The organism is Hoyosella rhizosphaerae (assembly GCF_014643175.1).
Classification (GTDB): Bacteria; Actinomycetota; Actinomycetes; order Mycobacteriales; family Mycobacteriaceae; genus Lolliginicoccus; species Lolliginicoccus rhizosphaerae.
Window position 1 is genome coordinate 1 of sequence record NZ_BMJH01000002.1, and the last position, 57671, is coordinate 57671.

The 57671-nt window shown below is 58.4% G+C and carries 49 protein-coding genes (1 of these 49 running past the window's edge); 39 read left to right on the top strand and 10 right to left on the bottom strand.

The features are described 5' to 3' along the window. Window positions 1–121 precede the first annotated feature (121 nt). Together mycP and eccD are read right to left on the bottom strand one after the other, a co-directional pair. Window positions 122–1528 carry a type VII secretion-associated serine protease mycosin gene (gene mycP / locus IEW73_RS08195; RefSeq protein WP_277395817.1) on the bottom strand — a complete coding sequence of 469 codons (1407 nt, stop codon included), beginning with the start codon at window positions 1526–1528 and terminating at the stop codon, window positions 122–124. Continuing rightward, on the bottom strand, window positions 1528–2979 hold the full coding sequence (gene eccD, locus IEW73_RS08200) for a type VII secretion integral membrane protein EccD (protein ID WP_188673187.1): 1452 nt from the start codon (window positions 2977–2979) through the stop codon (window positions 1528–1530). Before eccD ends, mycP begins: the two co-directional genes overlap by 1 nt. Window positions 2980–3281: 302 nt before the next feature. On the opposite strand from eccD, the gene eccCa reads away from it, so the two are divergent. From eccCa to IEW73_RS08245, 9 genes are all read left to right on the top strand, one after another. After that, complete coding sequence (gene eccCa, locus IEW73_RS08205) at window positions 3282–7298, top strand: type VII secretion protein EccCa (RefSeq protein ID WP_188673190.1); 4017 nt, start codon at window positions 3282–3284, stop codon at window positions 7296–7298. Next, the gene (locus IEW73_RS08210) at window positions 7280–8815 is read left to right on the top strand and encodes a hypothetical protein (RefSeq protein ID WP_188673193.1); all 1536 of its coding nucleotides are present in this window, start codon (window positions 7280–7282) and stop codon (window positions 8813–8815) included. Before eccCa ends, IEW73_RS08210 begins: the two co-directional genes overlap by 19 nt. Before the next feature lie 191 nt (window positions 8816–9006). Beyond that, window positions 9007–9321 carry a WXG100 family type VII secretion target gene (locus tag IEW73_RS08215; RefSeq protein ID WP_188673195.1) on the top strand — a complete coding sequence of 105 codons (315 nt, stop codon included), beginning with the start codon at window positions 9007–9009 and terminating at the stop codon, window positions 9319–9321. A gap of 69 nt (window positions 9322–9390) precedes the next feature. Continuing rightward, entirely contained in the window at window positions 9391–9678 is a 288-nt protein-coding gene (locus IEW73_RS08220) for a WXG100 family type VII secretion target (RefSeq protein ID WP_188673197.1), read from the top strand. A 250-nt stretch (window positions 9679–9928) separates the two neighbouring features. Next, window positions 9929–10372 (top strand): 50S ribosomal protein L13, encoded by a 444-nt coding sequence (rplM, locus tag IEW73_RS08225; protein ID WP_188673199.1) that lies wholly within the window; start codon window positions 9929–9931, stop codon window positions 10370–10372. Beyond that, window positions 10369–10914: a 30S ribosomal protein S9 gene (rpsI, locus tag IEW73_RS08230; protein WP_188673201.1), complete on the top strand. Its 546-nt coding sequence runs from the start codon at window positions 10369–10371 to the stop codon at window positions 10912–10914. Before rplM ends, rpsI begins: the two co-directional genes overlap by 4 nt. A 161-nt stretch (window positions 10915–11075) precedes the next feature. Next, window positions 11076–12419 carry a phosphoglucosamine mutase gene (glmM, locus tag IEW73_RS08235; RefSeq protein WP_188673204.1) on the top strand — a complete coding sequence of 448 codons (1344 nt, stop codon included), beginning with the start codon at window positions 11076–11078 and terminating at the stop codon, window positions 12417–12419. A 165-nt stretch (window positions 12420–12584) separates the two neighbouring features. After that, entirely contained in the window at window positions 12585–12872 is a 288-nt protein-coding gene (locus tag IEW73_RS08240) for a hypothetical protein (RefSeq protein ID WP_188673207.1), read from the top strand. Next, window positions 12857–13789 (top strand): hypothetical protein, encoded by a 933-nt coding sequence (locus IEW73_RS08245; protein WP_188673210.1) that lies wholly within the window; start codon window positions 12857–12859, stop codon window positions 13787–13789. Before IEW73_RS08240 ends, IEW73_RS08245 begins: the two co-directional genes overlap by 16 nt. On the opposite strand, the gene IEW73_RS08250 is transcribed toward IEW73_RS08245, so the two are convergent. After that, a complete protein-coding gene (locus tag IEW73_RS08250) occupies window positions 13715–14656 on the bottom strand; it encodes a dienelactone hydrolase family protein (RefSeq protein ID WP_188673214.1) in 942 nt (313 codons plus the stop codon). The two genes, IEW73_RS08245 and IEW73_RS08250, sit on opposite strands and share 75 nt — an antisense overlap. 166 nt (window positions 14657–14822) lie before the next feature. Here IEW73_RS08250 and glmS point away from each other — a divergent pair, with 166 nt between their 5' ends. The 10 genes from glmS (at window position 14823) to groL (ending at window position 25590) form a co-directional block, all read left to right on the top strand. Further along, window positions 14823–16685 carry a glutamine--fructose-6-phosphate transaminase (isomerizing) gene (gene glmS, locus IEW73_RS08255; protein WP_188673217.1) on the top strand — a complete coding sequence of 621 codons (1863 nt, stop codon included), beginning with the start codon at window positions 14823–14825 and terminating at the stop codon, window positions 16683–16685. A 25-nt stretch (window positions 16686–16710) separates the two neighbouring features. Beyond that, window positions 16711–18177 carry an NAD(P)H-hydrate dehydratase gene (locus IEW73_RS08260; RefSeq protein WP_188673220.1) on the top strand — a complete coding sequence of 489 codons (1467 nt, stop codon included), beginning with the start codon at window positions 16711–16713 and terminating at the stop codon, window positions 18175–18177. A gap of 88 nt (window positions 18178–18265) precedes the next feature. Next, window positions 18266–19420: an alanine racemase gene (alr, locus tag IEW73_RS08265; protein WP_188673222.1), complete on the top strand. Its 1155-nt coding sequence runs from the start codon at window positions 18266–18268 to the stop codon at window positions 19418–19420. Continuing rightward, complete coding sequence (locus tag IEW73_RS08270; protein WP_229675873.1) at window positions 19407–20678, top strand: alpha/beta fold hydrolase; 1272 nt, start codon at window positions 19407–19409, stop codon at window positions 20676–20678. Before alr ends, IEW73_RS08270 begins: the two co-directional genes overlap by 14 nt. Next, window positions 20593–21084: a tRNA (adenosine(37)-N6)-threonylcarbamoyltransferase complex ATPase subunit type 1 TsaE gene (gene tsaE, locus IEW73_RS08275; RefSeq protein WP_241012238.1), complete on the top strand. Its 492-nt coding sequence runs from the start codon at window positions 20593–20595 to the stop codon at window positions 21082–21084. Before IEW73_RS08270 ends, tsaE begins: the two co-directional genes overlap by 86 nt. 30 nt (window positions 21085–21114) lie before the next feature. Beyond that, a complete protein-coding gene (gene tsaB, locus IEW73_RS08280; protein ID WP_188673225.1) occupies window positions 21115–21804 on the top strand; it encodes a tRNA (adenosine(37)-N6)-threonylcarbamoyltransferase complex dimerization subunit type 1 TsaB in 690 nt (229 codons plus the stop codon). Continuing rightward, window positions 21794–22279 carry a ribosomal protein S18-alanine N-acetyltransferase gene (gene rimI, locus IEW73_RS08285; protein ID WP_188673227.1) on the top strand — a complete coding sequence of 162 codons (486 nt, stop codon included), beginning with the start codon at window positions 21794–21796 and terminating at the stop codon, window positions 22277–22279. Before tsaB ends, rimI begins: the two co-directional genes overlap by 11 nt. Before the next feature lie 23 nt (window positions 22280–22302). After that, window positions 22303–23346: a tRNA (adenosine(37)-N6)-threonylcarbamoyltransferase complex transferase subunit TsaD gene (gene tsaD / locus IEW73_RS08290; RefSeq protein WP_188674896.1), complete on the top strand. Its 1044-nt coding sequence runs from the start codon at window positions 22303–22305 to the stop codon at window positions 23344–23346. A 196-nt stretch (window positions 23347–23542) separates the two neighbouring features. Continuing rightward, window positions 23543–23845 (top strand): co-chaperone GroES, encoded by a 303-nt coding sequence (gene groES / locus IEW73_RS08295; protein ID WP_149360598.1) that lies wholly within the window; start codon window positions 23543–23545, stop codon window positions 23843–23845. A 128-nt stretch (window positions 23846–23973) separates the two neighbouring features. Continuing rightward, a complete protein-coding gene (gene groL / locus IEW73_RS08300; RefSeq protein WP_188673230.1) occupies window positions 23974–25590 on the top strand; it encodes a chaperonin GroEL in 1617 nt (538 codons plus the stop codon). A 128-nt stretch (window positions 25591–25718) separates the two neighbouring features. Here groL and IEW73_RS08305 read toward each other — a convergent pair whose 3' ends face one another. Continuing rightward, a complete protein-coding gene (locus IEW73_RS08305; RefSeq protein ID WP_188673234.1) occupies window positions 25719–26012 on the bottom strand; it encodes a WhiB family transcriptional regulator in 294 nt (97 codons plus the stop codon). Window positions 26013–26504: 492 nt separating this feature from the next. Between IEW73_RS08305 and IEW73_RS08310 the strand changes: the two genes are divergently transcribed. The 3 genes from IEW73_RS08310 (at window position 26505) to IEW73_RS08320 (ending at window position 29380) form a co-directional block, all read left to right on the top strand. Further along, complete coding sequence (locus IEW73_RS08310; protein ID WP_188673237.1) at window positions 26505–27299, top strand: hypothetical protein; 795 nt, start codon at window positions 26505–26507, stop codon at window positions 27297–27299. Window positions 27300–27498: 199 nt separating this feature from the next. Beyond that, window positions 27499–28077 (top strand): sigma-70 family RNA polymerase sigma factor, encoded by a 579-nt coding sequence (locus tag IEW73_RS08315; RefSeq protein ID WP_188674899.1) that lies wholly within the window; start codon window positions 27499–27501, stop codon window positions 28075–28077. Continuing rightward, window positions 28070–29380 (top strand): anti-sigma-D factor RsdA, encoded by a 1311-nt coding sequence (locus tag IEW73_RS08320; RefSeq protein WP_188673240.1) that lies wholly within the window; start codon window positions 28070–28072, stop codon window positions 29378–29380. The genes IEW73_RS08315 and IEW73_RS08320 overlap by 8 nt, the downstream gene beginning before the upstream one ends. A 235-nt stretch (window positions 29381–29615) precedes the next feature. Here IEW73_RS08320 and IEW73_RS08325 read toward each other — a convergent pair whose 3' ends face one another. Then, on the bottom strand, window positions 29616–30044 hold the full coding sequence (locus IEW73_RS08325; RefSeq protein ID WP_188673243.1) for a DUF5319 domain-containing protein: 429 nt from the start codon (window positions 30042–30044) through the stop codon (window positions 29616–29618). Between the two features lie 395 nt (window positions 30045–30439). Between IEW73_RS08325 and guaB the strand changes: the two genes are divergently transcribed. The 8 genes from guaB (at window position 30440) to IEW73_RS08365 (ending at window position 39930) form a co-directional block, all read left to right on the top strand. Then, a complete protein-coding gene (gene guaB, locus IEW73_RS08330; RefSeq protein ID WP_188673246.1) occupies window positions 30440–31963 on the top strand; it encodes an IMP dehydrogenase in 1524 nt (507 codons plus the stop codon). A gap of 133 nt (window positions 31964–32096) precedes the next feature. Next, the gene (locus tag IEW73_RS08335) at window positions 32097–33206 is read left to right on the top strand and encodes a GuaB3 family IMP dehydrogenase-related protein (protein WP_229675945.1); all 1110 of its coding nucleotides are present in this window, start codon (window positions 32097–32099) and stop codon (window positions 33204–33206) included. Window positions 33207–33337: 131 nt separating this feature from the next. After that, entirely contained in the window at window positions 33338–34237 is a 900-nt protein-coding gene (locus IEW73_RS08340) for a hypothetical protein (RefSeq protein WP_188673252.1), read from the top strand. After that, the gene (locus IEW73_RS08345; RefSeq protein ID WP_188673254.1) at window positions 34234–34638 is read left to right on the top strand and encodes a GntR family transcriptional regulator; all 405 of its coding nucleotides are present in this window, start codon (window positions 34234–34236) and stop codon (window positions 34636–34638) included. Before IEW73_RS08340 ends, IEW73_RS08345 begins: the two co-directional genes overlap by 4 nt. Next, complete coding sequence (locus tag IEW73_RS08350; RefSeq protein WP_188673256.1) at window positions 34635–35900, top strand: MFS transporter; 1266 nt, start codon at window positions 34635–34637, stop codon at window positions 35898–35900. Before IEW73_RS08345 ends, IEW73_RS08350 begins: the two co-directional genes overlap by 4 nt. Before the next feature lie 46 nt (window positions 35901–35946). Then, complete coding sequence (gene guaA / locus IEW73_RS08355; RefSeq protein WP_188673258.1) at window positions 35947–37518, top strand: glutamine-hydrolyzing GMP synthase; 1572 nt, start codon at window positions 35947–35949, stop codon at window positions 37516–37518. A gap of 39 nt (window positions 37519–37557) precedes the next feature. Continuing rightward, complete coding sequence (locus IEW73_RS08360) at window positions 37558–38505, top strand: phosphatase PAP2 family protein (RefSeq protein WP_188673261.1); 948 nt, start codon at window positions 37558–37560, stop codon at window positions 38503–38505. A gap of 9 nt (window positions 38506–38514) precedes the next feature. After that, on the top strand, window positions 38515–39930 hold the full coding sequence (locus IEW73_RS08365; protein WP_188673263.1) for an MFS transporter: 1416 nt from the start codon (window positions 38515–38517) through the stop codon (window positions 39928–39930). Window positions 39931–40005: 75 nt separating this feature from the next. Here the strand turns inward: IEW73_RS08365 and IEW73_RS08370 are convergent, their stop codons facing one another. The 3 genes from IEW73_RS08370 to IEW73_RS08380 all read right to left on the bottom strand — a co-directional run bounded on the left by IEW73_RS08370 (window position 40006) and on the right by IEW73_RS08380 (window position 43350). After that, window positions 40006–41589, bottom strand: a complete 1584-nt coding sequence (locus IEW73_RS08370; RefSeq protein ID WP_188673265.1) for a BCCT family transporter — start codon at window positions 41587–41589, stop codon at window positions 40006–40008. Window positions 41590–41702: 113 nt separating this feature from the next. Then, entirely contained in the window at window positions 41703–41930 is a 228-nt protein-coding gene (locus IEW73_RS08375; protein ID WP_188673268.1) for a hypothetical protein, read from the bottom strand. After that, window positions 41923–43350: a PspC domain-containing protein gene (locus IEW73_RS08380; RefSeq protein ID WP_188673270.1), complete on the bottom strand. Its 1428-nt coding sequence runs from the start codon at window positions 43348–43350 to the stop codon at window positions 41923–41925. Before IEW73_RS08380 ends, IEW73_RS08375 begins: the two co-directional genes overlap by 8 nt. Before the next feature lie 111 nt (window positions 43351–43461). On the opposite strand from IEW73_RS08380, the gene IEW73_RS08385 reads away from it, so the two are divergent. Next, window positions 43462–44676 carry an ATP-binding protein gene (locus IEW73_RS08385; protein WP_229675874.1) on the top strand — a complete coding sequence of 405 codons (1215 nt, stop codon included), beginning with the start codon at window positions 43462–43464 and terminating at the stop codon, window positions 44674–44676. Then, complete coding sequence (locus IEW73_RS08390; RefSeq protein ID WP_188673274.1) at window positions 44673–45314, top strand: response regulator; 642 nt, start codon at window positions 44673–44675, stop codon at window positions 45312–45314. The genes IEW73_RS08385 and IEW73_RS08390 overlap by 4 nt, the downstream gene beginning before the upstream one ends. 8 nt (window positions 45315–45322) lie before the next feature. On the opposite strand, the gene IEW73_RS08395 is transcribed toward IEW73_RS08390, so the two are convergent. Continuing rightward, entirely contained in the window at window positions 45323–46552 is a 1230-nt protein-coding gene (locus tag IEW73_RS08395) for a serine/threonine-protein kinase (RefSeq protein WP_188673276.1), read from the bottom strand. 195 nt (window positions 46553–46747) lie between these two features. Between IEW73_RS08395 and imuA' the strand changes: the two genes are divergently transcribed. Continuing rightward, window positions 46748–47515, top strand: coding sequence for a DnaE2-dependent mutagenesis accessory factor ImuA' (gene imuA' / locus IEW73_RS08400; RefSeq protein ID WP_188673278.1), 768 nt, complete (start codon window positions 46748–46750; stop codon window positions 47513–47515). Beyond that, a complete protein-coding gene (locus IEW73_RS08405) occupies window positions 47512–49077 on the top strand; it encodes a DNA polymerase Y family protein (RefSeq protein WP_188673280.1) in 1566 nt (521 codons plus the stop codon). Before imuA' ends, IEW73_RS08405 begins: the two co-directional genes overlap by 4 nt. A gap of 67 nt (window positions 49078–49144) precedes the next feature. On the opposite strand, the gene IEW73_RS08410 is transcribed toward IEW73_RS08405, so the two are convergent. After that, window positions 49145–49309 (bottom strand): hypothetical protein, encoded by a 165-nt coding sequence (locus IEW73_RS08410; RefSeq protein ID WP_188673283.1) that lies wholly within the window; start codon window positions 49307–49309, stop codon window positions 49145–49147. A 374-nt stretch (window positions 49310–49683) separates the two neighbouring features. On the opposite strand from IEW73_RS08410, the gene IEW73_RS08415 reads away from it, so the two are divergent. The 5 genes from IEW73_RS08415 to IEW73_RS08435 all read left to right on the top strand — a co-directional run. Then, window positions 49684–52986, top strand: coding sequence for an error-prone DNA polymerase (locus tag IEW73_RS08415; RefSeq protein ID WP_188673288.1), 3303 nt, complete (start codon window positions 49684–49686; stop codon window positions 52984–52986). 1290 nt (window positions 52987–54276) lie between these two features. Next, the gene (locus IEW73_RS08420) at window positions 54277–55224 is read left to right on the top strand and encodes an ABC transporter ATP-binding protein (RefSeq protein WP_188673290.1); all 948 of its coding nucleotides are present in this window, start codon (window positions 54277–54279) and stop codon (window positions 55222–55224) included. Then, the gene (locus tag IEW73_RS08425; RefSeq protein ID WP_188673292.1) at window positions 55224–56027 is read left to right on the top strand and encodes an ABC transporter permease; all 804 of its coding nucleotides are present in this window, start codon (window positions 55224–55226) and stop codon (window positions 56025–56027) included. Before IEW73_RS08420 ends, IEW73_RS08425 begins: the two co-directional genes overlap by 1 nt. A gap of 32 nt (window positions 56028–56059) precedes the next feature. Beyond that, window positions 56060–57397 carry a hypothetical protein gene (locus IEW73_RS08430; RefSeq protein ID WP_188673294.1) on the top strand — a complete coding sequence of 446 codons (1338 nt, stop codon included), beginning with the start codon at window positions 56060–56062 and terminating at the stop codon, window positions 57395–57397. Between the two features lie 120 nt (window positions 57398–57517). Further along, window positions 57518–57671, top strand: the 5' end (the start) of a protein-coding gene (locus IEW73_RS08435) for a DUF7937 domain-containing protein (RefSeq protein ID WP_188673296.1). The gene runs 1697 nt beyond the window's last position; only the first 154 of its 1851 coding nucleotides appear in the window; the start codon lies at window positions 57518–57520; its stop codon lies beyond the right edge, outside the window.

The window sequence follows — 57671 nt, forward strand, 5'->3', positions numbered from 1 at the left end:
CACTGCCGGACAAGGGTTGTTGGTGGTGGGGTGTGTCAGACATAGTTCTGGTGCACCCCACCACTATTTTTTTACCCAAAACACAACCAAATCAGTCGACGCGCATGGCGTCCTAACCGCGCTATTTCCGGCTAGAAATCAACAACAGTGCCGTCAAAGCCGTCACCAGGAACCCGAACGCCACTAGACCAGCGATCACACGGGGAAGCGCACTTTCGTCCGTCTCCGGCTCGGGCGCAGAAATACGTTCAGAAGCCTTCTCCGCATGCGGACCCTTCTCAACATTTGCCGCATAACCTAAAGACCCAGATACACCTACTGGGGCGACATCTGCCGTCACGGCCGCAACTGGGTCAACGATGCCAAAACCCACCTGAGGGTTCCACCCCTGTGCAGAAGAATGTGCAGTCGCGATGATCCGATCCTTGACCTCACGGGCAGTGAGGTGCGGAAACCGCTCCCGAATAAGCGCTGCAGTTCCCGCGACAAAGGGCGTTGCGTAGCTCGTGCCCGCAATTCCCGAAACATCTCCACCTCGGATCTGGCCGTTAATTAGGCCAACAGCACCAGGTGCGGGATCAAGGGACGTTATTTCTGTGCCAGGAGCTGCAATATCTACCCAAGGTCCGGCGAGAGAAAAAACAGATGGGGCGCCATCAGTGTCGGTGGATGCCACGGCGATGACATAGTCGTCGTACCGAGCTGGAGTCACATTTGTGGAGATGGTGTCCCAATTGGGGTAGCCGCCGCTAATAGGGTCTGCGGTGGGGTTCTGATTTCTGCATGACTGCCCATCGAGGTTGCCTGCTGCGACTACGACGACAACATCTTTCACGTCGACTGCGTACGCGAGTGCCGCGCCAAGTGCCCTATCGTTGAGGGCAATGTTTGCCGGTACGCAAGCGACTTCGGAGATGTTGATAACTGTGGCACCGAGATCCGCAGCTCGCCGAACGGCCATCGCAAGAGTGTGGACAGTGCCGTATGAGTTTTCCGATTGGTAGCCGTCGGTGTCGTCCAGGGTGGCTAGTCGGCCAAATTTAAGGCTGGACTGGCGGATCGACAGGATCGTTGCGTCGGGTGCAACACCAGCGAATCCGTCGAATGGGCTCTCTTGTGCTGCAATAATTCCGGCGACGAGAGTGCCGTGTGCGTCGCAGTCGGACGTGCCGTCGCCTGAGCTGACGAAGTCTCCGCCAGGTATGACGTTTCGAAGTCGAGGGTGCGGTGTGACACCTGTGTCAATTACGGCGACCGTCTGGCCTTTCCCGCGGCTGAGTGGCCATACCGAGGAATACCGCAAGATGTGTTCTGCCGACTGAGATGTTGTTGGCCCGAATTGTGGATCGAGGGCACCGATCGTGCATTGCTCTCGCTGCGTTGTCGGTTCGAGTGGCGCTGCAGGTCCGTTCGGCGGTAAGAAAGCAGTGTCGGCGGTGGGAGCTTGCGCTGTTGCCACACCAAGAGGAGCTCCGATTGCCAGAATCCCGGTGGCGAGTGGGGTGAGAATGCGCGTTACCTGCATCATCACATCCCTCGTACGTAGCTGTAGAGGTCAAGTGCCCAAAGACCGAACGGAACGACAAGTGCGAGCGCCAGGTATTCAGTGAGTTCGACTAGGCGATACTGCAACGGCGAGTAGTTTCCGCCGGGGATAACGACGCCGACGATGACCGCGCCTGCAAGTGCGCCGAGTGCGATCGTGAGCGCGACCCAAGCTGGAATGTGCGGTGCAAGCTCTGCTGCGATGAGTGTCGACAGAGCGACGGCAGCTCCACCGGAGGACACAATCAGCGACGGAACGGTGCGGGCGATTCCACGTCCGCGTAGAAGCAGCGCAATTGCGACGCATCCTGTGAGGAATACGGTCGCAAGTGTTTCCGGCTGGCTTTCGCTGGTGTGTAAGTTCCATGCGACGTAGGCAGCGGACACTGACGCGAGCAGCATCACCGCAGTGAGGATGCCATCGAGGTGTTTGTGTGTAATGGCCGTGCGATCACGGATGTATTTTGCAGGTGCGTAGGGGTTAGAACTGCCGTGCGCCGTATCGGGTGCTATATCGGCAAGGGCTAACGAGCTGCCAGGCGAAGGCACGGGCGGCAGCGGAAGTCTGGTGATGGCTACGGCGATTCTGGGTGCTGCCGACACTGCGAAAGGGCTGATCAGGATGATTCCTAGTGCAAGCTGTGATGGCTCGAAACCAACGCCGATCGTGAGTGCGGCACCCACCACGATTGTTGCGGCAAGGGCGCCCACGGTGGCATGGACGTGCGCAGTGGTTGGTATGACTCGCGCGGTGATGGCCGTGAGGCACAGCGCGTACGCGGCGACGATAAGCACGTGGGGTCCGCCAAATGCACCGGGAACGAGTTGCGCCGTTATCCCAGCTGTGAGGGGAATTGTTGTCAGGATCATGACGGTTGCAGCCCAGTCGGATCGGGTGCGCGCGTAGACAGATGCCACGACGATTAGTGCGGGGATGCTCATGAGTGCTACCCCTGCAAGCGCAAGGTGAGTGCCCGCGGTTGCGCCTATCAGTGTTGCCGCTGCGATGAGTGCTGCCGCAATCATGAAGAGATTGGTGAGGGGCAGTGAACGTCCGCTGGACCAGTTTTCGGTTTTGTTCGGCGAATAGCTAGCGACTGCGTCGATTACGTCGTCTACAAGAGCGCCCGGAGGTGTTTGTTCAATGGGGCTGAGCAACAGCAGTTCGCCATTCTTGATCCCGAGCCTGCTGAGTGAGTGGTTGAGGTCGAGGGGGTCGTCACCGATGCGTGATAACGACCAACCGCTGTTGGGATCATTGGCGCCCTGTGACTTCTCGCTGTAGATGATCTCTACGAGTCGTGGAATCAGCAGAACTAGTGGCACCGTTTCGGGCAGTGCTAAGTCGACTTGCCGAGTAGATCCAACGACGCAGACGTGGCATAGCGCCTGCGTATCGGCATTTTGAGACAATTCACCTGTGGTGTGATCCACTTTATTTCCCCCGTTGTATGCGGATCGCCTGCGCGCGGTGATTTGCGCACAGTGATTCACCTTTTATTCGACTTACCGGGTCCCACCCCGGTCGCCGTTATTTGCGTCAAGTGCTGGGATTCCCCCATCATCAGTACTTGACCCATTTCAGTATGTGACGAAATTGCGAATTTGTGAAATCGTAGTTTGCGTTCATAGTGATATGGGCGGCTCGTGTGTGTGCAGGATGCGCGCACGTGGGTCAGTGGTGTCCGCTTGGGGGAGTGGGGCACGGTAATTCACATGCGTGGGGGGAAATCACGATGGGTGCAGTGCATTTCGTTCGTAGTGGGCGGATCGATCCGCCACAGATGCCGGGCGGCGAACTAGGGCTGAACACTCCGCCTGAGGTGCCTCGGGCAATTCCGGGAAACCTCATCCAGAAGTTGCTTCCGGTGGTGATGGTTCTGGCCATGGTCGGAATGGTTGCGCTGATGTTTAGGTCAGGCATGTTGGCCAATCCGATGATGTTGATGTTCCCCGTGATGATGGCTGTGTCCATGGTGGGGATGCTCGCCGGATCGGGCGGCAGAGGTGGTGGTGCCCGTACGGCCGAGTTGAATGAGCAGCGGAAAGACTATTTGCGGTACTTGTGCGACACTCGGCGCGATGTCGTCGATGCCGCGGACCAGCAGCGCGCGGCGGTGGTGTGGCATCACCCAGCCCCGAATGGTCTGTGGAGCATTGCTGGATCGCCCCGCATGTGGGAGCGTACGGCGGACGATTCTGAGTATTTGTCGGCGCGCATTGGGTATGGGGCGCAGCGGCTTTCGTTGTCGCTGGTGCCTCCTGAAACTGGTCCGACCGATGATCTTGAACCGATTTCGGTGGTGGCGTTGCGGCGCTTTGTGCGGACCCATTCCATCGTTCCGGATCTTCCGATTGCGTTGTCGATGCGGGGATTCGCATCCGTCACTATTCGTACTGCGGATGAGGGTAGCGAGGCTGACGAAGCACGTGGCCTTGTGCGGTCGATCATCTGCCAACTTTGTGCATTTCACAGCCCTGATGACGTGCGGGTTGTGGTTGTTTGCGGTGATGAGCAGGTGCCGGACTGGGATTGGGTGAAATGGCTTCCGCACAATCAACACCCTCACCTGTTTGACGATATTGGCCCCCAGCGGATGGTGTATACCTCTCTTCACAGTGCGACGGCTGATTTGTCTGCGCTGTTGGAGGGTCGGCCACGGTTTGTTCGCGGTGCGCCAATCGTTGGTGATCAGACTCACCTCGTTTTCGTGATGGACAGCGGAGTCGTTGATGGTGATGAGTCGTTAATTAGTGGCGATGGTTTCGATGGTGTGACGCTCATCGACATCGACGGTAGTTGCGAGTCGTTGTCTGACCGGCAGGGACTTTCGCTCATCGTTTCTGATGGTCAGATCGGTGCGATGGGTACAACTGGTGCAGAAATGTTCGCTATGTCCGACCAGATGGGTGCAGGTTTCGCGCAGATGACGTCGATGGCGTTGTCGCGTTTTCGTGTTGCTCCGCAGGGGATGTTGCAGAATGCGCATGATCCGTCTAGCGCGGCATTCCCGGACTGGGCGACCATGATCGGTGCGGGCGATGTGGCACGCTTCGACACTGATGTGTGCTGGCGACCACGCCGGGGCCGTGACCGCCTGCGTGTGCCCGTCGGATTTGCGGAAAACGGCTCAGTTGTTGAAATCGACCTGAAGGAATCGGCTGAAAAAGGTATGGGCCCTCACGGCCTGTGCGTGGGCGCGACTGGGTCGGGAAAATCAGAGTTTCTTCGCACGTTGGTGCTCGGCCTCATCGCTACTCACTCGCCGGAATCGCTCAACCTTGTGCTTGTTGACTTCAAGGGGGGCGCAACTTTTCTGGGCTTGGAGGGCGCGCCTCATGTCGCTGCCATCATCACCAACCTTGCCGACGAAATCACCATGGTGGACCGTATGCGGGATGCGCTCGAAGGTGAGATGAATCGTCGGCAACAACTCTTGCGCCAGGCGGGAAACTACGCGAGCGTTGCGGAGTATGAGCGCGCGCGACAAAGTGGGGCGCCGCTAGACCCAATGCCTGCGATGTTCATCGTTGTGGATGAGTTTTCTGAGCTGCTTAGTCAAAAACCTGATTTTGCTGATCTTTTCGTCATGATTGGCCGTCTCGGGCGGTCGTTGCAGATGCATCTGTTGCTGGCCAGTCAACGTCTCGACGAGGGGCGGTTGCGTGGTTTAGAAAGCCACTTGTCGTATCGCATTGGCTTGAAGACTTTTTCGGCGCAGGAGTCTCGCGCGGTGCTCGGTGTGCCGGATGCTTACCATCTTCCTGCGGTTCCGGGTGCAGGGTTTTTGAAGGTGGATTCTGCGGAGCCTGTTCGTTTTTCAGCGGCATATGTTTCGGGATCCTACGAGCCCCCTTTGACCGTTGAAGTGCAGAAAGATGCGGTTCGTTCGCTTGATCTGCGCGTTGTGCCTTTTACTGCGAGGCCTTCGCACTGCGAGCGTGACGACAACGAGATTGGGAAGGAAATTCCGCAGCGGAACAAGGCTGAGACGGTTGTCCAAACGAAGAAGAAAACGGTACTTGAGCTTGTCTTGGACGGGGTCAGAGGCCGTGGGGTACATGCGCATGAGGTATGGCTGCCACCGCTCACTGTGTCGCCCACAGTGGGGCAGCTAGTCCCTCCGGCCCACCGAGTTTCAGCGGGTGGGGGTTCTCTCGGGGCGCTTCGCGTGCCCATTGGCCTGATAGACCGCCCATACGACCAGCGACGCGATCCATTGTTTATCGACGTGTCTGGTGGGCAGGGCAACATCGCGATCGTCGGTGGCCCCCAAAGCGGAAAGTCGACGGCAGTACGAACGGTGATCATGGCGCTGGCCGCATCGCACACACCTGCTGACGTGCAGTTTTATTGCCTGGATTTCGGCGGTGGCGCGTTGGCTAGCGTTGCGGGGTTGCCGCATGTCGGTTCTGTGGCAAGTCGTCTTGAACCGGATCGGATTAGACGTACCGTTGCGGAAGTTACCGCTGTGATGAGGCAGCGCGAGAAACTTTTCCAGCAACGCGGAATTGGTTCCATGTCGGAGTATCGCCGCACTCGTGCCGCAGAAAGCGCATCAGACGCGGATGTTTCCGAGCACAGCAAGTTTGGCGATGTATTTCTAATCGTTGACGGGTGGGCGACTGTGCGACAGGAGTTTGAGGAACTCGAGTCGTCGATCGCCGCTCTGGCTTCACAGGGGCTTTCGTTTGGGGTGCACGTCCTGGTGACGGCGACTCGGTGGTCTGATCTCCGCATAGGTATCAAAGACCAACTCGGAACTCGAATTGAGCTGCGTCTCGGTGACCCGAATGATTCCGAGATGAACCGCAAAGTGGCGGCTCTTGTGCCCGATGGGCAGCCTGGCCGCGGTCTCACTAAGGAGGGCCTCCACATGTTGGTGGCGGTTCCGACTTTTGTGCCACCAGTCGTATCTGGCGACCTCACGGAAGCGATCAGTTCGGCAGTGAAGGAACTTCGGGACGTTTCTGCCGGAGCGGTCGCACCGCCGGTGCGCATGTTGCCTGAGCAGTTCCCGCGTGACGAGCTTGACCTGGATCACGCTGCATCAAATGCGCTGAATATTCCGATCGCATTGAATGAGAATGAGCTGCGGACGGTGGGCCTCGATTTTGCTTCGCAACCGCATCTTGTTGTGTTTGCCGATGCGGAGTCGGGAAAGACAACTCTTTTGAGATCGATGTGTGCGGGCATCATGGAGCGAAACACCCCCGCCCAGGCGAAGATCTTGCTTGCGGACTTCCGCCGCACAATGCTGGGAGTTGTTGATACCGACCATTTGGCGGGTTATGCGGTGTCGGCTGCGAATCTCCAAGCCATGATCGCCGAACTCGGTGGGGTGTTGCGCCAGCGTCTCCCTGGACCAGATACGACCCAGCAGCAGTTGCGGGATCGGTCATGGTGGTCAGGCCCCGAGGTTTTTGTCATCGTCGACGACTATGACTTGGTGGCCACAACGGGTGGGAACCCATTGTCTGGGCTGTTGGAGTTGCTCCCGCAGGCTAAGGATGTTGGTCTTCATCTAGTGATTGCGCGACGCACAGGTGGCGCGTCCAGGGCCTTGTTTGAACCGGTAATGGCTTCCTTACGTGACCTTTCGCCGATGGGGTTGGTGATGAACGGCAGCCGTGACGAAGGCGTTTTGGTCGGCAATGTGCGTGCTGCCGAGCATCCGCCTGGCCGCGGTGTTTTGGTGACGCGAAGCGGAGGCGAGCAGCGGGTGCAGTTGGCATGGATGCCACCGTTGTGACAGAACCCTTGACGGAGACGCGTTCTGTCTACTTTGGGTTGCGCGACATCAAGTGGAATGGTGGCAGCGGCATCGTTTCAGTCCCTGCGGGCGTGCGAGATGCAGGGGGAGTGCTGGTTGTAGGCGAGTCTGAGCCGAGCGGTGCCTCGAGCGATGGAAGTTATGAGCCCGAGCCGTTGCAGTTCCTTACTGACTCATTGTTGGCACTCAATCCGTCCTGTTTCCCTGTGCCGGAAGTTGTGGATGCAGTGGTGCGCAGTGCCGGATTCTCGCCGTCGCTTCAAGCTTGCGACTTTGGGGTAGTCGTGTACCCCTCGCATTGGTCGGATCACGAGAAGACGGCGTTGCGAGACGTTGTGCAGAGATACGTGCATAGCGTAGTGATGCTGAGTACTGCGGCGTGCCTGGCCACGGCGTGGTGTGAGAAGTACCCAACGCACCGGTATGTCGTGGTCATCGAGGTGCATCGGGTTTTGTCTGTTGCGACTTTGCTCGATACGTCCACAACTCCACCGCGCGTGCTGGAGAAGCACGTGGGCACCAAGGTGAACACCCTCGATGGAATTCGGGCATCCGATGTGGAGGCGATGGTGGACACGTTGCGCCATCACACCGGCCTCACACCTGCCGATGCCGCGAATCTGCGCTGTTTGCTCATCACGGAGCGCGAAGCCGAAGTTGCTGGGCAGTTGCCACCGCGATCGCCTGTGGTGCACCTCGGTGAGTCAGACTGGGCGCGGGTATTTCGCGGTGCTGACTTGTTGAGTCGCTATTGGTCTGAACCCGCTCCACCGGTGGTCGCAGATTCGCTCTGGGAGCCCAAAAACCAACGGAAGGCCCGTAGGCCTCAGCGGGCAGTCGCAATCGCGGTGGTCGCGTTGTTCGGCGTTGGCGGGACGTGGGCTGCGTTTGAGCTCGTGAGGTTCCTGAAGTCGACGATCGAAGCGTCGGGGACAGCGTTTGATGCCCGACATGTCGATGAAAACCATGCTGAACCTGTCCACCCACAAACTGGCCTCCCACAATCGCCTCGCCACCAGGAGCCGCAGCCGGTACGGGTGCAGGTGAGTGACATTGCGATTGACTTACCCGCGTTGTGGTCTGTCGGGTGGAGCGATTTTCCAGTGCAGGGCGCCGACGGGGATTTCCGTGCAGAGTTTCTACCGGTGGAACCGACGGATCTACGTCGGATCCTGTTGTCGAGAGGAACGCTTGACGACGAAGTCACTGCCGCCCAGATGGTAGGGGAACTAGACAAGGTCACCGAGTTAGATGATGACCTCAGTCGAGTAGATGTGGCACTGGGCGACGAGTTTGGCGCGCACTACCGGTATCTCGAGGTTTTTGTTGATGAAACTGCCGGGAGCACAGACGCTCAGGCGCTTTTCGTCTACTGGTTCGTATTTCTGTTTGGGAATCGGCAGGTCACGGTCGGATGTGAGTCGACGAACGAGGAAGACGGCGCTTTCCCCGCGTGCGCGGTGGTGCTCGAAACTGTTGCAAATCTTCCTGGCTGAAGTGGGCTCCTGACGGACAGATGGCATTGTCGGGAAATTTCTGAACTCATATGGAACCAACGCCCGATTCATTGCGTCAGACCATAACGAACCCGAAAAAACTGGAGATAGCAGCCAGTTAGTGAAGGACGCGTGTGTCTGGATCGATCGCACGAAGCGATACCTCGGGACCGCAACTAGGGAGGGAACCCATGACGCAGACAATGCAGACGACCACCGCAACGATGACCACAGCCGCCGATCGCGTGGCGCAGGTTAACTCCGAGGTTCAAGGACTTCTGAGTGCCCTGCGCGGCAAGGTCGCCGCGGTGAATGGTGCGTGGGAGGGCGACGCTCGCCGGGCATTCGACTCGTTGATTGTCCGCTGGGACAACGAGGCCCGGAAACTCAACGAATCACTTCAGGCAATCAGCGATGCGATTCGCACAAATGGCAGTTCGTACGAGCAAATGCAGCAGAGTCATGCTTCCTCGCTGAATAACGCCGGCGGCTTGCTGCGCCTCTGAACCGTTCACTGACCCAACCGCTATTCCCACTGGCCGGAGATCTGGCCAGTCTCTACCAAGGACAACACAATGACAATTAAGTACAACTTCGGGCAGATTGAAGCATTGCGCGCTGATCTCGCATCTTCAACAGCGGCTATGAACTCCAACCTCGCGGACCTCAAGTCGTTTCTGGCTCCACTTGTTTCAGACTGGACCGGTGGCGCCGCTGAGGCTTACCAGGTGCAGCAGCGTCGATGGGACGAGGCCGCACAGGGGTTGAACCAAGTTCTTGAGTCGATTGGGCGTGCAGTAGGAACCGGCAATGAGCAGATGGCGGACGCTGAGCGTGCCGCAATGAACCAGTGGGCAGGCTGAGCCGTCAGGTTTAGTGTGTAGGGCAGCCCCAACGCGAGGGTGGATCGTTGGGGCTGCTTGGTAGGGGTGTGCGAGGGACGTTTTGGCCGGTCAATTGGCATGACGCTGACGCACTTGACCTCGAGAAACAACGAACGGTAGAGTGTGCCGTTGGCGTGTAGCGCCTGTGGGGTCCCGGGTCTCAACCGGCCGCCGGATAACCCCGCTGCAATGCCTGGCCGGCAGTAAGATGAAAAGACGAGGTAGAACCGTGCCTACGTACAGCCCAAAGGCTGGCGACGTTTCGCGCACTTGGTACGTCATTGACGCTACCGATGTAGTGCTCGGACGGCTCGCAGTGCAGACCGCGAATATTCTTCGCGGCAAAAACAAGCCAACTTATGCCCCCAACTTCGATGGTGGCGACTACGTCATCGTCATTAACGCTGAAAAGGTTGCTCTTACGGGTAACAAGCGTGAAGACAAGCGGGTTTACCGCCACTCGGGTTTCCCCGGTGGTTTGAGGTCGCGCTCCATCGGTGAAGCAATCGCTCTTCACCCCGACCGTGTGGTCGAAAAGGCCGTAGAGGGCATGATCCCGAAGAACAAGCTGGGACGCGAAATCGTCAAGAAGCTTAAGGTTTACGCCGGTTCGGAACACCCCCATGCTGCGCAAAACCCAATCCCCTTCGAGATCAAGCAGGTGTCCCAGTGACGGCGCCGGAGGAGCAGGACGTGACTACGCCTGAATACGAAAACGTTGACGAAGGTCTTGTCGCCGATATCGATATCGAGTCACCCGTGGTCGAAGACGTAAGCGACGAAGGCGTAGCCGAGGAAGCTGCTGAAGCTGCAGCTCCGATTGTGCTCGACCGTGCGATTCAAACCGTTGGTCGCCGCAAAGAGGCTGTTGTTCGTGTGCGGCTTACGCCAGGATCTGGCGAATTCCGTCTCAATGGTCGCTCGTTGGAGGAGTACTTCCCCAACAAGGTGCACCAGCAGTTAATCAAGGCACCATTGGTGACTGTCGACCGCGACGGCGCTTTTGACATCTTCGCTCGCCTCGTCGGTGGCGGCCCATCCGGCCAGGCTGGCGCTTTGCGTCTTGCTATCGCACGTGCGCTTATCGAGGTCACCCCTGATGATCGCCCAGCACTGAAGAAGGCCGGCTTCCTTACTCGTGACGCTCGCGCGACTGAGCGTAAGAAGTACGGACTCAAGAAGGCACGTAAGGCACCGCAGTACTCCAAGCGGTGATATTCAGATTCTGACCAGAAGAAGCAGGTGTTCGCTACGGCGGCCCTGCTTCTTCTGCGTTGTGTGTGCTCGATTTGGGGCATTCGGGTAGTCCTTGTCGGCATTTCGCTGACAAAGTGCGATAGTAAAAACACCAACAAAGAAGGGGCGTGAACGGGCGAATGAGTCGACTGTTCGGAACAGATGGTGTCCGCGGGCTAGCCAACGCAGATTTGACGGTGGAAATCGCGGTTTCATTGTCGAGTGCGGCAGCTTCAGTACTTGCTCAGCAATCGCAGCCACCTTCAAGTGGGCGCCCACTCGCTGTCGTAGGCCGTGACCCGCGAGCGAGCGGCGAGATGCTTGAAGCTGCTGTCACCGCGGGCCTAACCGCCGCAGGTGTTGATGTCCTTCTTGTTGGTGTTTTGCCTACGCCAGCGGTGGCGTACCTTACCGCTGACTACGACGCTGCACTTGGCGTGATGATTTCTGCGTCGCACAACCCGATGCCGGATAACGGAATCAAAATCTTTGGGCCAGGCGGGCGCAAGCTTTCAGATGCTACTGAAGATGCCATTGAGGCCGTTGTTTTGGCCGGAGAAGTTCCGCGGCCGACGGGTTCCCGAATAGGACGTGTTTCTGTCGCCACAGACGCGGGGGCGCGCTACCTGCAGCATCTCAGCACTGCCATCGATGCTTCGCTGGAAGGTGTGACTGTCGTTGTCGATTGCGCTCACGGCGCTGCATCCGCCGCTGCCCCTGCGGCTTACGCAGCTGCTGGGGCGACTGTGATTGCGATCAATAACGAGCCGACAGGTCTGAACATCAACGATGGATGCGGCTCTACACACTTGTCTGCGCTGCAGGATGCCGTCGTCAAGTATGGAGCTGACGTCGGGTTGGCGCACGACGGTGATGCTGATCGCTGCCTCGCCGTTGATGAGCGGGGCCGTGTCGTCGATGGAGACGCGATCATGGCGATCATGGCGATCGCGATGAACGAAGCCGGCGAGTTGGTTGACAACACACTGGTGGCGACGGTGATGAGCAATCTCGGCTTGCACCTTGCAATGAAGGACGCTGACATCACCGTTCGAACAACGGGTGTGGGCGACAGGTACGTTCTCGAAGAGCTCCGCAACGGTGGCTACAGTTTGGGCGGCGAGCAGTCAGGGCACATAGTGCTTCCTGATTTTGGTACCACAGGTGATGGGCTGCTCACTGGTCTGCGCATTATGGCCCGGATGGCGCAAACGAAAAAGTCACTGTCGGAACTGGGTTCCGTGCTGACTGTTTTGCCTCAGGTGCTCATCAATGTTCCGGTTACAGACAAGAGCGCCGCGACCGGGCACATCACAGTGCGCGCTGCTGTGGCCGACGCGGAGCAATCCCTTGGCGAGTGCGGCCGCGTACTTTTGCGGCCGTCGGGGACCGAGCAACTTGTTCGAGTAATGGTGGAAGCATCTACGGCCGAACATGCGCAAACCGTCGCCGAGGAACTCGCTGCCGCCGTCTCAGCTGTCTAGGGCCGCCTCAGTGCATAGGGCCCTCTCAGTGCTATAGGGCCCTCTCAGTGCTATAGGGCACCGACATAAAACTTTGCAACATGGGAACCATCTGCACTGCGCGTGCGTCCTTATTCACCAAGGAGGTTTCCGTATCGGGCACCTCGGGTGATCGGGGGTTCCCTAATGGGAGTATCAGAAGCAGGCATCACTCGTGATGTCAGCGATGTTGTGCACGCCGCGGCGGGTTGCGCTCATGGTGCTGCGACAATACTCGCCAGCGCCCCGCCGTTGACAGGTGAGGGCAATGTGAGTGCGGCGTGGGCGGATTGGTGCAGCCGGGTTGATCAGTGGGCACGCAGTCGGGCTGAGCGTGCGCATGCAGTTGAAGTGTTCATGCAGCACCTGCGCGATACTGACGCTGAAAATGCGTCGCAGATTCGTAGGTGCGGTGCTGGTTGGCTGCAGCTGTGATCCGCATACCCAATGGAGCCGACACCTCAGGGCGGTCGCTTCGATTGCGTCATGCGGGGGCGATCGGTGTACTCACGCGATTGTTTGCGGCGGCAGATGAAGCCGGGGCAGTAGTGCTAGACGGCACCACGGGTGGGTATAGCGATCTGTGGCCGGACCTGCTTCACGACCACGATGCGGTGGATCTCGCAGCGATGTCGGCTGCGTCGGTTCTGGCGCAGCGGTCAGCACAACTCGTCGCAGACACGGCGCGGTATGAGCGCACCGCCCGCGCGCGCGTGCCTGAGGACGACCCGATGGCCAGCTCGTTGAGTGAAGCTGTGCGCGAGACCACCGAACTTGAGCGGTCTTCTAGTGATATTGCCTGCACCTTGCTTGGTGCCACGGAGGCTATTGCCGCAGAGCTTGCTGAGCTGTTCAGTTTGGTGGAAAAACTCGCCGACCCCATTGTGGGTGGGGTGCGCATATGCGACATCGATGACGTCATTGATGCTGCCCGAGTTGAAGACTACGACGGTGACTGTCGAGCGTTTCTGCGCGAGCACTACATTCCACATGTTGAGCACGTTCATTCGCATCTTGCAATGCAGCGCGAGCTAACGGGATTAGCTGTTCGCCGCGAACTAGGTCGACTTGTGGCAGCACTCGGCGCGTACGAAACGACGAGTCCACTTCATAGTGTGGAGGCTCCCCAGCCCGTCATGAGCGAAGATCCGGGGAAAGGGGGTAGTCAACCTTTAGTAAGTGACCTACAGGAATTCGGGGACTTCCAGGAACTGCCGACCCGCCAGGAAAAGCAGGCGGAGTCCAATATCCCTGTCGAGGTCCGAGCCGAAGCGCCCCTACCTTCCGGGGAGGGACAGGCGCACGCGTTGACTAATCGAACGGTCGACTTCGGGTCCCGACGCCGAAGGTAGCGATTGTTCACCAAGCTCACCGTCGAGATCAGGGGAAAACATCTCGTCGAACTCATCCTGGGGGACCAACCCCGACTGCGTTGGGTCAAAGGCTGTGGTGCGCTTAATTTCAGCGAATGCATCGGAGAAATGCTCGTAGGTCTTATCTCCGGTGAGTTGGTGGAGCAAGAATCCGGTTAGCAGCGCTCGCGTAGTTTGCTGGGTTTTGCGTTCGCTCTTTCCTAACCCAAACCATGACGCCAGGCGTCGGCCTTCAATAAACCCTGAGGATGTCGACTTTTCGACGGTGCGCAACACGACGTCACCGCCCCATGACCTGGCGAGATCACGTGCATTGCAGGAGAGTGACTTCAATTCTGATGCCACAACCAGACCTGGTATACCGAGGTTCGCGGCGATTTGTTCCGATGGAGGGCTAACTTGAGCTGGAAATAGTGCGGCAACAGCCTTGGTCGTTGAGCGTCGCTGCGCTGCGAGCACGGCCGCCCCTGCGCCGAAGCCGTGGCCGACAAATCCGACCTTCTTGGAATGCACACTAATTTCCCCAGGCCCAAGCCGCACCTCTGTCGCAAGGGTGAGCGCGGTATCAAGGTCTGCCGCGAAACGGAGGGCAGAAGGCAATAGTCCGCGTTCGGTTCCAGGTGCGACGACGACGATGCCCCATGATGCAAGGTGCTTCAGCGTAGTTGTGTACCTATCGAGGTTCGTTAGCCAGTGGTGGCCGAATGCAACCGCTGGCAAGTTGAAGCCACTCTCAGGGGTGAATACAACGCCCGGCATCCCGGCGATAGCGAGATCGCCCCGCAACACACGGTGCGGGCCTCGACGCGACAATTGTGCAACGAGCTTCTTCGGATTGGGAGCCACACCCAAGACGTTAGCGGATACGTGTCTCTAGGTGTCGGAATCCTGCCCTGCGATTGCTATCTCACAAGCGTCCGCTTTTGCCTCTGTTATCTCAGTCACATGGGTTTTGGTGCGGAAATGGGCGACGTGCAGCCATGAGACGGTTTCATCAGTAGTCTGTATTTTTATGTGTGGGATTGTCGGGTATGTCGGTCATCGGCAAGCGCTAGATGTTGTTCTTGAAGCGCTTCGCCGCATGGAATATCGAGGTTACGATTCGTCAGGAGTTGCCGTTCTAGATGGAAACGGCGGCTTGGCTATTGAGAAGCGCGCAGGCAGGCTCGCGAACTTAGTAGCTGCAGTTGATGAGGATGGGCGGGATTCCCTTAAGGGAACCTCCGGGATGGGGCATACGCGGTGGGCAACCCACGGTCGCCCGACGGACCGCAACGCGCATCCGCATTGGGACGTTGATCGTCGGATCGCTGTTGTGCACAACGGCATCATCGAGAACTTCGGTCCGTTGCGTAGCGAACTCGAAGACGCCGGTGTGGATCTTCTGAGTGACACCGACACCGAAGTTGCGGTGCATCTGGTGTCGCGGGCTTATGCGGATGGCGACACTGCGGGTGATTTTGAGGCCAGTGCGCTTAAAGTACTGCGTCGCCTTGAAGGCGCATTCACGTTGCTGTTCACGCACGCCGATCACCCAGGCACAATCATCGCTGCGCGACGCTCAACACCACTAGTGGTGGGCGTCGGGAAAGACGAGATGTTCCTTAGTTCGGATGTGGCGGCGTTTATTGAGCACACCCGTGAGGCGATCGAACTCGGCCAAGACAATGTTGTGATCATCACCGCCGATGACTATCGAATCATGGACTTCGACGGCAATGCCGAGGAGGGGCGTCCCTTCCACATTGATTGGGATCTCGAAGCCGCCGAAAAAGGTGGTCACGATTTCTTCATGTTGAAGGAGATCGAAGAGCAACCCCTCGCTGTCGCGGACACCCTGCGTGGGCACTTCACGGGTGGTCGTATCGTGCTTGACGAGCAACGACTCACTGACCAAGATCTTCGCGACATCGACAAGGTTTTTGTTGTGGCGTGCGGTTCTGCCTACCACTCGGGCCTTGTTGCGAAGTACGCAATCGAGCACTGGGCGCGTCTCCCCGTGGAGGTTGAACTCGCCAGCGAGTTCCGTTACCGCGACCCAGTTCTGGACCGTTCCACGCTGGTGGTCGCTATTTCGCAGTCTGGCGAAACCGCGGACACTCTCGAAGCTGTTCGCCACGCACGCGAGCAGAAGGCACGTGTTTTGGCGGTGTGTAATACGAACGGCTCGCAGATTCCGCGTGAGTCTGACGCGGTCCTCTACACCCGTGCTGGACCGGAAATTGGTGTTGCTTCGACTAAGGCGTTCTTGGCGCAGGTGGCGGCGAACTACCTAGTGGGGTTGGCGCTGGCGCAGGCTCGCGGTACCAAGTACCCCGACGAAGTCGCACGTGAGTTCGAAGAACTTGCGGCAATGCCCGCACTCATCGAGAAGCTCATCGGTGAGGCCGAGCAGGTGCGTGAACTCGCACGCGAGATGGCAACCAAGTCGACGATCTTGTTCCTCGGCAGGCACGTTGGCTACCCGGTGGCACTTGAGGGCGCATTGAAGCTCAAGGAACTCGCCTACATCCACGCAGAAGGCTTTGCGGCAGGAGAGTTGAAGCACGGGCCGATCGCACTGATCGAAGACGGGTTGCCGGTGATCATCGTGATGCCGTCTCCGAAGGGCCGTGCAGTCTTGCACTCGAAGCTGCTCAGCAACATTCGTGAGATTCAGGCGCGTGGGGCTGTCACGATCGTGATTGCCGAGGAAGGAGACGAGACGGTAAAGCCGTTCGCCGACTACCTCATTGAAATTCCCGCATCACCAACATTGCTCCAACCGTTGCTGTCGACGATCCCACTGCAGATTTTTGCAGCCCAGGTCGCACAGACTCGAGGCTATGACGTGGACAAGCCACGAAACCTCGCGAAGTCAGTCACGGTCGAGTAATCAAGGCGATAGGTGTGTGCCGTCCATGACAGTCGGGTATTTCGCTGTAGGGCAAATCCGGGACGCAGAAGCGGAGCTTTTCACTCGCGTCCCGGATGGCACACCTATGCGTCGTGCTGCGTGGGGGCTCGCGTCCATTGTTGGGCGGGAACTCAAACGTCACACCGGCAGCGTGAGCGGTCGCCGTGTGGGGTTACTCGTAGGGTCTGGCGACAACGGTGGTGATGCGTTGTGGGCAGGAGCGTTCTTGCGGCGGCGTGGTGTGGCTGTTGATGCCGTGGTCCTGCAACCTGAGCGTGTTCACAGTGCCGGATTTCGTGCTCTACTCGACGCCGGCGGCAGAGTGGTCAACGAGTTCGGGACAGGAGTGCAACACCCTGATCTAGTGCTCGACGGCATCGTTGGCATCTCAGGGCAAGGCCCCCTCCGGCCCAAAGCTGCTCAGCATGTTGAGCGAATCACCGCACCCATTATCGCGGTGGACTTACCAAGTGGCGTGGACCCCAACACTGGGTCAGTGTCAGGGCCCGCCGTGAAGGCGACCATGACGGTGACGTTTGGGGCGCTGAAACCAGTGCACGCATTAGCAAGTGCTATGTGTGGCCAGATTGAACTCGTTCCGATTGGCTTGTCACTCCCCGAACCGTCCATCATTGAGCTCACCGACGCCGACGTCGGTCAGCACTGGCCGGTTCCAGGTCCCGCTGATCACAAATATTCGCTTGGTGTGACAGGAGTATTGGCCGGCTCGGCGAAATACCCTGGTGCGGCGGTATTGTGCGCTGGCGGTGCGATTGCGGCTAAATCCGGCATGGTGCGATTTGTTGGCAGTGCTGCACCATCAGTAGTGGGACGGTTTCCGGAGGCGATCGCTACAGATTCGTATCCGCCAGCAGGCAGGGTTGACGCCTGGGTAGTCGGTCCGGGGTTCGGCGTGGATGACGCGGCACGGCGAACGCTGGTTGCCGTACTTGAACGGAACCAACCGACAGTGCTTGATGCCGATGCCCTCACAGTCTTAGCTGGTGACACTGGTGTCTTAAAAGGGCGCACGGCTGCTTTGGTTGTGACTCCGCATGCCCGAGAGTTTGCGCGGCTTGCTGGCACAGAGCCATCGGGCGATCGAGTAGACGCTGCCCAAGAACTGGCTGAAAACTTGTCAGCAACTGTCCTCCTGAAGGGCAATGCCACTGTTGTCGCAACACCTCACCACTCGACGGGGGTTGTGGTGGCGCATTCCTCGTGGGCAGCGACGCCTGGCACGGGCGATGTCCTTGCTGGAGTAATTGGCGCACTTCTGGGCGCGAACCTTAATGCGCACCAGGCTGCGATGATGGGGGCGCACGTACATGCCCTCGCTGCTCGGATTGGGGCAGGGAGCCTCAGTCTTAACGGGGAAGTGAGCGCTGGCAACCCGATATCCGCTTCGGCGTTGCTCACTGCGCTCCCGCTGGCCATTCGCTATGTTCGAGCAGCGGCGACGCAGACTTGAGACTGGCACCACATATCGCCCGGAGGTGTGCGCGCCACGCTGACCTCAGTTGCTAAAGCATCACCACCGAGATGGCAGGATTTGCATTGTGAACTCCCCACAGTTTGAAGCGTCCATAGACCTCGGTGCTATTGCGTCGAACACTGCGGTCCTGCAGGAGTGCGCGGGCGACGCAGCCGTCATGGTTGTGGTCAAAGCTGATGGTTACGGGCACGGTGCTGTACCTGTGGCTCGTGCGGCGCTCGCCGCTGGAGCCGCTGAACTTGGCGTGGCGACGGTGGCGGAAGCCGTGCAACTCCGCGACGCGGGGGTGACCGCGCCCATTTTGTGCTGGTTGCATGCTCCCGAAACGGACTTTGCGCCAGCGCTACAACGGAACATCAGTGTGGCGGTGGCGTCTCCGCGGCACCTCGCCGGACTGTTGTCGGCTGCCCGCACCTCTGGAATTCAAGCGAAGGTGGCGGTGAAGGTCGATTCGGGGTTGAACCGAAATGGCGTCTCGCCCGATGATTGGCCAGCGCTACGTGATGATCTCGCTCGTGCGGTCGCTGACGAAGCCGTTGTCGTGACGTCGTTCTTCACTCATCTCGCTCACGCCGATGAACCTGATCACCCAGTAATTGATGTTCAGGTATCTCGGTTTCGGGACACTGTTTCGGACGCGGAGCGGCATGGGATTGATCCCGGGATCATTCACGTAGCAAATTCGGCAGCGACGATGACGCGACCAGACTTGAGGTTCGACATGGTCAGGCCAGGAATTGCGCTGTATGGGTTGTCTCCGGTGCCGGAGCGCGGTCAGATGGGCCTCATACCTGCAATGACAGTTCGAGGCCAGGTGGCTTTGGTGAAGAAGGTCGCTGCTGGCGAAGGTGTGTCCTACGGTCACGTGTGGACAGCGCCGGTCGATACTACTGTGGCGCTGATTCCAGCCGGGTACGCCGATGGGGTTCCTCGAAACCTCACAGGAAAGTTTGACGTAATGCTTGGCGGTCGGCGCTACCCAACGGTGGGGCGCGTATGCATGGATCAGTTTGTGGTTGACCTGGGGGCAGGGGCTACCGAGGTGCGCGAAGGGGATTCAGCGATACTGTTTGGCACGGGAGCACAAGGGGGGCCAATGGCACAAGAATGGGCAGATGCGCTGGGCACTATCCACTATGAAGTGGTGACTGGGATAAAGGGGCGAGCGGTGCGTACGTATTGTGATCCTGCGGGTGTGGGGTTCGATGCCAGTGCCTGAGATGTCACGGCCTGAGATGTCCCGGCCTGATAAAGGTTCACGTCCCGCTGCTACCGCGGGTGATGTTGAAGAATCTGTCCCGTCAGGCAGTGCGAGCCGAGCGCGCACCGCGCCGGACCATCGGAACCGACGTCGTAAGCGGACTACCGCTGCAAACGCGGGAAAGCGAGCAGCGAATGCGGCCCGCCGGTCATTGTCACGCAAGTCGCGGGATGGGTCTGCTCCACGCCTCGCCCCTGAGCACGATTTTCGGTTGATGCAAACTGACCGGGCAAGCTTCGTGGTCACTGATGATCACTTGCTGCTTAACGTCCGCGAAGTGGGGCCACCAGATGCACCGTTGACGGTGATCTTCGCTCATGGTTTTTGCCTGCATATGGGGGCCTGGCACTTTCAGCGGATCGACCTTGAAAAGGCCTTTGGGACTCAAGTTCGCTTGGTGTTTTATGACCAGCGAGGTCATGGGCAATCCGGTATGCCCACGCCCGAATCTTCCACCATTCCGCAACTGGGGCGTGATCTTGCTGCGGTTTATCGAGCCAAGGCGCCGACCGGTCCGGTCATCCTTGTCGGCCATTCCATGGGCGGCATGACTGTGTTGGCTTTTGCCCGCCAGTTCCCAGAACTGGTGAAACAACGCGTCATCGGTGTTGGGTTGGTCGCGACAGCTGCGAGTGGGCTATCTGATGCTGGCGTTGCCCGCATGTTGGACACTCCGGCGATCAAGGCTGCGCAACTTGCTGTGAAGGCAGCACCTGCGATGATTCAACAGAGCCGTGATGCTATCCGCCCGCTGATGTCGCCGATTTTGAAAGTGACGTCGTACGGCGATCGTCGTATTTCGCCCGAGGTTGCTCGTTTCTCGGAGCGGATGACGAACGAAACTAACTTGATAACGATGGTGAATTTCTTGGCCGCGCTGGAACAGCACGATGAGTCGTTGGCCTTGCCGATTCTAAAACCGCTGCCCGCGTTGGTAGTGTGCGGCGATGGCGATATGGTGACTCCGTTCCGAAATTCAGTCGCCATTGCCGAGGCGTTGCCGCATGCAGAATTGCTGCGAGTTCCGAAGGCAGGCCACATGGTAGAGATGGAACAGCCACAAGTGGTGAGCGAGGCGTTGGAGCGCTTGATTAAGCGTTCGTTGGAACATTCCAGGTCGGAAAGGTCGTTTGCGGGTGTATTCAGAGCAGTTGCCGACCGTTCAGGACACCGAGGAGTTTGGCCATCGGTTAGCAGCTGGACTCGTCGCAGGTGATGTAGTGGTCCTTTCCGGCCCACTAGGGGCGGGAAAGACGGCGTTAGCGCGCGGCATTGCTGCAGGCCTCGGCGTCGAGGGCAAGGTGAGTTCGCCGACGTTCATCATTGCGCGGGAACACCGTGCCGGGAGATCTAGGCCCGGGGGTGGTCCGGCTGTCGCGATGGTGCACGCGGACCTGTACAGGTTGCTTGGTGATGCGGAACGTGCCCATGACGCACATCTCGCGTTAGATGAGCTTGACGCGTTGGATCTTGATACCGAACTCGATGACGCGGTCCTTGTTGTTGAGTGGGGTGAGGGTCTCGTGGAACGACTCACCGATCGGCACTTGCAGGTCGAGTTGTCACGCGACTCGGATGACGATGTTCGCACAGTTCGTTGGGAATGGGTGCTGCACCAATAGTTGCGGAATTGCCGGGTACCCTCAGTAATCGTGCTTATTCTTGCCGTCGATACGTCTACCCCCGCCGTTACCGCTGGGCTCGTGTGGCTTGACTCAGATGTTGATGAAGTTCGTGAGGTCGCCAGACGTGTGACGGTCGATGCTCGTGCTCATGCCGAGGTACTTACACCTCAGATAGTGGAGTGCTTCGCTGAAGCTGGACGCGATGTTTCTGAATTATCCACTGTGGTCGTCGGGCAGGGCCCAGGGCCATATACCGGTTTGCGAGTTGGCATGGTCACTGGCGCAGCATTTGCGGACGCAGTCGGTGTGCCGGTGTACGGAGTGTGCAGCCTGGACGCGATTGCTGCCGAAGTTGCCTTCACCGAAGTGCTGGATGGTCCGTTGTTGGTGGTGACGGATGCGCGGCGACGCGAGGTGTATTGGGCGCACTACGACCAAGGGCGCCGAATCGCCGGACCTGGAGTGGTGAAGCCCGCGGAACTCGTGGTTGAGCCAGCGAGCTGGATTGCAGGGTCGGCCCAGCATGTTGAGATGTTTGATGTGCGCAGTATTGATGTGGAAACACCGACACCGCGGGGCCTAGTTGCGGTGGCTGCGTCAGCGATACGTGCGGGTGAGGTTCCAGAGCCGTTGGTCCCGATGTATTTGCGGCGCCCTGACGCGACTGAGCCGAGCGCGATGAAAAACCCTCCCGGTAGCTGGAAATATGGTGTCTGAGTTTCAAGAGTCAGTTGTACAGTTGCGTCCGCTCGTGGCGGCAGATGCGAATGCGTGCGCGAGGTTGGAACGACTTCTTTTCTCCCGTGATAACCCGTGGCCTGCGTGGGCGTTTGTGCAGGAGCTCAAAAATGGCGCCAATCACTATGTCGCCGCGGAACTTCAGGGGAAGCTAGTCGGGTATGCGGGGATAGCCTTGCTCGGTTCGGCTTCGGACCCCGAAAATGAGGTGCATACGATTGGTGTGGCGCCGGAGCATCAGGGAAAAGGTATAGGGCGCCTGCTCCTCGACGATCTGCTGGCTGTAGCTGATGTGCATGGCGGCCCGGTGTTCCTTGACGTCCGCACGGACAATGAGGCAGCTCAAGGGTTGTATTCGAGTGTGGGCTTTGTCATCGTTGGATTGCGTAAACGGTATTACGAACCGAGCGGGGCGGACGCGTTCGTGATGAAACGAGAGGGGGCCGCGTCGTGAACATGTGGGCGGGTCGTGAAGACATCACTGTGCTGGGGTTGGAAAGTTCCTGCGACGAAACTGGGGTCGGTGTTGTTTCTGTCAAGCTGGCGGGAGACGATTCGGGGAATGTGACGCTGTTGGCTGACGAGGTCGCATCTAGCGTCGATGAGCATGCCAGATATGGCGGTGTGGTACCGGAAATAGCATCACGAGCACATTTGGAAGCCTTGGTTCCTACGATGCGGCGCGCGTTGGCGGCAGCAGGAATTGAACGTCCAGATGCCATTGCAGCCACAATCGGTCCTGGTTTGGCTGGCGCTTTGCTGGTCGGTGCGGCGGCAGCAAAGGCATATGCGGCTGCGTGGGGTGTGCCGTTTTACGCGATCAATCACCTAGGCGGCCATGTCGCAGTGGATGCGTTGGAGCATGGCCCGTTGCCTCCTTGCGTGGCTTTGCTAGTTTCGGGGGGCCACACAAGCCTGCTGCACGTCCCGTCTCTTGGGCAGCCGTTGGTTGAGCTCGGCGCGACTATGGATGACGCGGCGGGCGAGGCGTATGACAAGGTTGCGCGGCTGCTAGGGCTCGGCTACCCAGGTGGACCTGTTCTTGATGCCCTTGCGAAGCAAGGCAATCGCGATGCCATTGCGTTTCCCCGCGGCATGACTGGTCCGCGTGATAGTCGGCATGCTTTTTCGTTTTCAGGGTTGAAGACTGCTGTTGCTCGGTACGTCGAAACGACGCATCGACGTGGGGAAGTTGTGGACCGCGCTGATGTTGCGGCGTCATTCCAGGAAGCTGTGGCTGATGTGCTCTCTATGAAGGCCGTCCGTGCAGCTACCGATCTTGGGGTTGGAACCCTGGTGATCAGTGGGGGAGTGGCTGCGAACTCTCGTTTGAGGGAACTGGCGCAGAGCCGGTGCGATGCTGCTGGGATTGAGCTGCGGGTTCCCAAGCCGCGGCTATGTACGGATAACGGCGCAATGATTGCGTCTCTTGGTGCGCACTTGATTCACGCGGGAGCGGAACCATCGTCGTTGTCGGTCGCGACGAACCCTGCGTTGTCAGTGCAGGTGAGCCAAATATAGAAGTGTTCGCTGCTAGCTGATCGACATTAATGGGTGTCCGCCTTGAGTGCTAGCACTCTCACGTATAGAGTGCTAGATGACGCTGAATTGGTCCCGGCTCCCGCGACGACGGGGCTCGAAGACGTGTCGCGAATCGTAGAACGAACCAAGTTGTCCGATTGATCGGGCATCACATCCGAAACGTGGAGGGTTCAACGTGGCGAGCGTGAACATTAAGCCGCTTGAGGACAAGATCCTCGTCCAGACGAACGAAGCTGAAACTACAACAGCTTCTGGTCTGGTTATTCCTGATACGGCTAAAGAAAAGCCTCAGGAAGGCACCGTTATCGCAGTAGGCCCAGGCCGCTGGGATGATGCAGGAGCAAAGCGAATCCCGCTAGACGTGCAGGAAGGTGACGTTGTCATCTACAGCAAGTATGGCGGAACTGAAATCAAATACGCCGGTGAGGAATACCTCATTCTTTCGGCGCGCGATATTCTCGCTGTCGTTTCTAAGTGACAGTTTCATCATGACAGTTTCTCAGTGAAGCTTTCACTGGTGATCTGACAACGCATGCACGCCCCGGAGCTGAGGCATTAGCCCCGGGGCGCAGCACTATAGAAAACCTCAGGAGCATAGAGACCAATATGTCCAAGCAGATTAAGTTCAATGAGGACGCACGCCGCGCGCTCGAACGCGGCGTAGATGCTCTCGCAGACGCAGTGAAGGTTACGTTGGGGCCCCGCGGCCGTAACGTCGTTCTCGCTAAAGCATTCGGTGGTCCTGTCGTGACAAACGACGGTGTCACAATCGCCAAGGAAATCGACCTCGAGGACCCTTTCGAGAACCTCGGCGCTCAACTCGTGAAGTCTGTTGCCACCAAAACTAATGACGTGGCAGGCGACGGTACAACAACCGCAACAGTTCTCGCGCAGGCAATCATTCACACTGGGCTACGCAACGTCGCTGCCGGTGCTAACCCCATGGCAGTCGGGTCAGGCATCGCCAAGGCGGCTGACGCAGTGGCAGCTCACCTCGTGAATGTTGCAATTCCTGTGGAAGGCGAATCCGCTATCGCCCAGGTCGCGACTGTTTCCTCGCGGGATGAAGAAATCGGCGAACTCGTTGCTCGCGCAATGAGCCGCGTCGGTGTCGACGGTGTTGTCACAGTGGAAGAGTCCTCCTCACTCCTCACTGACCTCGACGTCACCGAAGGTGTCCAGTTCGATAAGGGATACCTGTCGCCTTACTTCCTCACCGACGTCGAAGCGCAAGAGGCCGTTCTTGAGGATGCGCACGTTCTTCTGTACCGCGAAAAGATCAGCTCACTTCCTGACTTCCTGCCGCTCCTTGAAAAAATCGCAGGCACAGGCAAGCCCGTGCTCATCATTGCTGAGGACGTCGATGGTGAACCGTTGTCCACCCTCGTGGTGAACTCGGTGCGTAAGACCATCAAGGCTGTGGCGGTAAAGGCTCCGTTCTTCGGCGACCGGCGCAAGGAATTCCTCGAAGACCTCGCAATCGTCACTGGCGCGCAGGTTATCAACAGCGATGTCGGGCTCAACCTCAAAGATGCTGGCCTCGACGTCCTCGGCCACGCACGCCGTGTCGTTGTAACCAAAGACAGCACAGTCATCGTTGATGGTGCTGGCACTGATGACGCAGTAGCAGATCGCGCAGCGCAACTGCGTCGCCTGATCGACAGCGCTGATTCAGACTGGGATCGCGAAAAGCTCGAAGAGCGTCTCGCGAAACTTGCTGGCGGCATTGCCGTGATTCGCGTTGGTGCTGCGACAGAGACGGAACTTCGCGAACGTAAGCACCGCGTTGAGGACGCAGTCCACGCAGCGAAAGCCGCAGTCGAAGAGGGCATCGTCCCCGGCGGCGGCAGCGCGCTCGTGCAAGCACGCGTGGCGCTCGAAAATGACCTAGGGCTCACCGGCGACGAAGCCATTGGTGTGCGCGTGGTTCGCGAAGCTCTGGGCGCGCCCCTTCATTGGATCGCGCGTAACGCTGGTCTCGACGGTGCCGTCGTGGCAGAACGCGTAGCCGAACTTGGAGTTGGCGAAGGATTCAACGCCGCCACCCTGAAGTACGGCAACCTCGTTGAGCAGGGTGTAATTGACCCAGTGAAAGTCACCCGTAGCGCAGTCGTCAACGCTGCGTCTGTATCGCGGATGGTTCTGACCACAGAGAGTGCAGTGGTCGAACAACCAGAAGAGTCGAACGAAGAGCACAGCCATGGGCATGGGCACGCGCACTGACCGACATCGGTAAGTAGTGCCCAGGCGGGCTAGTTTAGGCAGCTAAGAACAGTGGTGCCGACGCGAAGGCAATTCGCGTCGGCACCACTGTCGTTTCAGTGCGAGATGGTGCTAGGCAGAATATTCGACTAAGCGATGTCGCGAGAGCGACGGTGCTTGAGATGGTGAGCGCGTTCTGTTTCTGACATCCCACCCCAGATGCCATAAGGTTCGCCGACTGCTAGTGCGTGTGAGCGGCATTCTGCTAGCACGGGGCATTGGTGGCACAGCGCTTTTGCCCGGAGTTCGCGTTCATGTCGTGCTCGACCGCGTTCGCCATCTGGATGGAAAAACACGGAGGAATCGACGCCTCTGCACAGTCCGTCCCGTTGCCAATCCCAGAGTTCAATGACCGGTCCGGGAAGTTGGTGCGGCTGAGGCATGATTTCTCCTTGCACTACATGTCCGAAACATTCTCGGAATTAGCCCCGAGCGGGGCCTTTGCACACGATCTTTGGACTGAGAACTACATTAGGGTGGCTTAAGAAATAGAGTCAAGCCCCGATGGTGACACCCTGTAGGAAAGTGTCCAGGTGTTGAGATTCTAAATATGCTTAGAGCTGCATTATCCTGTCATTCAATTGATCGACAGTGGTCCATAGGTGCAGGTAGTTGATGGTTTCTGTGAAGCTGCTCAACTTGCTCAATTTTGAGATAGTTTTAGCTCGAAGTATTTTCCAATAAGTCAATTTGATCTAAATCACATTGCTGCAATCGCGAACCCACAATCATATAGTTTCCAAAAGTTTAAAATCAGTTTACGCAAATATGAACAAGATTCTGTTTTAGGGGCATGGCATGCGATGCGGGACCATTGCTTCTCGACAAGCGCGCACTTCCCAGATGGCGCCGCATGAGGTTTGGAGACCAGCAATATGACTGAATCGCTGCGTGCTCGATGGAGCGAGGCCGTTGAAACCGGAGCCCAAGGGTTCTACGCCGCAGCGTGGAGCCAGCTAGGCGAACTACTCCGCGAACTTTCTCCCATTAACACCAGTTACCGTGCGCAGCGATCCCTCGCACTCAGCACAGCAGCGTCACTGCATCGACAGCTGGGACGCTATCGACAGTCGGCAAACTTGGACGGTGCGGCCGTCTCGCTAACCGCTGCCGATCGCTCCGCACTGCACAGTTCGCATGACGTGAGCTCTGATCCCGACGCCATTCGAACCCTCGAAGCGTGGTGCGACGCAATGACCGGGCTTGCCGCCGACATGATCGGCAGCGCCCGGTTTTCTAGCGCGCTTCCTATGCTCGAACAAGTTTCCGCTGTCGTCGATCAGAACGACCTGCCGCAACTGTGGCGGCAGAGTCTCAGGCTGAACTGGGTGCGCGCTGAGTATTTCTTGTTTGCGGGTAGCCCAGACGCGGCGTTGCCATACGCCAGACTGGCTGTAGAACAGGCGCTGCAGGGGCCTTCGGTTCGGCACAAGATCAAGTCCTCGCTCATACTTTCTGCCACACATGCCGCGGTGGGCGAACAGAACTTCGCTCGGAGTGAGGCCCTCGAATGCCACACGGCGGCAGTTGCAGGCCAGTTCCTGCCGCTAGCCTGGGTCTCCACTCAAATTCTGTTAGGTGCGGACTTGCCTGCGAAGCGGACAAAATGGAGGCAGACTGGTAGGGCGTACGCGGTAGAGCTAAGCCGACGTGGCGGACGCATCGAATAGATTGGTGGACTGTTGCCCGTGTCGGGAATGTCAGAGGAGACCGGTATTGTCGTATGGATACCAAAACGATCCTGGCGAACCATTGGTGCGACCTATACGTATGTCTAAGCCCCACAACCTTGGCGATGCCAAGGACACCTCCAGCAATGGTGTTCGCGATTCTGCAACGTCGCGTGTAACACCTGCACCTCGTCTGACGATGAACATGTCAGATGAGGAATTAAGTCTTGCCGTCGCCGAAGCCAGCAAAGGCGACAGGGCTGCTCTCTCATCTGTTTTGGAAGCAATTCGACCCCCAGTATTCCGATACTGCAGGGCTCGGATCGGAATGGGGGAGCGCGGCAATGTTTCCGCAGACGATGTGGCGCAGGAGGTATGCATGGCAGTCATGACGGCCCTGCCCCGGTATAAAGACCAGGGGCGACCTTTCATGTCCTTTGTATACGGAATCGCTGCCCATAAAGTCGCAGATGCCCATCGCAGTTCGTCACGGAACCGCCAGGATCCTACGGACGATATGCCGGATTTCGCGTCTGGTGCAGAAGGTCCAGAGGATGTCGCTCTGTTGAGCGAATCTTCTCGACGAGTGCAGGAGTTACTCGACTCCCTGTCGCCGGAACAGCGGGAGATTCTCATTCTGCGCGTTATTGAGGGTGTATCGGCTGCCGAAGCCGCAGAACTGATCGGCAGTACCGCAGGTGCTGTCCGAGTTGCACAACACAGAGCTTTAGCGAAATTGAAGAAATCAATGGGGAGAGTAGGTGAAATCGATGGCTAGGCGCGAGGACAACGGAATGACCGGTGACGGCGTCGGCCGCGATCACGAAGCTCCGACGAGTGGGACCCCAGAAGACGGAGTCCCAACTCAAGGGGCAGGGGGAAGCGGTGGCGCATCGCTCCCCGATATTGGTGACCTGCTAGGTGCTGATACTTTTCTCAGCGCGCTTGCGTCAGGTGCCGGGGGAGAAGCTTCGTCAAAGGATGAAGAAGCGCTTGCTGCGCTGCTTGGGGAATGGCGAGATGAGATTACGTCAACTCCAATTCCAGCGGGCCCTTCAATCGATGACGTCATTAAAGCAATGGAGGCTGGGGGCCGCGGGGCTGCCGGAGAATTCACCGGCGCGACGACGATTCAGCAAGCTGCAGAGGCATCGGCGGGGCCAGTTAGTGGTCTCCCCACCCAAGGCGCTCGAGTTTCGGAGTTGTCTGCGCGACGCAATGCCGGACCGGCTCGACGCACTCGATGGCTGACGTCAGTAGCAGGAGTTGCAGCCGCAGCAGCTGTCGTGCTCGGCGGTCTTGCAGTGCTATCCCAGAGTGCCCAACCCGGTGACCCGCTATGGGGTTTCCGCGAGCAAATTCACGGCGCCGACGAAACTTCCATCATGGTGGCCGGTCTATGGGAAGAGCTCATCCAGGCGGAGCGGGCGCTCGAATCGGGCGACGTCGAACGAGTCGAACGAATTCTTAGCGAACTCGCCCCAAAGATCAGCGCCGTCGACGGTACTGAGCAGGATGAACTCAGCTCCAAGTTTCACAAGCTGAACGAGGACCTGCAACGACACCCGAATCGTCCAGAAGTTGCTCCGATAACGACGACAGAGCGGGATCGAACAACGCCGCCCTCGACTACGTTGCCAGGGTTGCCTACCGGACTTCCAGGACTGCCTACTGGGCTTCCCGACCTGCCTACCGGGCTGCCAGTTTTGCCGTCGGAGTTGCCGCAGCCTCCTTTCACTATTCCGCCTGAAATAATGTCGATCATCCCGTGGCCGCCGATAACCGAGTTGCCGCTGCCGGTTACCCCGACCAATCCGGGGGGTGCTGGTCCAACGGAACCGAACGGCGGCGAGCCAACGGCTTCCGGTGCACCTACGACTGCGGCTCCGACGACTACTGCCAATCCAACGACGACCACCCAGCGCACCACAACGACCCCGAAACCAACTTCGTCTCGGTTGCCCACGACAACTGCGTCAGCACCGTTGTCGGATGAAGTGCGAAGGTCACTCGAGGTGACGACAGGTAATGAACCGTTTCCTACCGAATCGGACGAATCACAGGACCGAAACGGCAGCTAGTTAGGGCTGGCCGTTGCAGCGCCAGGCACAGTCCGGACCATGCAATCAACAAGAATGGCCTTGGGCTCCTGCTATCAGGAACCCAAGGCCATTCTTGTTGGAAACTGTTGCTCGAACAGAACATCGCTCAAATAGAATGCAGTGAGTGATAGTGGACTTTATGCGCAGCAGTGGTCACAAGTATTTGACGTGAGTAGGTTCAGTGCTAACTGCGACCAAGCCGACTGCGACCCGGCTAGCTGCCACCCTGCAGCCACGAACGATAGATTCCACGATTCTGCGGGGACACATCACTCATGACGCCATCCGCGTAGCCACGGCAGTAATCCCAGGTGACATACGCCTCTGGATTTGGATCGAAGGCGGGCTCGTGGGGGCGGACCGTTCCGTCAGTAAGCAGTTGCACAAGGTTTGCGCGCAACATGTCCCAATCATGGAAATGGTCGCGCTGGCAGTCCTCGCACAGAACTACAAGTCCCCGAACTCCGCGGTGAGAAAGCAAAGCCTCATACACTGCAAGGTCTTGCAGGTCTTCCTCAATGGCCATGCGCTCGTGCGGGTCAAGTGGTTGCCCTGGGTCCAATGAATCCAGGGCTGAAGCGGGGTCCTGCGGATCGTCTGCGAAGGGATCCGGTGGTAAACCAGGTGGTATGTGATCGCGCACGACTACTACCGTACTGAGAAGTGGGGGCATTTCGCCACCGGTTCGCAGTTCTCGGCGCAATTAGATTTAAAAAATTGCACAAAGTCGCGGTAAACGGCGGGTTTCTGCTCGCAGAATCACCTGCATGCCCGCACCTTGGGCTGAGTGAGGATGTCTTTCAATGCGTCCAGTGTTGCATTGCGCGGCGACCCGAAGCCGTGGCTGAGCCATGAAAACGCTGTGGATTCACTGAGTTTGCCAGTCGGAATCGCGTGACCGCACCACCCTGATTCGCCCTCTATGATGGTGGGGACCGCTTCGTCGTGAGCTGTCAGTTCGCAAACACTCGTCCTTGTTGCCTACGCTATGGGGATATTCGGCGGGGAAGTTAAGCAGATTAAGGAAGGTCTCTCGACATGACCACCTCATTACAGCGTGCTCATACAGGCGGAGACGACCCTAGCAAGGTCGCGATGATTGGTCTGACGTATGACGATGTGTTGCTGCTCCCTGCGGCATCAGACGTGATTCCCAGCCAGGTAGATACATCGAGCCAACTCACAAAGCGCATTCGGTTGAATGTTCCGCTTGTCAGCTCAGCGATGGACACCGTCACTGAAGCCCGGATGGCGATTGCAATGGCGCGTGCGGGTGGGATGGGCGTTTTGCACCGCAACTTGTCCGCAGAGGCCCAAGCCGCCCAAGTTGAGACGGTAAAGCGATCAGAGGCGGGAATGGTTACTGACCCAGTAACTTGTTCCCCGTCGCACACCGTCTCAGAAGTTGACGCGATGTGTGCGCGATTCCGCATCTCGGGGCTGCCCGTTGTTGACGATGCGGGCATGCTTCTTGGCATTGTCACCAATCGTGATATGCGCTTTGAGGTTGATCAATCGCAACCGGTCTCGGAGATCATGACACCGATGCCGTTGATTACTGCTCGCGAAGGAGTGACGGCGGAAGCAGCCCTCGGGCTCCTCCGGCGCCACAAGATCGAGAAACTCCCGATTGTTGACGGCCAGGGCAAGTTGCGCGGCCTGATCACGGTGAAGGACTTTGTTAAAACGGAGCAGCACCCTAACGCCACAAAAGACACTGATGGGCGTCTGCTTGTCGGTGCCGCGGTTGGTGTCGGAGACGACGCTTGGTCGCGAGCAATGCTGCTTGGTGAAGCAGGGGCTGACGTCATCATCGTTGATACGGCTCACGCGCATAACCGGCGAGTGCTCGAGATGGTGTCACGCCTGAAGAAGGAAATCGGTGACCGCGTAGAAATCGTCGGCGGAAACGTGGCAACGCGAGAAGCTGCTGCTGCGCTCGTAGAGGCCGGGGCAGACGCAGTGAAGGTCGGTGTCGGCCCGGGCTCGATCTGCACAACTCGTGTTGTTGCAGGAGTGGGTGCGCCGCAGGTAACGGCGATCTTGGAAGCCGTTGCGGTCTGCAAGGCTGCAGGGGTTCCGGTCATTGCTGATGGTGGGCTGCAGTACTCAGGCGACATTGCTAAGGCTCTCGCGGCGGGTGCATCCACCGCAATGCTGGGTTCGCTCCTAGCCGGCACGGCTGAGTCGCCAGGTGAGCTCATTTTCGTCAACGGCAAGCAGTTCAAGAGCTACCGCGGAATGGGATCACTCGGAGCGATGCAGGGACGCGGTCAGCAGAAGAGTTTCTCGAAGGACCGCTACTTCCAAGACGATGTCCTTTCTGAGGACAAGCTTGTTCCTGAGGGAATTGAAGGGCGGGTGCCATACCGTGGCCCGCTGAGTTCCGTCACACACCAACTCGTCGGTGGACTGCGTGCGGCGATGGGGTATACCGGATCGAACACCATCGAAGAGTTGCAGAACGCTCAGTTTGTGCAGATCACCGCTGCCGGGCTCAAGGAAAGCCATCCGCATGACATCACGATGACCGTCGAGGCGCCGAACTATACTGTCCGCTGACTTAACTTGGTCGATGCGGTTTCGGACGTGCTGTGGGGTTAACGGTGCGTAGGGCCCACATGGGGCGAGACGACAAAACGGCGACCACACAGCACAGAAGGGAATACGTGTGCAAGACCACGTAGAGATTGGAATGGGGCGGTCAGCCCGTCGTACCTACGAACTAGCGGACGTCAATATCGTTCCGTCTCGTCGGACACGATCCGCGAAGGAAGTGTCGACGGCATGGCAACTTGATGCCTACCGGTTCAACATGCCGGTGCTCGCTCATCCGACGGATGCGGTGGTCTCGCCGGAGCTTGCGATCGCGATGGGCAAGCTGGGTGGCCTGGCGGTTCTAAACGCCGAGGGTTTGTGGTCGCGGCATGCCGATGTTGAGTCGAAGCTTCAGAAGGTTCTGGGGCGCGCAAACGATGACCTGCGGCCGTCCGCTGCAATTCGGATGTTGCAGGAATTGCACGCCGAACCTATTCAGCTGGACCTGTTAGGCGCGGCTATTTCTCAGATTCGAGATTCAGGCGTCACCACGGCTGTGCGGGTGAGCCCGCAGAACGCTCGGCGGCTTACTCCAACAATTCTTGACGCGGGAATCGACCTTCTTGTGGTCCAGGGAACGATCATCTCGGCTGAGCACGTGTCGAGCAACGAACCGCTGAACCTCAAGCACTTCATTGCTGACCTTGACGTCCCGGTGGTGGCGGGTGGGGTGAGTGATCACCGGACGGCGTTGCACTTGATGCGCACGGGTGCGGCCGGCGTGATCGTCGGGTACGGCGCTTCAGCGGCGACGACTACTCGCGAGGTGCTCGGGATCGGGGTGCCGATGGCGACTGCGATTGCTGATGCGGCTGCGGCTCGTCGGGAGTACCTCGACGAAACTGGTGGGCGCTACGTTCACGTCATTGCCGACGGTGACTTGCATTCTTCGAGCGACGTAGCCAAGGCAATTGCCTGCGGTGCGGATGCTGTGGCTCTGGGGTCAATTCTTTCGGCGGCAAACGAGGCGCCTGGGCAAGGCTGGTATTGGCCGTCGGTGGCGGCGCATCCGTCGATGCCTCGTGGCACAATCGCACGCTTTTATGACGAAGATGAGCGCACGCCTCTTGAGGCGGTCCTTAACGGGCCGTCCGATGATCCGTTTGGCTCCACGAACATTGTTGGTGGACTACGACGCGCTATGGCGAAGTCTGGCTACTCAGATCTGAAGGAGTTCCAGAAAGTTGGATTGACCGTTCGCGGTTGATTCTCCTGGATTGATTTCCTGGCTGGGGGTGCGCATTGCGATTGCACCCCCAGCCAGTTTGTATCAAATGCTTGACACAATTCAGCCACTTGGTCAACCTTGTATCAAGCATTTGATACAAGGGGGTTGTTGTGAGGCCACTGATACTTGGGGTCTTTTTTCTAGCGATTGTCCTCATCGTGACTGCGATCCGTACCTCAAGATCCGGCAGCGTAGGAACTTCGGCCCAAACTGACCGTGGGTACAGGGCAAACCGTCCACTACAGCACAGGCTGTACATTCCCATCGCTATTGCAGGAGGGGCCGTAGCGGCGTACATCACCACCACCGGGGGTACCCTCGGCCGTGGCTACGCGCTCGCAGCACCAATTTTTGCGCTCACCTTCCTAGGTGGAGTGATCGCCTCGGAAATAAGCAAGCCCCCAGAGCGCACGGCAGTCCGCCGAGCGAGCCTCACGACGCGGACCACACGGCAATACGTTCCTGTCCCTCTGACCGCGGCGGTCGTCGTTGGAACAGTGGTGCTCGGTGCACTGATGGTCCTGGGGGCAACTGCGGGAGTTGCCGACGACTTAGGCCGTTCAGGCCGGTCCTTTGCCTTCCAATGCGGCGAATTTGTCTCCGGAGCCAACGGTCCGTGGCCCGGGGGATTTTATGTGGGGCCGCTGGCTCTCATACTCGCTACCGTGCTCGTCCTTACTGCGATAGGGCTATGGGCACTAACATGGCGGACCCCTGTCGACAATGATCTTGCGAGTGACTCGGGTGAACGGTTGCGATCAGCGTCGAGAGTCATTGCCGCCGCTGGTCTGGCGATCTCAATACCACTCGCGGGCATTAGCGCCATCATGGCAAGCGCCTTGAGCAATGTGCCCTCCGAATACGACGGAACTGCCTGCACTCCGGGCTGGCCAGCCGTAGTTGCCCCGATTCTCCTCATCGCAGCACTGGGTGGCGTAGCGCTTGCGTTCTGGTGCCTGTCAGTTCTCCTGGTGCCCGTCGCGCGGCGTAGCGGGAAAGTGACAACGTGAGCTCCACCGAGTTGGTGGTCGACACGAGCGATCCGACACCGCCATATGAGCAAATTCGGCGTCAGATAGTGCGTCTAATTGAGCGTCACAAACTGCCTGGTGGTGCCAAGTTGCCGCCTGTTCGTCAACTCGCGCGAGACCTTGGGCTAGCTCCGGGCACCGTCGCACGAACCTATAAGGAACTTGAGGCTGAGGGGTACGTCACAACCAAGCGCGGCGGGGGAACACGAATCGCCCGCACCGGTGTTGCACCTGAGCGTGACCAACCAACAGATGCAGCTCTCGCGGAACAGGCGCGACTATTCGTGGAAGGTTGCGCAGTGAGAAGTCACAGCCTTGACGACGTCATCGCTGCTGTCACAGAAGCATGGTGTGAGGTGGGTTGGCAGTCACTTCCGTGAGCCCGCAATTTCTCGCGGACGTTACACCGCTGCGCAACCGCGACTATCGACGATTGTGGACTGCCGGTGTGGTGACAGTCATCGGTGCGCAACTCAGCATCGTTGCAGTGCCAGTGCAGATCTACCAGATCACACAAAGTTCGGCGTACGTCGGTCTCGCCGGAATCTTCGCCCTTGTGCCACTCATCGTGTTCGGGCTGTGGGGCGGGGCTCTCGCGGACGTGATGGACCGCAGATTGCTCATGATTATCGCCACATCAGGTCTCGTCGTCACCGCCACGGCGTTTTGGGTGCAAGCAGCGCTCGGGCTCAACAACGTATGGCTGATTCTGTGCCTGCTGGCGATCCAGCAGGGCTTCTTCGCAGTCAATCAGCCAACCCGAGCGGCCATCATTCCGCGACTGCTGCCGGGGCACCAGCTGCCAGCGGCGAACGCGTTGAACATGATGGTGTTCAACTTTGGGGCGATTGCAGGGCCTCTGATGGCCGGGGCGATGATCCCACTCATCGGGCTTTCGACGCTGTATTTGCTTGACGCAATCGCGCTGCTGGCAACCTTGTGGGCCGCGATCAAACTTCCTCCCCTTCCACCGACTGGGGTTTCTCGTCGCGCCGGGTTCAAGCAAGTTTTCGAGGGGTTCGCATTCCTGGCGACACAGAGAATTTTGCTCGCCTCGTTCGTCGTCGACATCATCGCGATGGTGGCTGGCATGCCGCGAGCGTTGTTCCCGCAGATCGCCCACGAGACCTTTGGCGACCCTGTCACCGGTGGTCTTGTGCTCGGAATGCTGTTCGCCTCGATATCGGCGGGCGCAGTTTTGGGTGGCGTGTTTTCCGGTTGGCTGTCCCGCGTGGAGCGGCAGGGAGCTGCTGTCATTATCTGCATTCTTGTGTGGGGCGTGGCGATGACCGGGTTCGGCGTGATCATTTGGTTGGCACCACTCGGCGGTGCGCAACTATTCCTGTGGCTGGCGTTGGGATTCCTAGCACTCGGGGGAGCGGCTGACATGTTCTCCGCAGCATTGCGGTCGACGATGCTGCAACAAATAGCCAGTGACGAGATGCGAGGGCGACTCCAAGGTGTGTTCATCGTTGTCGTGGCAGGCGGACCGCGCATCGGTGACGCTCTCCACGGCGCAGCGGCCGCGATGGTTGGTACCGCCGCTGCCGCCGCGGGTGGCGGTGTGCTCGTCATCATCGGCATCGTGGTTGCCGTCTTCGCATTTCCTGCCTTCGTGCGCTACAAGGTCAGTCGCAGCTGAGGTGCCTGCGGCAAAAGTGTGTCGCTGATCCGCTTACACTGTTCCAGTGACTGATTCTGTCCAGGAACGCCCAGTAGTTGTCATTGACTTCGGTGCGCAGTACGCGCAGTTGATCGCACGTCGTGTGCGGGAGGCTCGTGTGTACTCCGAAGTGATGCCCCACACCGCGACCGTTGACGAGATCGCGGCGAAGAACCCACGTGCGGTGGTGTTGTCCGGAGGCCCGTCCAGTGTCTATGAAGACGGCGCGCCTAGCCTCGACGCCGCCTTGTTTGACCTTGACATTCCGGTCTTCGGGATTTGTTACGGCTTCCAAGCGATGGCACAAGCGCTTGGCGGCACCGTGACGCAAACCGGTACCCGCGAGTACGGGCGCACGCAGATTTCGATCAGCGGTGGTCTACTGCACGATGGTCTTCCTCAGACGCAACCCGTGTGGATGAGTCATGGTGACGCTGTTACCGAAGCACCACAGGGTTTTGATGTCACTGCCACCAGCGAAGGTGCGCCGGTCGCAGCATTTGAGGATCGTGCGCGCAAACTTGCCGGGGTCCAGTACCACCCTGAAGTTTTGCACTCACCTCACGGACAGCAGGTCCTCTCACGGTTCCTCCACGAGATCGCCGGAATCCCAGCTTCATGGACCGCCGCCAATATCGCGGAAGCCCTCGTAGAACAGGTTCGCGAGCAAGTCGGTGACGGTAGGGCACTCTGCGGCCTATCCGGCGGTGTGGACTCAGCTGTCGCCGCAGCGCTAGTACAAAAGGCGATCGGTGACCGCCTCACATGCGTATTTGTTGATCATGGTCTTCTCCGCGCAGGGGAACGGGAGCAAGTTCAACAGGACTTCGTCGCTGCCACCGGCGCGAAACTCGTCACCGTTGACGCCGAAGCAACCTTCCTAGGTGAACTCGCAGGTGTTTCCGACCCTGAAGCGAAACGCAAGATCATCGGACGCGAATTCATCCGGTCATTCGAAGGCGCAGTGACTGAAGTGCTCGGTGCCAACGCCTCGCACGGCGACACCGTAGATTTCCTGGTCCAAGGAACTTTGTACCCGGACGTAGTCGAATCTGGTGGCGGCACCGGTACCGCCAACATTAAGAGCCACCACAACGTGGGGGGTCTACCAGACGACCTGCAGTTCTCACTCGTTGAGCCACTTCGACTCCTGTTCAAAGACGAAGTGCGGGCAGTGGGACGGGAACTTGGCCTACCCGACGAAATTGTGCAGCGCCAACCATTCCCAGGACCTGGCCTTGCGATTCGCATCGTCGGTGAAGTCACCGCTGACCGCCTCGCTACGCTGCGCCGGGCAGACGAGATCGTCCGGGAAGAACTTACTAGCGCTGGCCTTGACCACCAGATCTGGCAATGCCCCGTGGTGCTTCTCGCGGACGTGCGAAGCGTCGGTGTGCAAGGCGACGGCCGCACCTACGGCCACCCCATCGTCCTGCGACCCGTGAGCAGCGAAGACGCGATGACCGCCGACTGGACGCGAGTCCCATACGACGTCCTAGAACGCGTATCGACCCGAATCACCAACGAAGTTGCCGAAGTAAACCGCGTCGTGCTCGACATCACGAGCAAACCGCCCGGCACAATCGAATGGGAGTGACGGACAACAGGTAGCTGGTGGTCGCGTTACTGTACTTCCATGTCAGTAACGTCTTCACCGGTACCAGCTTCGTCGGTGCGCCCAACCCGCAACCGTGATCTTGTTGGCCCGCCGATCACCACCTCCTCGCGATGGTGGCTGCTCGGCGGGTTGTCGTTTGTCGGTGTGGGCTTAACTTTTGCTGTTTTTGTGCTGACCACAGTGGGGCAGCAAATCGAAAACGCGGCACTGCGTGGAGCCGACCAAGTGGATGCGGCACTGGTGGCCGAATCCGATTCCGCACTTGATGCCATCACGATCACGTCGCTGGCTGTTGCGTCAGTGTTAGTAGTGCTGATCGCGATGGCGAGGAAGCGTGTTGATCTCGCCGTCGCAGCGGGAACCATCATCATCGTTTCGTCATTCATCACCCAGGTGCTGAAGAGATTTGTGCTGCAACGCCCCGAGTTGGTGGAGGTAGCCGGGCCGTATGTCAACAACAGCTTCCCAAGTGGCCACACCACTATCGCGATATCAGTGCTTTTTGCGCTACTCATTGTGGTGCCGTTCCGGTGGCGCGGACTCGCGATGTTCTTTTCAGCGTTCTACGCCGTAGCGATTGGCGCCCACACGCTCACGTCGAAGTGGCACCGATTCAGCGATGTGCTGGGCGCAAACCTCATCGCGTTGGGGGTGGCCTGTTTTGTCACAGCGGTGCTCGTGAAGCGTGGTGCCCTGATGCGCGTACCTTCTGGCAGATACCCGCTGCGCGTCATTTTTGTCGTCGTTCCGATACTGCTGTCAGCGGTTGCGACCACACTTATCGGAAGTGTGCTGATCACACTGAGCGACATCCCCGCAGTCGCTGACAGCACACTCGACTACAACATGTATTTGGCGCTCCACGCACTCGCGGCGGGGTGCTCAGGTGTTGTTGTGCTTATCTTCTGGTGGACGTGGCGACGAGTGGATGTCGCGGCGCATGCGCAAACCCGACAGACCACCTAAGCTCAGCACATGACAGCGAGCTCCGCCGACGGCGCACTTGACGCGCATGGTCGCTCTACAGATGAACTTGTAGGTTCTGCGTCGAAAACCCGACAGGTTATCTCCTGGGGATTATGGGACGCAGGCAACTCATCCTTCCATGCACTGGTCGTCACCTTTGTCTTCGCGGTGTATCTGGTAAACGCGGTCGGAGACGACATCACCGGGCCATTCAGCGCATCGACATGGCTAGCGTGGTCACTTGCACTCGGCGGCATTGTTATTGCGATCCTCGCACCGGTGACGGGGCAAAGGTCCGACGCGGCGGGTAAGCGTAAGAAAGCTCTAGCGGTGTTGACGATCGGCACCATCATCTGCATGTTTTTGATGTTCAACGTCAAATCGACGGACTCACCGCTCGTGCTGAACCTCGGCTTCGTCAGCTTTGAATCCCAGTTCGGGTATTTCTGGTTGGGGCTCGGTTTGCTTGCCCTCGCTGCGGCCTTTTCTGAATTGGCGAATGTGCCGTACAACGCCATGTTGCGACAGGTCTCCCGCCCCGACAATGTCGGACGCGTGTCGGGAATTGCGTGGTCTTTCGGCTACTTCGGTGGCATATTTTTGCTGCTGTTTTCCTTCTTCGGATTCATGGCCGGAGATGGCGACCAACGCGGTTTCCTAGGGTTGAGCACCGACGAGGGCTTCAACGTCCGCATGGTCGTGGTCATGGCTGCCGTGTGGTTTGCAATCCTGGCCATCCCGTTGTTCCTCGCCGTCCCTGAACTTCCGCGTGACCCGCGTGTAGACACGAAGATGACGTTCCGGAAGTCCTACGCCAAGGTGTTCCGCGACGTCCGGGTGCTGTACCGGGAAGATCGCCGCACACTGTGGTACCTCCTTGCCCAGGGTGTGTTCCGGGATGGGTTGTCCGGAGTGTTTGCCTTCGGCGCCATCCTTGCGGTCACCGTCTACGGAATCACCGAATCAGATGTATTGCTTTTCGGTGCTGCTGCGAACATTGTGGCCGGAATCGGTGCGGTGCTCGCGGGGTTCTTCGACGATCGTTTTGGCCCGAAGGCCGTCATTGTCACGGGGTTGTCGTCCATGATCGTGACCGGCGCGATCCTGCTAGTGGTGGATGGCCCGGCGATGTTCTGGGTGTTTGGGCTGATCTTGTGCTTCTGGGTAGGGCCCATTCAGTCGTCCGCACGAACATTCTTGGTTCGACTTACCCCTCCCGGTCGAGAAGGGGAGATGTTCGGCCTCTACTTGATGGTGGGACGCGCCGTGTCGTTCTTAACCCCAGCGTTGTTCGGGTTGTTCGTGTGGTTGTTCGCTGGTGACCGTTTTGGCATCTTAGGCATCATTTTGGTCCTCAGCGCTGGGCTCGCATTGCTACTAACGGTGCGTAAGCCTGATCAGTTGGGTGTGGGTTTGGCACGCTAGTTACGCTCGGGCGAAGGGGCCTACATTTCGACCTTTATCGGTGCGAAATGTAGGCCCCTTTCCGAGCTTTAAAACCTACTCGCGGGGACTCGCATGCATCTGCGAAACCCACTGACGCGTCCGCAGCGCAGGCGGCGGAGTGACATCGTGCCGCAATGCCCGCCACAAGTTGTACATCATGAGGAAAGCAATGATGAAGAACGGCAGACCGACCACAATAATCACCTGCTGGAGAGCATCGAGCCCACTACCTCCACCGACACTGAGAAGCGTCCCGGCAATGACTCCTGTGGTGATCGCCCAGAAAACACGTTGGCGGACAGGCCCTGTTTCGTCTTCCCCGGTGCACAACATGTCCGTGACGAGGGACGCGGAGTCCATCGAGGTTGTAAAGAAAATCACCACAATAATGATGGCGAACAACGACATTGCGGTGGCAAACGGATAGTTCTGCAGGAAGGCGAACAATGCGCCTGGGATGTCGCCCTGCTCAACTACTTCCTCGACAAGTCCGCCACCTCGATTGAATTCGATGTCGAACGATGCGAGTCCGAAAACTCCGAACCACAGGACGCTAAACGAGGTAGGCAGCATGAGAACGCCAAGGACGAACTGTCGAATAGTCCGCCCTTGTGAAATCCGGGCGATGAATATGCCGACGAACGGCGCCCAGGTTATGGTCCAGGCCCAATAGAACACTGTCCAGCCGCCTTGCCAACCGGTGTCGCCAAACGTGTCAGTCCAAAAGGCAAGTTCCACCAGTGAGCTGAGGTAAGTGCCGGTCGCTTCGATGGTGCCGCGGAGGAGGAACAGCGTCGGACCGACCACAATGACAAAAATAAGCAGCAAGATCGCCATGCTGATGTTGATATTCGACAGCCACTTAATGCCTTTATCAAGGCCCAGAGAAACGGAAATGACCGCGATTGTCGTAATTACGCCCAGGATCAGGAGTTGCGTAAAGATGTTCTCAGGTATTCCGATAAGGCGTGAAAGGCCACTGTTGACCTGCAGCGTGCCGAGGCCGATTGAAACGGATACACCAAAGATGGTGCCGACAACAGCAAGGATGTCGATGCTTCGGCCAATCGGCCCGTTGATGCGATCGCCAAGCATGGGATGGAAGATCGAACTCACGCGTAGAGGTAGTTTGCGTTTGAACCCAAAGTACGCAAACGCAAGTGCGGGAAGCGTGAAGATCGTCCAGGTGTGCAACGCAAAGTGATACATGGTGAATGTCAACGCTTCGCGGGCTGCGTCAGCTGTTTGAGGCTCAACATCACGCATTGGTGGGTTTGCGAAGTGGCTGATCGGTTCCGCTACACCCCAAAACATAAGAATTGTGCCGATGCCTGCCGCGAACAACATCGCAAACCACACGGGCGTGGAGTAGCGCGGTTGTTCGTCATCGTCCCCCAATCGCACAGAACCGAAGTGGCTTAGTGCCATCCAGAGCAGGAACAAAAGAAAAGTTGTTACCCCAAAGATGTAGAACCATCCGAGGTTGGTAAGAATCCAGTTGGAGGCGGCTTTGAATGCCCGTTCCACTGGTTGCGGAAGCATGATTGTTGTGGTGACAAAAGCTGCCAGGATCGCGGCTGATACGAAAAAAATAGTTGGGTTCGTTCGGAGGCCTAAAAGATCATGTAGCTTACGCATACTGACACCCTAGAGATCCCCTCTTAGCTCTGCATTCGCAAATGGTGCGCTAAGAGGGGATTTCACAGAGCCGTGACATTCAGCGTGACTACAACCACAGTTAACTTGCCGTTCTATTGTCGACGCGTCCTGTTTGGTGCGAATGTCAGAATTAGCCCAAGAGTGAGCGCCACGAAGATGAGGACCCACGGCAAGAAATGCAGTGAACTGGCCCCATTTCCTACATCAGCAATTCCCCAAACAGCGACCATGAGTGCGGCGATTCCGGCAATAAACAGTCCTGGCGAGAATCGGTATAGGGAAGGAACCTTGGATTCGGCCGGGCGGGTGGTGTCATTCATTTCGAGCCTCCACAGTTCCGATGGTGACGGATGCATCAATCGTGAGCACTGGTGCGTCAGCAGAATCGTCGACGACTACGAGACCTTCCGGCGGGCAGTCACTTTCGCCGAGTCGCACTTGGCATCGGGTGACAGTGTTCACCCCTTCTGGTAGGTAGATGACTAGTTCCCCCATGCCAGTGGTTGCGGTGACCGTGGCATCGTTGGTGAGTTCAAGGTCGCGCAGATCCAATGTTTGGGTGCCGATTCCGAGCCTGTAGTCAGTTGTCGGAGCTGCCAGGCTGGTGACTACATAGTTTCGTTCGCCGACCCCAGCTTGCATGGTGTCCCAGTTCACTGGTCCAACCGCAGTGGCCACAATGACAAACGCCGATAGTGGAATTGCGATGCCGAGGAGTCCGTACCCAGCATTGCGAAACGCCCCGATAATAAGACCAAGGCTAACGACGCCGAGTGCGATAGCTGCGATGCGTCCCGCAGTGAACCATTCGTTGCCAGTCCCGAACGCGATAGCCGCGAGGACTGAAGCAGTGGTCACAGCGACCCCGAGAGTGAGCGGTGTGATGCTGGACTTGCGTTGGACAGCCACGGCCGCGCGTGGCTCGTGCGGCGCCTGCGGCTCGGGTAAATCCCACGCGAAGGGCGCTACGCCGAGTGGATCCCAGCTTGGCGGTGTTGGTGCCTGCTCGTGGGTAGGGCTCTCGGCTGAGGCATTCTCGCCTTGGGCGCTCTGAACCGGTGCACTTCCCACTGAATCACTCCCACCTGGGTTCTTCTGCGCAGATGAAGTTTCCTGTCGCAATGGGGCGTACGGCGGTGTCCACTCTGGAGTGGGACCGTACTGAAACGGAACCTGCGCCGACGGGTAGCGGGGCGGCGGGGTGCCTGGCGGTGGATACCCAGGAGCCTGTAGGTAGCCGGGAGGTGCGGGGTATTCCCCAGCGATCGGGGGTGCCACAGGTTTAACCGCGAAAGCTGACGGCGGCAGCTGCGGCGCCGTGGGGTATCGCTGGTAGAGCAGCCACCAGCCAAGGAGCATCAAAGCAAGACTAACCACACCTGACCCGCTTAGTGATACACCTAGCGGTGTGAAGATGCTGGCGGTGATAGCGACTCCGGCGACAAGCATGAGAGATTGGCCTTGTGATTGGGACGACTGTCCACGACCAAGCAATGCTTCTCCACCGGAAACCGCATCAGTGTCCTGCGGCAGCATCAACCACGCCAGCAAGTAGAGCACGATCCCGGAGCCGCCGAAGATTGCGGCTACGACAAACGCGACACGCACCAGCGCTGGGTCGACGCGGTATCGGTGTGCAAACCCTGCGCACACCCCGGCGATTTTGCCTTCAACTGTGAGGCGTGCGGGCCGGGTCCGCCAAAGATCATGTAGTTGATCACCGAAGCTTGTTGTTGCCATACGACTATTTTCTTCTTCCGCAGCGCCGTGCACATCGGGTAAGTCCCTGATTTCAGGTCTCAGGGTCAATCCCTGATGTGCTGGGGGGAGTATTCGTGTCACGATCAACATGTGCCCCCGACACTGAACCCTGAGTCCACCACGCCGGTGCTGTTTCGGCGTGCGCACGGCCGCATTATCGGCGGGGTAGCTGGCGGGCTTGCGGACCACCTCGGCGTCGACGAGCAAAAAGTTCGTATCGCTTTCGTCTTACTGAGCGCTGCCGCCGGACTTGGCGTTGTGCTGTATGGGCTGCTGTGGGTGGTAACTCGGCCGGGCGGTGAAGACCGCGACATCAGTCCCACTGAGCGTCGTCGTGCCATGGGGCTCGCCACCATCGGTGGGGCATTCGCGATCATGGTTGGGATGCTGGCGAGCGGTCCCGTGGGTTCAGTGCTGGTGCCGATCCTGGTGGCCATCGCTGGCGCAGGTTTGGTGTGGCGGGAGTTCGATACAACAGCTCCTCGCGCATTGCTTGGTGTTCAGCACAAGCCTGGCGTATTGACGTGGGTGCGCGTTCTCGCTGGTGTGGCACTTGTCATCCTCGGTCTGGCAGTAATTTGGGTCGGCCAGGTCGACTTTGGTGCACTGCGTTCTTCGCTCATGGCGGTGGTGGTGACGCTGATTGGCGCCACCCTACTGACTGTGCCGATTTGGCTGCGTTTGTGGCAGGCGCTTAATGAGGAACGCGCCGCACGTATTCGCACCGAAGAGCGAGACGAAATTGCTTCACACTTGCACGATTCTGTCTTGCAGACGTTAGCGTTAATTCAAAAGCAAGCTGGTAATGCCCCTGAGGTGCAGCGTCTCGCGCGGAGTCAGGAACGCGAGTTGCGCCGTTGGCTCTTCAACTCGGAAAGCGAAGTGCATGCAAGTTTGGCGGCAGCACTGAAACACATTTCGGGACAAGTCGAAGACCACTACGGCATCACCATCGAAACGGTGACTGTGGGGGATGCGGTGTCAACGGAATCACCGGCTTACGGGGCTTTGCTCGGGGCGGTGCGTGAAGCGCTGATTAATGCAGCGAAACATTCAGGCGAATCTAATATCGACGTGTATTCCGAAGTGGAACCTGATCAGGTTAGTGTTTTCGTCCGCGACCGAGGAGTCGGCTTCGACGCCGAACAAGTGCCGTCAGACCGGCAGGGGCTAACGAAGTCCATTCGGCAACGCATTGAGCGGCGCGGTGGCACCGTTGATGTTCGCACTAAGGTAGGTAAAGGCACGGAGGTGCGTATTTTCGTCCCCCGTGATGACGGCGCCAATGTTGAAGGAGCGGAATGACATTTCGGGTTTTCCTCGTCGATGACCACGCTGTATTTCGTTCCGGGGTACGTGCTGAGCTATCAACACAGTCCGATATTGAGATTGTCGGCGAGGCTGGGACTGTCACTGATGCGGTAGCCGGTATCAATAGTGCAAAACCCGATGTGGTGCTACTTGACGTTCACATGCCGCATGGCGGTGGGGTGTCGGTTCTACGTGACATTCATGATGGTCCCGTGTGCCTAGCACTTAGCGTTTCTGACGCCGCAGAAGACGTCATTGCGGTAATCCGGGCAGGTGCCAGAGGCTATGTCACCAAAACTATTTCGGGTGCCGAATTAGCCGACGCGGTTCGACGCGTGGCGGGCGGAGATGCGGTATTTAGCCCACGCCTAGCTGGCTTTGTGCTCGACTCGTTTACCGGAAAATCGCCATTACCGGAACCACCGCTTGATCCTGAACTTGATTCACTGACACCCCGCGAACTTGAGGTGCTCAGATTGCTCGCACGAGGATATACGTACCGGGAAATAGCAGAGGAGCTGTTCATTTCCATCAAAACCGTAGAAACTCATGCGTCAAATGTTTTGCGGAAAACACAACAATCCAACCGGAACGCGCTCACACGGTGGGCTCACCGCCGCCACATCAGCTAGTTTCGGAGCTAAATCTGGCTGACGATTATCCCGATAATTATGGTTGCGCTGAGCCCAAGAGTAAGCAGCATCAACGCCACGATGAGGGATAGCTTGCGCGTGCTCATCAAATCGGCGAGTTCTTCGTCGTCATACTCCGTGTACACGACCACTTCGGGCTCAGGCACGAATGGTTGGGGCTTGAAACGTGGTTCGGGTGCGGGCGATCCAGTGGAATTTGACCACAGCGGAGCCGATTGTGGTGAACGGCGGGCAGACACGATGCTGCTCGGACGTGGCGCAACCCCTGTGCGTGACACATCGACTGCGCTGCGGCGCTGCCACGGCGGGGTTTCTCCTGGTGCGACCTGCAATGGGGCTGACAAGATGAACGCCACCCCGGAGTCTTCACCGGCGGCGATTCGGGCCAGCGCGTTGCGTGCAGCCACCATGGTGGGGCGTTCTGTGGCGTCAGCGGCGAGCATGCGTAGCACTACGTCCATGACGGGGTCATGACGGCGAGGTCGGCGAATCGTGCCGCTCACCGCGTGGTTGAGTTGTCCGACCAGGTCATCGCTGGGGCCGTACGGTGAGCAACCTTCGAGTGCGGCGTACAGTGTGGCGCCCAGAGAAAACACATCTGAGGCAGGGGAGGCGTCTTCGCCGCGAGCCACTTCAGGAGCCAAGAACCCGGGGGTCCCAATGACATTGAGGTGGCCGAATTCTGCGTCGGCTGGGTGCGCAAGCCCAAAGCCCGCGAGTTTCACTCGGCCGGGTGACCTCCCATTGGTGATCAGTACGTTTCCGGGCTGAATGTCGCGGTGCAGCAACCCTGCTCGGTGTGCGGTTTCGAGCGCGTCTGCCACCTGGGCGCCGAGTTGCGCCACCAACATAGGTGTGAGCCGGGTGCTTAATTCCAATGCTTGATTTAGCCCAACTGATGGCACGTATTCCATCACCATCCAGGGCTCGTCATTGTCCAACGCGACGTCGTACAGAGTGACGATGTTGGGGTGTGACAGTCGAGCGGCTGCGCTACCGTCACGCAATGCGCGGCGGCGAGCGGCGGCGACCATCTGGGGTGGAAGCCCCGGTATAGCCGCAGCTGGTTTCACCACTACGTCGCGTTCCAGTAGCTGATCCTTGGCGAGCCAAGGTGATGCAAGGCTGGACCCGCCCAGCCTGGAACGGAGGCGGTAGCGGCTAGCCACAAGGGAGCCGGATCCCGCGCCACGTCGAGCTTGTTCCAGGTTCGTCATTCTCCCGAAAGTAGTCTTCCGGGTTCAGGTTGCGAAGCGCCGGAGCCAAACTGTGACCAAGATAGTGCCACACCGTAATGGGTGGTGCTGAAACTTGTCGGACTGCTACGCTTAACTGCAGTGCATCGAACATATGTTCGATCAGGTTGTGCCTTCCCCGCGCCTGCCTATCACTGTGAATTGAAGGGGAGTGGCATGTCGTCGAATGCAGTAGCTGAATGGTCTCAGCGAGAGCGTGTGGAGCATCTAAGGCAACGCATTGCGGCGATACCGGGTCGGCCCTACGAAGGTCGAGAAGGGGGCGCTGAAGAGTGCGTTGACGTGCTTCCGGTTCCGGCACCATTGAAGTCTGTCCTGCCCTCCGGCGGAGTGGTTAAAGGCACGGTTTGCAGTGTTGCGGGATCAAGCTACATAGTGCTTGGCATTATCGCGGAGGTCACACAGTCCGGCGGATACGTCGCAATTGTGGGGTTGCCAAATTTGGGCTTAGCTGCCGCTGTGGACATGGGGGCAAACCTGCGAAGAGTCGCGGTTATCCCGGACCCTGGATCAGACCCGGTAGACGTAGCTGCCGTGCTGCTGGACGGAATGGATTTGGTGGTGCTGTCGCTACACGACACGCAAGTGCAGCCCTCGCGAGCTAGGGCGGTTACTGCCCGTGTGCGTAACAAAAAGTCGGTGCTGCTTGTCGTGGGTGGCAGTTGGCCGGTGGTGCATATGCGTATCGAAGGGAATGTGCGCGCCCATGAGGGGCTTGAGCGAGGGCATGGGCGCATTCGCGGGATGAGCCTTTCCGTGCGTGCGAGCAGTCGTTCTGGGCGGCAACGCAGCGCCACTGTGAAGCTCTCGTGCCAGGGTGCGAGAGCCCAGCCTGATGGTGTGGTCCGCGGTGGGGGCCGCAATGGGGCCGCAGTGCAGTGGGGGTTGCATCCTGCAACACAGTTGCAGCAGGTAAGTGGATGATGTCGTCACATTCAAGGGTTGCCGCACTATGGTGCCCAGATTGGCCAGCCGTGGCGGCAACTATGGAAGCAGGCGTGCCACCCCATGAGCCCGTGGCGGTTTTTGCCGCCAACCGGGTTGTGGCGTGCAATGCCATCGCGCGGGCATGCGGTGTGCGCAGGGGACTGCGCCGTCGCGATGCGCAATCGCGGTGCACTGAACTTCGGGTGTTTCACAATGATGTAGACCGTGATGCGCGCAGATTTGATGCCGTCATTGTTGCGCTCGATGCGGTCGCCGCACACACGGAGCTACTCCGCCCCGGCCTTGCGTTGCTCCCAGTGAAGGGGCTTGCCCGCTACCACGGCGGCGAATCGGCAGCCGCAGAAATCCTCATTGATGCGGTGGCTGAGGTTGGGCAAGAATGCCAGATCGGTATTGCGGATCAGATATTCACCGCCGCGATAGCTGCTCGATATGGACATATCGTTCCGCCCGGAACTGACGCACAATACCTAGCACCAAGGCGCATAGCGGAACTTGCCGCAGAACCATCCCTAGCTGGGGGCGAACGTGCTGAACTCACCACGCTTCTGCACCGCCTCGGTGTGCGCACTATAGGGCAGTTCGCTGCCATTTCCCCACGTCACATAGCCTCCCGCTTCGGGAACGATGCAGTATGTGCACACCGTCGAGCACGTGGGGAGCCGGACCGGCCGCCGTCAGGGCAACCGCTACCGCCGAACCTGGATGTTGAACACCATTGCGAACCAACCATTGAACGAATCGATATGGCCGCATTTGCAGGGAGGGCGATAGCGGCAAATCTGCACGACATTCTCGTCCGCGCGGGGGTTGCTTGCACCAAACTTGCTATCCATGCGCGCACCGAACACGGTGAAGAGCACACGCGGGTTTGGCGTTGTTCTGAGCCGTTAACGGCGACGAGCACAGCGGATCGGATCCGCTGGCAACTCGATGGGTGGCTTACCTCAAGATCGGCTAAGGCGCCTACGGCAGGAATCGCGAACATCCGGTTGGAACCGCTCGAAGTCGTTGCTGCGGGCGAGCTGCAACTTGGCTTGTGGGGAGAAGTTGGCGAATCCGAGGAGCGGGCGCATCGCGCTCTCACTCGCGTGCAAGGTCTTCTTGGCGGTGATGCGGTCCTCGTGGCCACACCTGGCGGTGGGCGTAACCTCGCAACTCGACTGCAGTACACCACTCATAGCGATGAACCGGTCGCGCAAACTACCCTCCATCAGCCGTGGCCTGGGCAGATGTTGCCGCCATTGCCGTCCTGGATTCCGCTCAAGCAGCCCGATGCGCACCTCCATTGCGAGCAGGGGCGCGAAATATATGTGACGGGGCGAGGTTTTTTATCCGGAGAGCCTCACACTGTGGCATGGGGTGGTGAGAGTCATGCGGTGGTTGGCTGGTCGGGGCCGTGGTGTGTTGATGACGCATGGTGGGACCATGCTGCTGCGCAGCGATCCGCACGCATACAAGTGCTCACCAGAGCGGGGAAAGCCCTCTTGCTCGCTAGCACTGAACAACTCTGGCGAGTGGAGGGGATCTGGGAATAGCGCAAACGCCACACCGCGGTGTCCGTGCGGTGTGGCACTTGGGGGCGTGCATTAAGCGCGAGTGGGGTTAGGGAATGTTCGGGAAAAGCTCGAGGGCCTGCAGTACGATCCCCAGATTGTTCAGAACCCACTCGCGGGCAATGGCATCAATCTGTTCGAGTTGAGGAATCACGTAGAGCTCCTTCCTTGTGGTCAAATCAACGACACCAGTATGTTCCTGATGGGGAATCATGTCTATAGAATTGCGAAACTGTCCAAAATGAGAAGAATGGTCCAATTGGTGGCAGGGTGACCCCAGTGGTGTTATTGGCATTTCTTTTAATGTAAAAGTTGCTAAAGCGTCGAAATTGCAATTGTTGCACTTGGGAAATTGAAAACAGGCCGGGGCCTTCCCTGCTTGGGGTGCCTCCGCCTTGGGTCTCCCTGTCTTGGAGTCTTCGTGTCTTGGGGCCTCCCGCTATCGACATAATCGAACATATGTTCTAATATTTGGTTTGTGTGAGGCGCCTTCCCCGCCGCACCGCAGCTACCGGTGGGCCGCTACTGGTGGGTGGGTAAGGACCGGTGATGGCATGGCGTTAGCAGCAGGGATGGTGCATCACACAGATGGGATGGGCAGAGGGACCGCCGACGTGGTCGGAAATGGAACGCATCCTTTCGGGGCGCAGCGATCGACGGCGGGAAACAGCGTCAGAGTCGCCCATCGGGGACGGCAATGACAGTCCGGCCTGGTCCCGGAAACGCGGACCTTATGTGCCACCGGAGATTGTCGCCAGTCAGAACAGGGTTCCGTATGCGGAACTTCACGCGCACACCGCATTCAGCTTTCTCGATGGCGCGAGTTTGCCCGAAGAGATGGTCGAACATGCTGCCAGACTAGGGCTCAATTCGGTCGCCATCACCGACCACGATGGCCTATACGGGGTTGTGCGGTTCGCTGAGGCCGCGCAGGAACTTAATATCGGCACCATTTTTGGCGCGGAACTCGGATTGCGTGACAGCGCCCGTCCTCGTAGCGGATCTACTGACCCAGACAGCACCCACCTGCTCATTCTTGCGCGTGGTGCCGAAGGTTACCGAAGGTTGTCTCGGTGCATTTCTGCAGCCCACCTAGAAGGCGGTGTGAAAGGGGAGCCGAGATACAACATTGATGCATTGTCTGACTCGGCGGGCGACCACTGGCAAATACTTACTGGTTGCCGAAAAGGTCATGTGCGACGCGCCCTCAGTGAGGGAGGGGTTGCCGCGGCCGAGCACGCATTGCGTGACCTGCTAGATCGTTTCGGTGCTGCCAATGTGGCCGTTGAACTAACAAAAGTAGGCGTGCCCGAAGACGATGAACGCAACGATGCGTTGTGGGCTCTCGCAAATAAATATCAACTCGACGTGGTGTGCACTACGGGCGCACACTATGCCACACCGGACAGAACCCGACTCGCGCACGCAATGGCAGCAGTACGCGCACGCAGCAGTCTTGATGACATTGCCGGGTTCCTCCCGCCTGCCGCACACGGATTTCTTCGCTCGGGTGCGGAGATGGCGCAACTATTTGCCCGATACCCCACAGCTGTTCCCACTGCGGCACGCATTGGTGCTGAATGTGCCTTTGACCTACGGCTCATCGCCCCGAAACTGCCGCCATTCGACGTCCCCACGGGGCATACCGAAGACACCTGGCTGCGTGCCCTCACCGAAGAAGGCGCGAAGCGCAGGTATGGGTCACCCGCCGAAAACCCCAAGGCATACGCGCAGATTGAGCACGAACTGCGCATCATCACCCAACTTGGGTTTCCCGGCTACTTCCTCGTTGTGCATGACATTGTGCAGTTCTGCCGCAACAACAACATCCTCTGCCAAGGCCGGGGGTCTGCCGCTAACTCCGCTGTCTGCTACGCATTAGGCATCACCAATGTGGATGCCGTGGCGCACAACCTGCTGTTTGAACGGTTCCTCGCACCAGAACGCGACGGCCCACCAGACATAGACCTCGACATCGAATCAGATCTTCGCGAACAAGCCATTCAGTACGTTTACAGCAAGTACGGGCGCACCCATGCTGCTCAGGTGGCAAACGTCATCACCTACCGCGGTCGTTCTGCCATCAGAGATATGGCACGCGCACTCGGGTTCTCCCAAGGGCAACAAGACGCCTGGAGTAAACGAGTAGACCGCTGGAGTGGGGTTCGAAATGGGGACCAAGACTGGGGAATTCCCATGCCCGTTATCGAACTTGCGGCACAAATAGAGGGGTTTCCACGCCACCTAGGTATCCATTCCGGCGGCATGGTCATTTGTGACCGTCCCATCGCAGATGTCTGCCCAGTGGAGTGGGCGCGCATGGAAAACCGGAGCGTACTGCAATGGGACAAAGACGACTGTGCAGCCGTGGGGTTAGTGAAATTCGACTTACTGGGGTTGGGAATGCTCTCAGCCCTGCACTACGCAATCGACCTTGTCGCCGAACACAAAAATCTCCACGTTGATCTCGCGCGCATCGACCTCACCGAACAAGCCGTATACGACATGCTGCAAAAAGCAGACTCCGTAGGAGTTTTTCAGGTGGAGTCTCGCGCCCAGATGGCGACTTTGCCCAGGTTGAAACCTCGCAACTTTTTTGACCTCGTGGTGGAGGTTGCCCTCATCCGGCCAGGCCCCATCCAGGGTGGTTCGGTGCATCCGTATATTCGTCGCCGAAATGGTCTTGAACCTGTGGCGTATGACCACCCAGCTTTGGAAAGAGCTCTCAAAAAGACCCTTGGTGTGCCGCTTTTTCAAGAGCAGCTCATGCAGATTGCTGTGGATGTGGCTGGCTTTAGTGCATCCGAAGCTGATCAGTTGCGACGAGCGATGGGGTCGAAACGCTCACCTCAAAAGATGGAGCAACTGAAAGCGCGTTTCTACCAGGGGATGCGAGAGCTACACGGAATTGCGGGAGACACGGCGGACCGTATTTACGAAAAGCTCTATGCCTTCGCCAACTTCGGTTTCCCCGAAAGTCATTCCCAAAGCTTTGCGGCCCTGGTTTTCTACTCGTCCTGGTTTAAGCTGCACCACCCTGCTGCTTTTTGTGCAGCGCTGCTCCGAGCTCAACCGATGGGGTTCTACTCGCCACAAACTCTTGTAGCGGACGCACGACGGCATGGGGTGGTGGTGCATGGCCCCGACATCAACGCCAGCCTTGCTCACGCCACCTTAGAAAACGGTGGCATGGAGGTCCGGTTGGGGCTAGCTGCGATCCGCAACATCGGGCAGGCGCTCGCAGAAACGCTGGTTGATGAACGAACCGACAATGGCCCGTACCGCGACCTTAATGACGTCACTCGCCGGGTCGATCTCAGCAGCACTCATGTGGAAACCCTCGCCACAGCAGGAGTATTCAGCAGCTTTCGTACTACCCGGCGTGAAGCACTCTGGTCTGCGGGGGCCGCAGCGCACACCAAAGCCGGGCACCTTCCAGGCATCATCGTGTGTGCCCAGGCGCCGTCGCTACCGGGAATGAGTGCGCTCGAACTAGCAGCAGCAGATGCATGGTCAACCGGGATAACCCCAGACACGTATCCCACCGAGTTTCTGCGGGCACACCTCGACAGCCTTGGTGTTGTCCCAGCGAACCAACTGCTCGCAGTGCTGGATGGGACACGATTACTCGTCGCTGGGGCAGTCACTCACAGGCAACGGCCCGCCACAGCACGCGGTGTCACATTCCTCAACCTTGAGGACGAAACAGGCATGGTTAATGTGGTGTGCTCGCAAGGAATCTGGAAGCGCTACCGGGTGCTTGCGCACACGGCAACAGCGCTGGTCGTGCGAGGCAAGGTGCAAAATGCAGAAGGCGCTGTCACTGTGGTCGCGGATCAGTTGCAGGCGCTGGACCTGGGAATGCGTTCCCATTCCCGCAACTTTCGCTAACACCAGGAGCTATGGCACCAGGAGCTATGACATCGGTGGTGGAACAAAGGCAACTGGTCCCGAGCAGGGCTGGAACACCGCTGGACCTATCTCACACAAAAACCATGCGATGAACTGGCCCAATTGGAACGCCTGATCTGGCGTAATAGGGAAAAACACAACGACCCCCTCTAAGCAACCACAGTGAATTGCCCGATTCTAACGCCCCAATGAGTCGCCAGTTCCGTTATCTGTGAAGTTGTGGTGATTAGGTAACCTCAGATGTAGATAAGTCACCACTAATTTGCTGCTTGACTCTCGCCACTCTCGTGATTTCTTGGAAATCCGTTGTGAACTTGCGCCCTGAACGCCGCGCGTACTTAACGAAGATGTTCGCTCTGAAATGGCAGAATTGAATCTGCTCAAGCCCTATTCAATGAGAGATTCTAAGCGCCTCTCTGGTGGCTGCGTTGTGGGCATGACCTGTACCGCAAAATCAGGTGAGCATCGCTCTGCGGCCGGGGATGATTGATTGTCGGCGCCTGCTCCAGTCGCGGAAACATGTGGGCGACACCGCCAGACGTCGGCACTTTTTCACCCCGGGTTTGTCTCGGCATGATCGGTTTGCCGGGGAACTGATGTCCTCGTGCTGATCCACTGCCGCTGTTCCCCCGAGACGTAGGTGGTGGGATTTCGGGAACGCCGCTTCTTGAGGCGGGCACGTTTCGCGACCATCAGACCTCCTCGCCTGTAGGGCCTCCTGGGCTTTAGGCCCGCCTCATTGCAACATCTTCGAACCTGGGCATACAGGAGTGCGGGACTGGAGCGTCAATCAATGCTCGACGCGAAAGTGTCGAACGCATCAGCACCGAATGCAGAGGCTGGCTCGAAACCCTCAACTCCGGAGGGCGGTGATACGAAGCTTGTGATAAACCTCACGCGTACGCCTCGTCATGGTTTCGTTCGCGTACGTCTTTCATTGCTTTGAAGCTGGCTCAAGTCTCCAGGTGGCTGGAAATTCTGAGAGGTTTGAGCCTGAGGTTAGTCAGTTGTCGGAAAGCTTGCCTTCAGGGGAGGGCGCGGCGTACTGGCTGGCTGCAAAGGGTTCGGGTCATGGCTTCGTAGGTCGCGTAAGGAGTGCCGGGGACGGCTCTGGACGCCCAGGCTCCTGGTGTGAAGCGGAATACCGTGGACGCGGGGAAATGTCAAACATTGCGCGTCTCGAGCGCTCGGGTTGGCGCCCGTTGACTTGCGCTTCTCAGGGGTTTCTCAGAAACTTAACTTGCTTGATCATGAGATATGGGGGGAATCATGACCAGCACTCAGTCAGTGTTTTCAGCTGCCCTTTACACAGCGGAATTCCGCTCGGTCAGTAAGTCGGCAGCTGATCGGCCTGTTTTGCGTGACGTCAGTTTCGGCGTCGGCGCAGGCGAAGTGTGGGGGCTACTCGGGCCTAATGGCTCGGGTAAATCAACATTGCTGCGGATACTTGCCGGACTGCTCCGCCCGGACGACGGTTCGGCCTTCCTATTCGGTTGTCGCGTCAGGTCCGGCATGGCTGAGCTTGCGCGTGTTCGCTTTGCCTTCGAATCCCGTGGACTTCTACCGCATCACACCGGCCTAGCAAATCTCCACCTTGCTCTCCGTGCGCGGGGCCTAAAAGATACCAAGGAGTACGCTAACGCGATCCAACGTGCCGCTGAGCGCAGCGAACTTGGCGGCGCACTCAGCAATCGAGTGAGCACCTACAGCCTGGGAATGCGCCAACGCCTCGCACTCGCAATCGCGACACTCGGAGATCCAAATCTGATTGTGCTTGATGAGCCGACAAATGGCCTGGATCACGAGCATGTCATCGCGCTTCGCGAGCACATCAGTAAATATGCCCGAACAGGCGGCGCAGTCCTGCTCACCAGCCATTGCCTCGCCGAGGTTTCCGAGATGTGCACTCACATAGCGATGCTGCGCGATGGCGAACTCGTTATTTGTGGGCCTATTGGCACACTTACGCCACCAGATACCACTGTGACAGTGCTGACCCCCAACCCAGACTCGGTGTGGCGGGTTCTCTCGGCGCATCCAGCAGTGACACATTTGCGCGAACGGTCCGGTGGGGTCACAGCCACCGTGAAGGGCGACAGCCCGGTGCCTGTAGTGCGAGCCGCGACCGCTATGGGCGTGGAGGTTAGTCATATTTCGGTGGAGGACCGAGTCGCTGCAATCTACCGTCACGCGATGAACGAAGGTGGCCGACGGTGATGACGCTTTTGATGAGTGAGGTTCGGCGTCTGTATTGCCGCCGCGCATTCGCTGGGGTGCTGGTCGCGATGGTGGTAACGCCGATAGCGCTCGGCCTGCTCATTCGTTTGGGCACGCACTCCGGGATGCTCGAGGCACGCCAGTTTGCGGCATTCGCCGGTGCGAGCGGCTTGAATTTTACCGCCGTTGGGTTGCTAATCGGCTGCCAGCTGGTGTTTGTCGCCGTCGTTGCCTTCATATTTGGCGAATCGGTTGCACGGGAGGCCAGCTGGGGCTCGTTGGGTGCGTTACTCTGCGAACCAGTGTCCCGGCAGCGGGTGCTTTTATGTAAGACCATGGTCGCTGTTGCTGCCATGTCTATCGCAGTAGCCGTCTACGTTGCAACAAGCATCCTCGTTGGAGCTATTTTATTCGGCGGAGGACCGCTCGATATTCGCGGTGAGCTTCCCTGGCCGACAGCGCTTTTGCGGCTTTCCCTCTCGGTCGTCTACATCACGGTAACTCTCAGTTGGGTTGCTGCACTGGCTCTCATGCTTTCTGTCATCACTCATGACAATCCGCTCGCCCCAGTGGGCGGCACTGTGCTGATCGTCGCGGTCTGCCGCCTGATCATCGATTTACCCACGACGATTGCTTTCAGAGATGTCCTTCCTCTTCGGTACTACGACGCATGGATGGACCTGCTTGCACCATTCGTGAACTGGGAGCAGATGGTCTGGGGGGTGCTGCTCTCACTATTTTTCGCGAGCACGTTTGCGGCGTTCGCTGCGGTGCGATTCCAGACAAAAGACATCACCAGGTAACCCAGGAACGAAGCATGACGAAAGGAGCACACGTGGCTAACGGACATGGTCTGCAGCAGGGTGCACCGGGATCCCAGTGGGGAACCGGTGAGCCGGGGCAATGGGACCCCAACAATAGCGGGTGGTCACACCCGCCTCGGTCGGGTAGACCAAAACCTCGGTGGATAGTCGTTGCCGTTGCGGCGATTGCGATTATCGCACTCGTAGCCGCTACGTTGGTGTTTTTGTTTTTGCGTCCGGGACAGTCAGGGGCGTCAACACCGCAGCTAGCCGCCAGTTCCTTGCTATCGGCCATCAAATCAGGCGACAGTACCAAACTCTCGAATGTGCTGGCGCCGGAAGAAGTTGGCGGCTTCAGCGAGGCTCTGTCCGCCCAAGATCGAAGGGCGCGAGAGTCGGGAGTGATCGATACTTCGTTGGTCGAACGGACATTGACTGACGGTATCGATATTCAGTTCACCAACGTCGATGTTGCTGTTGAGCAAATTCGCGATGATCTCGCGAAAGTGGTCATCACAAGTGGCGATCTTACAATTTCCGTCGATAGTGACCGGTTATCGCCCGAAATCAGTGCACTGATCCCGCAATCCGACCTCGCGCAACTCGGATCGAAAACCGAAACTTACGCAGTCGAAGACGCCGATGTAGAGCCCTTCATCATGACTGTGAAGGTCGGCGGTGCCTGGTATGTAAGCCCGCTCTACACGCTGTTCGAGTATGCCACCATCGACGAAGGCAAACCGCGTGTGGACTCACCGCAGATGAACCGGCAGCAGTTCGACTCGGCTGAAGCGGCTGCCCGGGGTGCGCTAGAGGGGCTCGTCACGTCCGTTAATACCGGTAGCGTTAGGCCTCTCGCTGAGGCCTTGGGCGAGTATGACGCGAAGGCCTTGTTGACTTATGAGCCACTTCTCGCTGATCAGCACGGCGAGTCAAACAGCGAGAATCTCAGCGTTGAGCGAGCGATATTTACTTCGCAACGTTTGCGAGGTTCGACTTACGCCGTCCCTACTGACCTTTCGATTCGCTATCGAGATCGATGGAATGACAATTCGACTACGATCTCCGAGGGCTGCCTGGAGACCCGCGAATTTGGCAGGCTCGACTACCGCGTTTGTGCCGATGAACTAGGCGAGTCGGAGGACGCGATATTTCTCAGGGCTTTCCTCGAATCGGGTTTTCTCGCCCGGCCTGGCGGCGGCTGGCATGTCACAGTCCTGCCCACGATGTATGCGCTCTACCACCAGGTCATCGAAGTGGCCCCACAGGCTGATTTCGACAGGTGGTTTAAGGAGTCTATGCCCGCGCACAGCCCATCTGCAGGGCCGGCGTCAGGTGGTTTTCCTTTTGGTGAGCCAGGGAATCGCTAGAAAGCTGATCAAAAAGTGTTTTTTGGTTCAAATTGCCAATGACTTTCAACAACTGTCAGGAGCAGTCAGAGATGTATGCCCAGTCCGTTTCGTCAAAAAATAAGGTGGAGGTCCCGTCAAATGAAGCCGCATAACCAGGGTCATGTACCCAGTGCCACTTACGGTCAGCCCGGCCAGCCTGGTGGATGGTCACCATACGGCCAATCGCAAGCCGCAGCGCCACGCCCGCCACGGCCAAACCCCTTTGCCGGTATTCCGATCAGCGACTTTGTGC

Bases quoted from the DNA above. Each gene is read 5' to 3' on its own strand.
- mycP (WP_277395817.1), bottom strand. From the start codon at position 1,528: ATGATGCAGGTAACGCGCATTCTCACCCCACTCGCCACCGGGATTCTG.
- eccCa (WP_188673190.1), top strand. From the start codon at position 3,282: ATGGGTGCAGTGCATTTCGTTCGTAGTGGGCGGATCGATCCGCCACAG.
- IEW73_RS08210 (WP_188673193.1), top strand. From the start codon at position 7,280: ATGGATGCCACCGTTGTGACAGAACCCTTGACGGAGACGCGTTCTGTC.
- IEW73_RS08215 (WP_188673195.1), top strand. From the start codon at position 9,007: ATGACGCAGACAATGCAGACGACCACCGCAACGATGACCACAGCCGCC.
- IEW73_RS08220 (WP_188673197.1), top strand. From the start codon at position 9,391: ATGACAATTAAGTACAACTTCGGGCAGATTGAAGCATTGCGCGCTGAT.
- glmM (WP_188673204.1), top strand. From the start codon at position 11,076: ATGAGTCGACTGTTCGGAACAGATGGTGTCCGCGGGCTAGCCAACGCA.
- IEW73_RS08240 (WP_188673207.1), top strand. From the start codon at position 12,585: ATGGGAGTATCAGAAGCAGGCATCACTCGTGATGTCAGCGATGTTGTG.
- glmS (WP_188673217.1), top strand. From the start codon at position 14,823: ATGTGTGGGATTGTCGGGTATGTCGGTCATCGGCAAGCGCTAGATGTT.
- IEW73_RS08260 (WP_188673220.1), top strand. From the start codon at position 16,711: ATGACAGTCGGGTATTTCGCTGTAGGGCAAATCCGGGACGCAGAAGCG.
- IEW73_RS08270 (WP_229675873.1), top strand. From the start codon at position 19,407: ATGCCAGTGCCTGAGATGTCACGGCCTGAGATGTCCCGGCCTGATAAA.
- rimI (WP_188673227.1), top strand. From the start codon at position 21,794: ATGGTGTCTGAGTTTCAAGAGTCAGTTGTACAGTTGCGTCCGCTCGTG.
- groL (WP_188673230.1), top strand. From the start codon at position 23,974: ATGTCCAAGCAGATTAAGTTCAATGAGGACGCACGCCGCGCGCTCGAA.
- IEW73_RS08305 (WP_188673234.1), bottom strand. From the start codon at position 26,012: ATGCCTCAGCCGCACCAACTTCCCGGACCGGTCATTGAACTCTGGGAT.
- IEW73_RS08310 (WP_188673237.1), top strand. From the start codon at position 26,505: ATGACTGAATCGCTGCGTGCTCGATGGAGCGAGGCCGTTGAAACCGGA.
- IEW73_RS08315 (WP_188674899.1), top strand. From the start codon at position 27,499: ATGAACATGTCAGATGAGGAATTAAGTCTTGCCGTCGCCGAAGCCAGC.
- IEW73_RS08320 (WP_188673240.1), top strand. From the start codon at position 28,070: ATGGCTAGGCGCGAGGACAACGGAATGACCGGTGACGGCGTCGGCCGC.
- guaB (WP_188673246.1), top strand. From the start codon at position 30,440: ATGACCACCTCATTACAGCGTGCTCATACAGGCGGAGACGACCCTAGC.
- IEW73_RS08335 (WP_229675945.1), top strand. From the start codon at position 32,097: ATGGGGCGGTCAGCCCGTCGTACCTACGAACTAGCGGACGTCAATATC.
- IEW73_RS08360 (WP_188673261.1), top strand. From the start codon at position 37,558: ATGTCAGTAACGTCTTCACCGGTACCAGCTTCGTCGGTGCGCCCAACC.
- IEW73_RS08365 (WP_188673263.1), top strand. From the start codon at position 38,515: ATGACAGCGAGCTCCGCCGACGGCGCACTTGACGCGCATGGTCGCTCT.
- IEW73_RS08370 (WP_188673265.1), bottom strand. From the start codon at position 41,589: ATGCGTAAGCTACATGATCTTTTAGGCCTCCGAACGAACCCAACTATT.
- IEW73_RS08375 (WP_188673268.1), bottom strand. From the start codon at position 41,930: ATGAATGACACCACCCGCCCGGCCGAATCCAAGGTTCCTTCCCTATAC.
- IEW73_RS08380 (WP_188673270.1), bottom strand. From the start codon at position 43,350: ATGGCAACAACAAGCTTCGGTGATCAACTACATGATCTTTGGCGGACC.
- IEW73_RS08390 (WP_188673274.1), top strand. From the start codon at position 44,673: ATGACATTTCGGGTTTTCCTCGTCGATGACCACGCTGTATTTCGTTCC.
- IEW73_RS08395 (WP_188673276.1), bottom strand. From the start codon at position 46,552: ATGACGAACCTGGAACAAGCTCGACGTGGCGCGGGATCCGGCTCCCTT.
- imuA' (WP_188673278.1), top strand. From the start codon at position 46,748: ATGTCGTCGAATGCAGTAGCTGAATGGTCTCAGCGAGAGCGTGTGGAG.
- IEW73_RS08405 (WP_188673280.1), top strand. From the start codon at position 47,512: ATGATGTCGTCACATTCAAGGGTTGCCGCACTATGGTGCCCAGATTGG.
- IEW73_RS08410 (WP_188673283.1), bottom strand. From the start codon at position 49,309: ATGATTCCCCATCAGGAACATACTGGTGTCGTTGATTTGACCACAAGG.
- IEW73_RS08415 (WP_188673288.1), top strand. From the start codon at position 49,684: ATGGGATGGGCAGAGGGACCGCCGACGTGGTCGGAAATGGAACGCATC.
- IEW73_RS08420 (WP_188673290.1), top strand. From the start codon at position 54,277: ATGACCAGCACTCAGTCAGTGTTTTCAGCTGCCCTTTACACAGCGGAA.
- IEW73_RS08425 (WP_188673292.1), top strand. From the start codon at position 55,224: ATGACGCTTTTGATGAGTGAGGTTCGGCGTCTGTATTGCCGCCGCGCA.